The 57,092-nt window shown below is 64.0% G+C and carries 49 protein-coding genes, 1 tRNA gene, 1 rRNA gene and 1 riboswitch (1 of these 52 running past the window's edge); of the genes, 30 read left to right on the top strand and 21 right to left on the bottom strand.

Annotated elements, in window-relative coordinates:
• A protein-coding gene (locus AB4Y34_RS05300) for an aromatic ring-hydroxylating dioxygenase subunit alpha (RefSeq protein WP_368715454.1) crosses the window boundary here: on the bottom strand, nt 1-507 show its beginning. 600 nt of this gene lie to the left of the window's left edge; the window shows 507 of its 1,107 coding nt (coding positions 1-507); the start codon lies at nt 505-507; its stop codon lies beyond the left edge, outside the window.
• Between the two features lie 320 nt (nt 508-827).
• Here AB4Y34_RS05300 and AB4Y34_RS05295 point away from each other — a divergent pair, with 320 nt between their 5' ends.
• From AB4Y34_RS05295 to folE2, 4 genes are all read left to right on the top strand, one after another.
• On the top strand, nt 828-1,136 hold the full coding sequence (locus AB4Y34_RS05295; protein WP_176378915.1) for an exodeoxyribonuclease VII small subunit: 309 nt from the start codon (nt 828-830) through the stop codon (nt 1,134-1,136).
• On the top strand, nt 1,133-2,014 hold the full coding sequence (locus AB4Y34_RS05290) for a polyprenyl synthetase family protein (RefSeq protein ID WP_176378916.1): 882 nt from the start codon (nt 1,133-1,135) through the stop codon (nt 2,012-2,014). The genes AB4Y34_RS05295 and AB4Y34_RS05290 overlap by 4 nt, the downstream gene beginning before the upstream one ends.
• Nucleotides 2,015-2,101: 87 nt before the next feature.
• Nucleotides 2,102-4,009, top strand: a complete 1,908-nt coding sequence (dxs, locus tag AB4Y34_RS05285) for a 1-deoxy-D-xylulose-5-phosphate synthase (RefSeq protein ID WP_176378917.1) — start codon at nt 2,102-2,104, stop codon at nt 4,007-4,009.
• Between the two features lie 245 nt (nt 4,010-4,254).
• Nucleotides 4,255-5,061 carry a GTP cyclohydrolase FolE2 gene (gene folE2 / locus AB4Y34_RS05280; protein WP_368715453.1) on the top strand — a complete coding sequence of 269 codons (807 nt, stop codon included), beginning with the start codon at nt 4,255-4,257 and terminating at the stop codon, nt 5,059-5,061.
• Between the two features lie 97 nt (nt 5,062-5,158).
• Here folE2 and tsaD read toward each other — a convergent pair whose 3' ends face one another.
• On the bottom strand, nt 5,159-6,187 hold the full coding sequence (gene tsaD, locus AB4Y34_RS05275; protein ID WP_176107230.1) for a tRNA (adenosine(37)-N6)-threonylcarbamoyltransferase complex transferase subunit TsaD: 1,029 nt from the start codon (nt 6,185-6,187) through the stop codon (nt 5,159-5,161).
• Between the two features lie 146 nt (nt 6,188-6,333).
• Between tsaD and AB4Y34_RS05270 the strand changes: the two genes are divergently transcribed.
• From AB4Y34_RS05270 to AB4Y34_RS05235, 8 genes are all read left to right on the top strand, one after another.
• Nucleotides 6,334-7,569, top strand: coding sequence for an NAD(P)/FAD-dependent oxidoreductase (locus AB4Y34_RS05270; protein ID WP_176367604.1), 1,236 nt, complete (start codon nt 6,334-6,336; stop codon nt 7,567-7,569).
• A gap of 49 nt (nt 7,570-7,618) precedes the next feature.
• Entirely contained in the window at nt 7,619-7,831 is a 213-nt protein-coding gene (gene rpsU / locus AB4Y34_RS05265; RefSeq protein WP_008919901.1) for a 30S ribosomal protein S21, read from the top strand.
• A gap of 233 nt (nt 7,832-8,064) precedes the next feature.
• Nucleotides 8,065-8,511 (top strand): GatB/YqeY domain-containing protein, encoded by a 447-nt coding sequence (locus AB4Y34_RS05260; RefSeq protein WP_176378918.1) that lies wholly within the window; start codon nt 8,065-8,067, stop codon nt 8,509-8,511.
• 118 nt (nt 8,512-8,629) lie between these two features.
• Nucleotides 8,630-10,504, top strand: coding sequence for a DNA primase (dnaG, locus tag AB4Y34_RS05255; RefSeq protein ID WP_176378919.1), 1,875 nt, complete (start codon nt 8,630-8,632; stop codon nt 10,502-10,504).
• Nucleotides 10,505-10,595: 91 nt separating this feature from the next.
• Nucleotides 10,596-12,986: an RNA polymerase sigma factor RpoD gene (rpoD, locus tag AB4Y34_RS05250; protein WP_176378920.1), complete on the top strand. Its 2,391-nt coding sequence runs from the start codon at nt 10,596-10,598 to the stop codon at nt 12,984-12,986.
• Between the two features lie 153 nt (nt 12,987-13,139).
• Nucleotides 13,140-13,227, top strand: a tRNA-Ile gene (locus AB4Y34_RS05245).
• A 197-nt stretch (nt 13,228-13,424) separates the two neighbouring features.
• Nucleotides 13,425-13,595 (top strand): hypothetical protein, encoded by a 171-nt coding sequence (locus tag AB4Y34_RS05240; RefSeq protein WP_368715452.1) that lies wholly within the window; start codon nt 13,425-13,427, stop codon nt 13,593-13,595.
• 885 nt (nt 13,596-14,480) lie between these two features.
• Entirely contained in the window at nt 14,481-15,623 is a 1,143-nt protein-coding gene (locus AB4Y34_RS05235; protein ID WP_368595442.1) for a porin, read from the top strand.
• A gap of 152 nt (nt 15,624-15,775) precedes the next feature.
• Here AB4Y34_RS05235 and AB4Y34_RS05230 read toward each other — a convergent pair whose 3' ends face one another.
• Nucleotides 15,776-16,906, bottom strand: a complete 1,131-nt coding sequence (locus AB4Y34_RS05230) for a porin (RefSeq protein ID WP_368715654.1) — start codon at nt 16,904-16,906, stop codon at nt 15,776-15,778.
• A gap of 282 nt (nt 16,907-17,188) precedes the next feature.
• Here AB4Y34_RS05230 and AB4Y34_RS05225 point away from each other — a divergent pair, with 282 nt between their 5' ends.
• On the top strand, nt 17,189-17,545 hold the full coding sequence (locus AB4Y34_RS05225; protein ID WP_176378922.1) for a transposase: 357 nt from the start codon (nt 17,189-17,191) through the stop codon (nt 17,543-17,545).
• Between the two features lie 18 nt (nt 17,546-17,563).
• On the opposite strand, the gene AB4Y34_RS05220 is transcribed toward AB4Y34_RS05225, so the two are convergent.
• A complete protein-coding gene (locus tag AB4Y34_RS05220; RefSeq protein WP_368715451.1) occupies nt 17,564-18,304 on the bottom strand; it encodes a Crp/Fnr family transcriptional regulator in 741 nt (246 codons plus the stop codon).
• Nucleotides 18,305-18,486: 182 nt separating this feature from the next.
• On the opposite strand from AB4Y34_RS05220, the gene AB4Y34_RS05215 reads away from it, so the two are divergent.
• Nucleotides 18,487-20,121, top strand: coding sequence for an acyl-CoA synthetase (locus AB4Y34_RS05215; RefSeq protein ID WP_368715450.1), 1,635 nt, complete (start codon nt 18,487-18,489; stop codon nt 20,119-20,121).
• Between the two features lie 72 nt (nt 20,122-20,193).
• On the opposite strand, the gene AB4Y34_RS05210 is transcribed toward AB4Y34_RS05215, so the two are convergent.
• Complete coding sequence (locus AB4Y34_RS05210) at nt 20,194-20,832, bottom strand: LysE family translocator (RefSeq protein ID WP_176378925.1); 639 nt, start codon at nt 20,830-20,832, stop codon at nt 20,194-20,196.
• 460 nt (nt 20,833-21,292) lie between these two features.
• On the opposite strand from AB4Y34_RS05210, the gene AB4Y34_RS05205 reads away from it, so the two are divergent.
• Nucleotides 21,293-21,559 carry an H-NS family nucleoid-associated regulatory protein gene (locus AB4Y34_RS05205; RefSeq protein ID WP_368715449.1) on the top strand — a complete coding sequence of 89 codons (267 nt, stop codon included), beginning with the start codon at nt 21,293-21,295 and terminating at the stop codon, nt 21,557-21,559.
• Between the two features lie 94 nt (nt 21,560-21,653).
• Here AB4Y34_RS05205 and pcaG read toward each other — a convergent pair whose 3' ends face one another.
• Together pcaG and pcaH are read right to left on the bottom strand one after the other, a co-directional pair.
• Nucleotides 21,654-22,241 (bottom strand): protocatechuate 3,4-dioxygenase subunit alpha, encoded by a 588-nt coding sequence (pcaG, locus tag AB4Y34_RS05200; RefSeq protein WP_368715448.1) that lies wholly within the window; start codon nt 22,239-22,241, stop codon nt 21,654-21,656.
• Between the two features lie 3 nt (nt 22,242-22,244).
• Nucleotides 22,245-22,949 carry a protocatechuate 3,4-dioxygenase subunit beta gene (pcaH, locus tag AB4Y34_RS05195; protein ID WP_176107243.1) on the bottom strand — a complete coding sequence of 235 codons (705 nt, stop codon included), beginning with the start codon at nt 22,947-22,949 and terminating at the stop codon, nt 22,245-22,247.
• A gap of 111 nt (nt 22,950-23,060) precedes the next feature.
• Between pcaH and pcaQ the strand changes: the two genes are divergently transcribed.
• Nucleotides 23,061-24,083 (top strand): pca operon transcription factor PcaQ, encoded by a 1,023-nt coding sequence (gene pcaQ, locus AB4Y34_RS05190; RefSeq protein ID WP_368715447.1) that lies wholly within the window; start codon nt 23,061-23,063, stop codon nt 24,081-24,083.
• Nucleotides 24,084-24,358: 275 nt separating this feature from the next.
• Complete coding sequence (locus AB4Y34_RS05185; RefSeq protein WP_368715446.1) at nt 24,359-25,486, top strand: 4-hydroxyphenylpyruvate dioxygenase family protein; 1,128 nt, start codon at nt 24,359-24,361, stop codon at nt 25,484-25,486.
• Nucleotides 25,487-25,541: 55 nt separating this feature from the next.
• Here the strand turns inward: AB4Y34_RS05185 and AB4Y34_RS05180 are convergent, their stop codons facing one another.
• Nucleotides 25,542-26,474, bottom strand: a complete 933-nt coding sequence (locus AB4Y34_RS05180) for a LysR substrate-binding domain-containing protein (RefSeq protein WP_176378929.1) — start codon at nt 26,472-26,474, stop codon at nt 25,542-25,544.
• 126 nt (nt 26,475-26,600) lie between these two features.
• On the opposite strand from AB4Y34_RS05180, the gene AB4Y34_RS05175 reads away from it, so the two are divergent.
• The gene (locus AB4Y34_RS05175; protein ID WP_176378930.1) at nt 26,601-27,638 is read left to right on the top strand and encodes a DUF1338 domain-containing protein; all 1,038 of its coding nucleotides are present in this window, start codon (nt 26,601-26,603) and stop codon (nt 27,636-27,638) included.
• Between the two features lie 63 nt (nt 27,639-27,701).
• On the top strand, nt 27,702-30,674 hold the full coding sequence (locus tag AB4Y34_RS05170; protein ID WP_368715653.1) for an FAD-binding and (Fe-S)-binding domain-containing protein: 2,973 nt from the start codon (nt 27,702-27,704) through the stop codon (nt 30,672-30,674).
• Between the two features lie 25 nt (nt 30,675-30,699).
• On the opposite strand, the gene AB4Y34_RS05165 is transcribed toward AB4Y34_RS05170, so the two are convergent.
• Nucleotides 30,700-31,335: a helix-turn-helix domain-containing protein gene (locus AB4Y34_RS05165; RefSeq protein WP_368715445.1), complete on the bottom strand. Its 636-nt coding sequence runs from the start codon at nt 31,333-31,335 to the stop codon at nt 30,700-30,702.
• 182 nt (nt 31,336-31,517) lie between these two features.
• Nucleotides 31,518-32,339 (bottom strand): oxaloacetate decarboxylase, encoded by an 822-nt coding sequence (locus tag AB4Y34_RS05160; protein ID WP_176378931.1) that lies wholly within the window; start codon nt 32,337-32,339, stop codon nt 31,518-31,520.
• Nucleotides 32,340-32,535: 196 nt separating this feature from the next.
• Here AB4Y34_RS05160 and AB4Y34_RS05155 point away from each other — a divergent pair, with 196 nt between their 5' ends.
• Nucleotides 32,536-32,847, top strand: a complete 312-nt coding sequence (locus tag AB4Y34_RS05155) for a hypothetical protein (RefSeq protein ID WP_176123231.1) — start codon at nt 32,536-32,538, stop codon at nt 32,845-32,847.
• A 188-nt stretch (nt 32,848-33,035) separates the two neighbouring features.
• On the opposite strand, the gene AB4Y34_RS05150 is transcribed toward AB4Y34_RS05155, so the two are convergent.
• The 3 genes from AB4Y34_RS05150 to AB4Y34_RS05140 form a co-directional block, all read right to left on the bottom strand.
• Nucleotides 33,036-33,347: a DUF4148 domain-containing protein gene (locus AB4Y34_RS05150; protein ID WP_176378933.1), complete on the bottom strand. Its 312-nt coding sequence runs from the start codon at nt 33,345-33,347 to the stop codon at nt 33,036-33,038.
• Nucleotides 33,348-33,538: 191 nt separating this feature from the next.
• Nucleotides 33,539-34,633, bottom strand: coding sequence for an aldose epimerase family protein (locus AB4Y34_RS05145; RefSeq protein WP_368715444.1), 1,095 nt, complete (start codon nt 34,631-34,633; stop codon nt 33,539-33,541).
• A gap of 36 nt (nt 34,634-34,669) precedes the next feature.
• Nucleotides 34,670-35,890, bottom strand: a complete 1,221-nt coding sequence (locus tag AB4Y34_RS05140; RefSeq protein ID WP_368715443.1) for a XylR family transcriptional regulator — start codon at nt 35,888-35,890, stop codon at nt 34,670-34,672.
• 321 nt (nt 35,891-36,211) lie between these two features.
• Between AB4Y34_RS05140 and xylA the strand changes: the two genes are divergently transcribed.
• The 6 genes from xylA (at nt 36,212) to AB4Y34_RS05110 (ending at nt 44,622) form a co-directional block, all read left to right on the top strand.
• Complete coding sequence (gene xylA / locus AB4Y34_RS05135) at nt 36,212-37,534, top strand: xylose isomerase (protein ID WP_176378936.1); 1,323 nt, start codon at nt 36,212-36,214, stop codon at nt 37,532-37,534.
• A gap of 129 nt (nt 37,535-37,663) precedes the next feature.
• Nucleotides 37,664-38,692: a D-xylose ABC transporter substrate-binding protein gene (xylF, locus tag AB4Y34_RS05130; protein ID WP_176107254.1), complete on the top strand. Its 1,029-nt coding sequence runs from the start codon at nt 37,664-37,666 to the stop codon at nt 38,690-38,692.
• Between the two features lie 95 nt (nt 38,693-38,787).
• A complete protein-coding gene (gene xylG, locus AB4Y34_RS05125; RefSeq protein ID WP_368715442.1) occupies nt 38,788-40,347 on the top strand; it encodes a D-xylose ABC transporter ATP-binding protein in 1,560 nt (519 codons plus the stop codon).
• The gene (locus AB4Y34_RS05120) at nt 40,344-41,543 is read left to right on the top strand and encodes a sugar ABC transporter permease (protein ID WP_176378937.1); all 1,200 of its coding nucleotides are present in this window, start codon (nt 40,344-40,346) and stop codon (nt 41,541-41,543) included. Before xylG ends, AB4Y34_RS05120 begins: the two co-directional genes overlap by 4 nt.
• A 291-nt stretch (nt 41,544-41,834) precedes the next feature.
• Complete coding sequence (locus tag AB4Y34_RS05115; RefSeq protein ID WP_368715441.1) at nt 41,835-44,105, top strand: molybdopterin cofactor-binding domain-containing protein; 2,271 nt, start codon at nt 41,835-41,837, stop codon at nt 44,103-44,105.
• Nucleotides 44,106-44,160: 55 nt separating this feature from the next.
• Complete coding sequence (locus tag AB4Y34_RS05110; RefSeq protein WP_368715440.1) at nt 44,161-44,622, top strand: (2Fe-2S)-binding protein; 462 nt, start codon at nt 44,161-44,163, stop codon at nt 44,620-44,622.
• Between the two features lie 214 nt (nt 44,623-44,836).
• Here the strand turns inward: AB4Y34_RS05110 and AB4Y34_RS05105 are convergent, their stop codons facing one another.
• From AB4Y34_RS05105 to AB4Y34_RS05075, 7 genes are all read right to left on the bottom strand, one after another.
• Complete coding sequence (locus tag AB4Y34_RS05105) at nt 44,837-46,405, bottom strand: efflux transporter outer membrane subunit (RefSeq protein ID WP_368715439.1); 1,569 nt, start codon at nt 46,403-46,405, stop codon at nt 44,837-44,839.
• The gene (locus AB4Y34_RS05100; RefSeq protein WP_176123223.1) at nt 46,402-47,412 is read right to left on the bottom strand and encodes an HlyD family secretion protein; all 1,011 of its coding nucleotides are present in this window, start codon (nt 47,410-47,412) and stop codon (nt 46,402-46,404) included. The genes AB4Y34_RS05105 and AB4Y34_RS05100 overlap by 4 nt, the downstream gene beginning before the upstream one ends.
• Entirely contained in the window at nt 47,409-47,618 is a 210-nt protein-coding gene (locus tag AB4Y34_RS05095) for a DUF1656 domain-containing protein (RefSeq protein WP_176123222.1), read from the bottom strand. Before AB4Y34_RS05095 ends, AB4Y34_RS05100 begins: the two co-directional genes overlap by 4 nt.
• A gap of 69 nt (nt 47,619-47,687) precedes the next feature.
• A complete protein-coding gene (locus AB4Y34_RS05090) occupies nt 47,688-49,790 on the bottom strand; it encodes an FUSC family protein (RefSeq protein ID WP_368715438.1) in 2,103 nt (700 codons plus the stop codon).
• A gap of 6 nt (nt 49,791-49,796) precedes the next feature.
• Nucleotides 49,797-50,417, bottom strand: a complete 621-nt coding sequence (locus AB4Y34_RS05085; protein ID WP_368715437.1) for a MarR family winged helix-turn-helix transcriptional regulator — start codon at nt 50,415-50,417, stop codon at nt 49,797-49,799.
• 85 nt (nt 50,418-50,502) lie between these two features.
• Complete coding sequence (locus tag AB4Y34_RS05080; RefSeq protein WP_368715436.1) at nt 50,503-52,161, bottom strand: ATP-binding protein; 1,659 nt, start codon at nt 52,159-52,161, stop codon at nt 50,503-50,505.
• A 3-nt stretch (nt 52,162-52,164) separates the two neighbouring features.
• Entirely contained in the window at nt 52,165-53,679 is a 1,515-nt protein-coding gene (locus AB4Y34_RS05075) for an ATPase domain-containing protein (protein ID WP_368715435.1), read from the bottom strand.
• Between the two features lie 196 nt (nt 53,680-53,875).
• Between AB4Y34_RS05075 and AB4Y34_RS05070 the strand changes: the two genes are divergently transcribed.
• A complete protein-coding gene (locus tag AB4Y34_RS05070; RefSeq protein ID WP_176378946.1) occupies nt 53,876-54,316 on the top strand; it encodes a hypothetical protein in 441 nt (146 codons plus the stop codon).
• A gap of 13 nt (nt 54,317-54,329) precedes the next feature.
• On the opposite strand, the gene AB4Y34_RS05065 is transcribed toward AB4Y34_RS05070, so the two are convergent.
• Nucleotides 54,330-54,950: a histidine phosphatase family protein gene (locus AB4Y34_RS05065; RefSeq protein WP_368715434.1), complete on the bottom strand. Its 621-nt coding sequence runs from the start codon at nt 54,948-54,950 to the stop codon at nt 54,330-54,332.
• 77 nt (nt 54,951-55,027) lie between these two features.
• Nucleotides 55,028-55,183, top strand: a riboswitch (cobalamin riboswitch).
• A 40-nt stretch (nt 55,184-55,223) separates the two neighbouring features.
• On the opposite strand from AB4Y34_RS05065, the gene AB4Y34_RS05060 reads away from it, so the two are divergent.
• The 3 genes from AB4Y34_RS05060 to AB4Y34_RS05050 form a co-directional block, all read left to right on the top strand.
• Nucleotides 55,224-55,445, top strand: coding sequence for a CbtB-domain containing protein (locus tag AB4Y34_RS05060; protein ID WP_176378948.1), 222 nt, complete (start codon nt 55,224-55,226; stop codon nt 55,443-55,445).
• 11 nt (nt 55,446-55,456) lie between these two features.
• Nucleotides 55,457-56,197 carry a CbtA family protein gene (locus AB4Y34_RS05055; RefSeq protein WP_176378949.1) on the top strand — a complete coding sequence of 247 codons (741 nt, stop codon included), beginning with the start codon at nt 55,457-55,459 and terminating at the stop codon, nt 56,195-56,197.
• A gap of 585 nt (nt 56,198-56,782) precedes the next feature.
• Nucleotides 56,783-57,092, top strand: a 16S ribosomal RNA gene (locus AB4Y34_RS05050); the annotation flags it as partial.

Genomic DNA, 57,092 nt, shown 5'->3' with positions numbered 1-57,092 from the left:
ATCGAACATGAAGCCCGAGAAGTCGAAGTGGCGCCTGGTGCCGAGGCGTGCGAGATCTTTCGCGACGTTGCGACCTTGCGCCTCGAACAGCAGACCCTGCCAGTTCTGCAGCGGCGTGGCGCCGAGATTCAGGCACGGGTTGTCGGCGAAATGGGGCGCGCCGAGCAGCTCGCCCTTCAGGTCGTACGTCCAGCGATGCAGCGGACAGACAATGTTCTGCGTCTGCCCGCGGCCGTTGAGCATGATGGCTTGCCGGTGGCGGCACACGTTCGACAGCAACTCGACTTGCGACTGCTGGTTACGGACGAGTACCCGCCCCTCGCGTTCGCTGGGCAAGGCAAAATAATCCCCCGCTTCGGGCACCATGAGATCGTGGCCGATGTAGCGAGGACCTTTCTTGAAAAGGGTGTCGATTTCGCGCGTAAGAAGCGCTTCGTCAAAGTAAGCCGTGACTGGCAGCTGGCTGTGAACAGACCGCAACTGCAATGCATTGCTCAGATTGGACATTCCCACTCCCGATGAAGACGTGAAAGCAGTGAACAACCCAACCATCGAAGATTCGATTTAGGGAGCCCGCGATTATACCCGTTTCCCTGTGACAGGGACACTTAAGTCCCTGATTTGGGTTAAAAATGTCAGGAAAGTTCGGCATTTTCGCCGCAGACCTCGAGCTTTTTTTCTGCGAGACTTCAGGGTCGAAGCGGGGCAAAGGTGGGCATCGGACAGGCTCGAAGCAACGTGGCAAGGCGGGGCGCAGGCCTTCGAGCGGATCGAAAATGTCGCTTTTGCCGTAGAATGTCCGACTTGTTTTAATTTTGCGACTATTCATGGCGAAGACCGCATCGAACGATTCCGCCGCCGCGCCAGCCGAAAGCGGCGATAGCGCGCCGCTGCCGGAGAATTACGAGGCAGCGCAGACGGAGCTGGAAGAGCTCGTCGCGCGCATGGAAGGCGGCGGCCTGAGCCTCGAGGAATCGCTGGCCGCGTACCGTCGCGGGGCGGCACTTGTCGCATTCTGTCAACAGCAGCTCGAAAAGGTCGAGCAGCAGGTGCGGGTCCTCGATGGCGAGACCCTCAAGCCTCTGCCCATGAATACCGCAGGCACAGCCGCGACTGAGAGCGGGGACGACCTATGACATTCGAACAATGGACGCGCTCGGTGCTCGAACGCGTCGAAACGGCTCTGGAACACTATCTGCCGGCCGAGACGACCGAACCCGCCAAGCTGCACGAGGCGATGCGCTATGCGGTGCTCGGTGGCGGCAAGCGGGTGCGGCCGCTCCTGTGCCACGCGGCCGGCGAGCTGACCGGCGCGCGCGCCGAATGCCTCGATGCGGCGGCGGCGGCGCTGGAAATGATCCACGTCTACTCGCTCGTGCACGACGACATGCCCTGCATGGACGACGACGAACTGCGCCGCGGCAAGCCGACGGTCCACGTCAAGTATGACGAAGCGACCGCGCTTTTGGTCGGCGACGCTTTGCAATCGCAGGCATTCGTCGTGCTCACGTCCGACGTATTGGGCCAGCCGCAGCAGGCCTCGCTCGTGCGCGAACTCGCGCTCGCCAGCGGCTCGATCGGCATGTGCGGCGGTCAGGCCATCGATCTGGCGAGCGTCGGTCACACGCTGACCCGCCCGCAGCTCGAGACCATGCATCGCATGAAGACCGGCGCGCTGCTGCGCGCGGCCGTGCGCATGGGCGCGCTGGCCGGCGAGACCCCGGACGCGCAGGCTCTGGCTTCGCTCGACGCCTACGCCGCCGCGGTCGGTCTCGCGTTTCAGGTCGTCGACGACATTCTCGACGTCACGACCGACTCCGCAACGCTCGGCAAGACCGCCGGCAAGGACGCGAAGGACGGCAAGCCGACCTACGTGTCGATTATCGGGCTCGACGCGTCGCGCGCGCTCGCGGCGCAACTGCGCAGCGACGCTCACGCCGCGCTTGCACCGTTCGGCGCTCGCGCACAGCGTCTTGCCGAACTGGCCGACCTGGTGGTGAACCGGGTCAGCTGAACGCGAAAGCCCGCCGCCGCGCACCCTCCATTCCCGGGGTGCATGTATGAAGTGCGGGCGCGTAAGTTTTCCTACAATGGAACGACGATGTACGACTTGCTGAAAACCATCGACGACCCGGCAGCCCTGCGCCGCCTCGATCGCCGTCAATTGCAGCCGCTTGCCGACGAGTTGCGCGCCTTTGTGCTCGACAGCGTATCGCAGACGGGCGGCCATCTCTCGTCCAACCTCGGCACGGTCGAGTTGACCATCGCGCTGCATTATGTGTTCGATACGCCGCACGACCGGATCGTCTGGGACGTAGGCCATCAGACCTATCCGCACAAGATCCTGACCGGTCGTCGCGAGCAGATGCACACGCTGCGTCAGTTGGGCGGCATCTCGGGCTTCCCGAAACGCGACGAATCGGAATACGACACTTTCGGCACGGCGCACTCGAGCACGTCGATTTCGGCCGCGCTCGGCATGGCGATCGCGAGCAAGCTGCAGGGCGACAACCGCATGGGTATCGCCGTGATCGGCGACGGCGCGATGACGGCCGGCATGGCCTTCGAGGCCATGAACAACGCGGGCGTCGAAGACGACGTGCCGCTGCTCGTGATCCTCAACGACAACGACATGTCGATCTCGCCGCCGGTCGGCGCGCTCAATCGCCATCTCGCGCGTCTGATGTCGGGGCGCTTCTATGCGGCCGCGCGCGCGGGCGTCGAGCGCGTGCTGCGCGTCGCGCCGCCGGTGCTCGATCTCGCGCGCAAGCTCGAGGAGCACGCGAAGGGCATGATCGTGCCGGCCACGCTGTTCGAGGAGTTCGGCTTCAACTACATCGGGCCGATCGACGGTCACGATCTCGATTCGCTGATTCCGACGCTGCAAAACATCAAGGAACTGCGCGGGCCGCAATTCCTGCATGTGGTCACGAAGAAAGGCCAGGGCTACAAGCTGGCCGAGGCCGATCCGGTGCTATACCACGGCCCGGGCAAGTTCAATCCGGCCGAGGGCATCAAGCCGGCCGCGACGCCGTCGAAGAAGACCTACACGCAGGTGTTCGGCGAATGGCTGTGCGATGCGGCCGAGCTCGACTCGCGCGTGGTCGGCATTACACCGGCGATGCGTGAAGGCTCGGGCATGGTCGAGTTCGAAAAGCGCTTCCCGGATCGTTACTTCGACGTCGGCATCGCCGAGCAGCACGCGGTGACGTTCGCGGGCGGCCTCGCCGCGGACGGCATGAAGCCGGTCGTCGCGATCTATTCGACCTTCCTGCAACGCGCGTATGACCAGTTGATTCACGACATCGCGCTGCAAAACCTGCCGGTGGTGTTCGCCATCGATCGCGCGGGTCTCGTCGGCGCGGACGGCGCGACGCATGCGGGCGCGTACGACCTCGCGTTCATGCGTTGTATCCCGAACATGACCGTGATGGCGCCGTCGGACGAAAACGAGTGCCGTCAGATGCTGTACACCGCGTTGCAGCAGTCGCATCCGACCGCTGTGCGCTACCCGCGCGGCGCGGGTACCGGTGTGGCAACCGTCAAGCAGATGGCCGCGTTGCCGCTCGGCAAGGGCGAAGTGCGTCGCGAGACGTCGGCGCCGGCCGGCAAGCGCATCGCGATTCTCGCGTTCGGCACGATGGTCGCGCCGTCGCTCGCAGCGGCCGAGCAATTCGACGCCACCGTGGCGAACATGCGCTTCGTGAAGCCGCTCGACACCGAACTCGTGCGCAAGCTGGCCGAGACGCACGACGCGATCGTCACCGTCGAGGAAGGCTGCATCATGGGTGGCGCGGGTTCGGCCTGCGTCGAAGCCCTGCTCGCAAGTGGGGTTATGCGCCCCGTACTACAATTGGGCCTCCCCGATCGGTTCATCGATCATGGGGACCCGGCCAAGCTGCTCGCCGCGTGCGGTCTCGACGCCGCGGGTATTGCCCGGTCGATCCGCGAACGCTTCCTCGCAAGCGGCGCGGTCGGCGGTCAGTCGTCGGTGAAGCGCGTCGCTTAAAGCGCTGTCGCCTGTCATGCCGCCGTGGGTACGACTCATGCCGCCGTCATGCGACGGCGGCTTCGGCAATCTCCAGTTTGAACCGACGGGTCTTGCGGCCCGTCACCCAACGCCGGCGGCAGCCGGCGTTCGCCATTGCGCGCGCTGATCTGCACGGCCGCTGGGCGCTTCGAGCTCGCTGCGCGATCGTCGCCGATGCAGCGAGACCTGGACGCAGCCCGGCGCTTTCCAGAAAGGACAAAAGAATGAATCAGATGAATCCCGCCTTCGTGATGCCCGACGTGCAAAGCACCCCCGACACGCGCCAGATTCCGATCCAGCGGGTCGGCGTGAAGGGCGTACGTCATCCGTTGACGGTTCGCACACAAGCCGATGAAGTGCAGCCGACGGTCGGCACGTGGAATCTCGACGTGCATCTGCCGGCCGAGCAGAAGGGCACGCACATGTCGCGCTTCGTCGCGTTGCTCGAAGAGAACAAGGCGCCGCTCGAACCGGCCACGTTCCGCACGATGCTCGCGGCCATGCTCGATAAGCTCGAGGCCGAGGCGGGCCGCATCGAAGTGTCATTCCCGTACTTCGTGAACAAGACCGCGCCGGTGTCGGGCGTGCAGAGCCTGCTCGACTATGAAGTTACGCTGACCGGCGAGACCCGCCATGGCGCGACGCGGCTGTTTCTGAAGGTGCTGGTGCCGGTCACGAGCCTGTGCCCGTGCTCGAAGAAAATCTCGCAGTACGGCGCGCACAACCAGCGCTCGCACGTGACGATCGATGCCGAGCTGATCGGCGACGTGGCTGTCGAAGAGTTGATCCGCATCGCCGAGGAAGAAGCGTCGTGCGAACTGTGGGGTCTGCTCAAGCGTCCGGACGAGAAGTTCGTTACCGAGCGCGCGTACGAAAATCCGAAGTTCGTCGAAGACCTCGTGCGCGACGTTGCCCAGCGTCTGAATGCCGACGAGCGCATCCTCGCGTATGTGCTCGAAGCCGAGAACTTCGAGTCGATTCACAATCACAGCGCTTATGCGGTAATCGAGCAGGACAAGCGCCTCGCCTGATACGTTCTGCGTCGGTCCACGCCGTTTCGTTGCAAAAGCATTGAACCCATGAAAAAGCCGCTTTTAAAGCGGCTTTTTATCGTCTTGCGGCGGCGGTTCAGTGCGCGAGCGACGTCAGATCCCACCGCGGCTTCACGGTGAACGCGTAGTCGTTGACGGCCTGTTCGGGCCAGCGTTGCAGACGCAGCGCGCCGGCCAGCGCGATCATCGCGCCATTGTCCGTGCACAGCGACAGGTCGGGATAGTGCACGTAAAAATTGCGCTTCTGCGCGGCGGCCGACAGCGCTTCGCGCAACTGCCGGTTCGCGCCGACGCCGCCCGCCACCACCAGCCGGTTCAGCTTCGTGCGCTTGAGCGCCGCGAGCGATTTCGCGGCCAGCACTTCGACGGCGGCATCGACGAAACCGCGCGCGAGATCGGCCTTGGCCTGTTCGCAAATGTTCGCGCCGCCCAGCCGGTTTGCGTGCGTGAGCACGGCGGTCTTCAGGCCGCTGAAGCTGAAATCGAGGTCGCCGGAATGCAGCATCGGGCGTGGCAGCACGACTGCGCCGGGGGTGCCGAACTCGGCCATGCGCGAGACTTCCGGGCCGCCCGGGTAGCCGAGGCCCAGCAGCTTGGCGGTTTTGTCGAAGGCTTCGCCGGCGGCGTCGTCGAGCGTTTCGCCGAGCGTCTCGTAGACGCCGACATCCGTCACGCGCATCAGTTGCGTATGGCCGCCCGACACCAGCAGCGCGACGAACGGAAACGGCGGCGGCTCATCGACGAGCAGCGGCGACAGCAAATGCCCTTCGAGATGGTGAATGCCGACGGTCGGCTTGTTCCACGCCATCGCCAGCGAATTGGCGACGCTCGCGCCGACCAGCAGCGCGCCCGCGAGCCCAGGGCCTTGTGTGTAGGCGATCGCGTCGATGTCACCGCGCGCAACGCTGGCGCGCTCCATCACCTCTTCGAGCAGCGGCAGCGCACGGCGGATGTGGTCGCGCGATGCAAGCTCCGGCACGACGCCGCCGTACTCGCGATGCATCGCAATCTGCGAATGCAGCGCGTGCGCGAGCAGGCCGCGCTCCGTGTCGTAGAGCGCAAGACCGGTTTCGTCGCAGGAGCTTTCGATGCCGAGAACGAGCATGATGAATCGCTTTGAGACGGGCGCGCGCAATGCGCGTCCGAAAGTGAAAGGTAAGCCTGAAAGTATACCAGCGCGGACCGGCAGCCGCTGGCGGCCGGCAGCGCACGGGCACGGGCGCGTGGGCCCGGCAGGTACAATGCGGCCCCATGGAATCCTTCGATATCGCGGTGATCGGCGCGGGCGCGGCCGGCATGATGTGCGCGGCCGTTGCCGGTCAACTCGGGCGGCGGGTGGCGCTGATCGACCACTCGCAGCGTCTTGCGGAAAAAATCCGCATTTCCGGCGGCGGCCGCTGCAACTTCACGAATCTGTATGCGGGGCCGGCCAATTATCTGTCGGCGAATCCGCATTTTTGCCGCTCGGCGCTGGCACGCTATACGCCGCGCGACTTCATGGCGCTGCTCAAGCAACATCGCGTGACGTGGCATGAGAAGCACAAGGGCCAGCTGTTTTGCGATCAATCGAGCGACGCGGTCATCGACGTGCTGAAAAGCGAGTGCGACGCCGGTGGCGTTGCATGGCGCACGCCGCTATCGGTCGAAGAAGTGCGCCGGGATGCCGAAGGGCGATTCCTGCTCGGCACGACGGCGGGCACGATCGCCGCCCGTGCGCTCGTGATCGCGACGGGCGGTCTGTCGATCCCGAAGATCGGCGCGACCGATTTCGCATACCGCATCGCCAAGCAGTTCGGCCACAAGCTGATCGACACGCGCCCCGCGCTGGTGCCGCTGACCTTCGCGCCGGCCGACTGGGAGCCGTTTGCGGCGCTTTCGGGCGTGTCGCTCGAAGTCCAGCTATCGACTGGCAACAAGAAGACCGGCGCCGAGTTCACCGAAGATCTGCTGCTCACGCACCGCGGCCTGTCGGGCCCAGGGGTGCTGCAGATATCGAGCTTCTGGCAGCCCGGCGAGCCGATTCACATCAATCTGCTGCCGGAGCGCGACGCCGCGGCCGCGCTCATCGACGCGAAAAACGGCACGAAGCGGCAGATCGCCAATCTGCTATCGGAATGGGTGCCGCAACGGCTCGCGCACGTGTGGCTCGACACTCATCAGGTGGCGGCCGAGGCTCGCGTCGCCGATCTGCCGGACAAGTCGCTGCGCCGCATCGGTGAGGCGCTGTCGCGCTGGACGCTCACGCCGAACGGCACCGAGGGTTATCGCAAGGCCGAAGTGACGCGCGGTGGCGTCGATACGCGCGGTTTGTCATCGACGACGATGATGAGCGCTCGGGTGCCGGGTCTCTACTTCATCGGCGAGGCGGTCGACGTGACCGGCTGGCTCGGCGGCTACAACTTCCAGTGGGCGTGGGCGTCGGGTGTCGCGGCGGGGGAGGCGGCCGCCGAATATGCCCGGGGGCTTGACGGCGCAATGGCTTTGTGAGAAAGCTCTGCTATACTCCTGAACCTTTACAAAGTTCCGTTATTGAAAAATGACGACCATCCGCGTAAAAGACAATGAGCCGTTCGAAGTCGCCATGCGCCGTTTCAAGCGCACCATGGAGAAAAACGGCTTACTGACGGAACTTCGCGCTCGCGAGTTTTACGAGAAACCCACAGCCGAACGCAAGCGCAAGAAAGCGGCGGCGGTGAAGCGTCATTTCAAGCGTCTGCGTGGCCAGATGCTGCCAAAAAAGCTCTACTGATTCTGGCGTTGCCCCGCTGTACGCGGCGCGGCAGCATCCCGGCCGATGGCGGCACCACAGTGCCATCACGGCAAACCCGGCCCATCGGGCCAGCCGGCAGGGTCGCATCCACTACGCATATTGCGCCAACCCGCTTGAGGAAGAAGTCCCAAGCGGGTTTTCGTGCTGATGCGGCGGTATCGCCGCCATCGACCGGCCGGTTTTTCAACTTTTCAACGCAATTCAGGTGAGTGATGAGTCTCAAAGACCGGATCAACGACGATATGAAAGCTGCCATGCGGGCGCGCGAGACCGAGCGTCTCGGCACAATCCGCCTGCTCCTCGCCGCGATCAAGCAGCGTGAAGTCGATGAGCGGGTCACGCTCGACGATGCCGGCATAACCGCCGTGGTCGACAAGATGATCAAGCAGCGCAAGGATTCGATCAGCCAGTTCGAGGCCGCCGGACGCACAGATCTCGCGGACAAGGAAAAAGCCGAGCTGGCGATTCTTTCCGCCTATATGCCTGAGCAGATGTCCGAAGCGGAAATCGTTGCCGAAGTGCAGGCGGCGGTCGCGCAAACCGGTGCTGCCGGCCCGCAGGACATGGGCAAAGTGATGGGCGTGCTGAAGCCGAAGCTGGCCGGCCGCGCCGACATGACCGCCGTCTCCGCGCAGGTCAAAGCCGCGCTCGCGAAGTAACCCTGCCGATTTGTCTGGGTCGCGCGCCTCGTAAAGCCGGGGCGCGGGGCCCCGGTCGCGGTGTCGGGCCCGCACTCCGGGCTTGGATTTTGAAGCTTTCCAGGCAGCGTTAATTACTGTGATCCCACCGTCATTCCTGCAGGACCTGCTCAACCGCGTCGATATCGTCGACGTGGTCGGCCGGTATGTGCAGCTGAAAAAGGGCGGCGCGAACTTCATGGGGCTGTGCCCGTTTCACAACGAGAAGAGCCCCTCGTTTACGGTTAGTCCGACTAAGCAGTTTTATCACTGCTTCGGCTGCGGTGCGCATGGCACGGCCATCGGGTTCCTGATGGAACACGTGGGCGCGTCGTTTCCCGAAGCGGTCAACGAGCTCGCGCAATCGGTGGGTCTAACTGTGCCGAACGAGCCTTCGCCCGGATATGGCGGTGGTGGCGGAGCTGGCGGCGGCTACGCGCCGGCGGCGTCGAAGGCCGTCACCACGGCGCTGTCCGATCTGATGCAGACCGCCTGCGACTACTACCGTAAGCAGCTGCGCGGTGCGCCGGGCGCGATCCAATATCTGAAAAAGCGCGGTCTGACCGGCGAAATCGCCGCGCGCTTCGGTCTGGGCTACGCGCCCGAAGGCTGGCAAAACCTCGAGGCGGCGTTTCCGAACTACCGCGACGACGCGCTGGTCGAAGCGGGTCTCGTGATCGTCAGCGAAAAGTCCGACGCGCAGGGTCAGAACCGCCGCTACGACCGCTTCCGCGAGCGGATCATGTTCCCGATCCGCAATGTCAAAGGGCAGGTGATCGGCTTCGGCGGCCGCGTGCTCGACGGCGGCGAGCCGAAGTATTTGAATTCGCCCGAAACGCCGCTATTTAACAAGGGCAGCGAGCTGTACGGGCTGTTCGAGGCGCGTCTGGCGATTCGAGAGCAGCACTACGTGCTGGTCGTCGAAGGTTATATGGACGTGGTCGCGCTGGCCCAATTGGGCTTTCAGAACGCGGTCGCGACGCTCGGCACCGCTTGCACACCGATTCATGTGCAGAAACTGATGCGCCAGACCGATACGGTCATTTTCAGTTTCGACGGCGACGCGGCCGGCCGGCGTGCAGCACGCCGCGCGCTCGACGCGTGCCTGCCGCATGCCGCCGACAACCGGACTATCCGTTTCCTGTTCTTGCCGAGCGAGCACGATCCCGACAGCTACGTGCGCGAGTTCGGCACCGAGGCTTTCGCCGAGCAGGTCGAACGGGCGATGCCGTTGTCGCAGTTCATGCTCAACGAGGTGCTGACCGGCAAGGAGCTCGATCAGCCCGAGGGCAAAGCCCGCGCGCTGTTCGACGCAAAGCCGCTGCTGCAGGCATTGCCGGCGAATGCGCTGCGCGCGCAGATCATGCATATGTTTGCGGACCGGCTCGATGTGCCGTTCAGCGAAGTCGCGGCGCTTTGCGAGGTCGATGCGCGGATCGCGGCCGCCGCGCGCGAGGCGCCGGCCCGCAAGGATCGCCGCAGCGTGACCGGCATCGAGGAAAAGACGCTGCGCAACCTGGTGATGTATCCGCGCACGGTCGCGATGCTCGACGAAGAGGCCGAAGAGGCGCTGCTCACCGTGACCCGGCACGGCGAACTGTTCGCGGAAGTGACGACGCACGCGCGCGCCCTCGGCGATTCGGCGGCGTTCCAGTTGTTGTCAGATCTCTTGCGAAATGGTGCGAACGCCCCAACTTTCGAGGAAATCTTTCGCAAAATTCTAGACTATGATGAAAACGTCCGGGATTTGCTGCTGAAAGACCCGCAGGACGCGGCCGTCATCGAGGAACGGCGCGAGCAGGAACGAATCGTCGGCGAGGAGTTGAAAGCCGCGATTTTGAAGATGCGATACGACGCTTATTGCGATCGTCTCGATCAGCTTTCGCGACAGTCACGACATACGCCGGAAGAGTTTGCCGAGTTTTCGGAGCTCAACCGGAAGCGGGCCGATATGAAGCGTCAACTCGGCCTGTAGCGGAGAGGCGAAAACCTCGGGTGCTATAATCAAAAGTTTCTAGCGGTTTGTTTTTTCAAGGGTTTTCCTAGCAAAGGCGAAAGGCGATGCGATGGCAAAGACGACAGGCGGAAATCAGACAACTGGCTCACGCGCTAAAGAGCGCACCGGAAAAGTTACCGAAGCCAGGCTGACTGCATCCGCCAGAAAAACGTCGGCTGTCAGCGTTGCGCCAGCTGCCGGGAAGAAGTCGTCGACCACTGCGGCCGCGCAGGCCGCACCGGTTCGGGCGGCGAAAGCTGTAGCACCGCCGGCTGCCAAGCGGGCGGGTGTCAGAAGCGCAAGGGAAGCGGCTGCCGTTCAGGACGATGCGGCAGCGCGCGTGACTTCAGTATCCACGGTTCATCCGGCTGTTGTCCAACAGCCGGGGGTCGAGACTACAGCCGGTACGGCGAACTCCATGACGAAAAAGCTGAATGAAGTACCCGTCGATGACGATGCAACCCAGGCCGAAGAAACCGCTGCCGCCGCACCGGGCAAGGTGGAAAAGGTCAAGGCTCGCGACCGTCGTGCAAAGGAAAAAGCGCTGCTGAAGGATGCGTTCGCGTCGTCGCAGCCTGGCACGGTGGAGGAACTCGAGGAGCGTCGCTCCAAGCTGCGCGCGCTGATCAAGCTCGGCAAGGAGCGCGGCTTCCTCACGTACGCTGAAATCAACGATCACCTGCCGGACAACTTCACCGAGACCGAGGCGATCGAAGGCATCATCAGCACGTTCAACGACATGGGCGTCGCGGTCTACGAACAGGCCCCGGACGCTGAAACGCTGCTGCTTAACGACAACGCGCCCGCGGCTTCGTCGGACGATGAAGTCGAAGAGGAAGCCGAAGTCGCGCTGTCCACCGTCGACTCCGAATTCGGCCGCACTACCGACCCCGTGCGCATGTACATGCGCGAAATGGGCACGGTCGAGCTGCTTACGCGCGAAGGCGAAATCGAAATCGCGAAGCGCATCGAAGACGGCCTGAAGCACATGGTGATGGCCATCTCCGCGTGCCCGACCACGATCGCCGACATCCTCGCGATGGCCGAGCGCGTCGCCAACGACGAAGTGCGCATCGACGAACTCGTCGACGGTCTGATCGACGCCGACGCGGAAGACGCCGACGGCTTCTCCGCTCAGGAAGCGGAAGCGATCGAGAACGAAGACGAGGAAGCCGAGGAAGAGGACGAAGAGGACGAGGAAGAGGACGATGGCTCGGCGCAAGCCACCGCCAACGCCGCGCAGCTCGAAGCGCTGCGGCGCGCGTCGCTCGAAAAATTCGCGTTGATCAGCGAATGGTTCGACAAGATGCGTCGCGCGTTCGAGAAGGAAGGCTACAAGTCCAAGTCGTACCTGAAGGCGCAGGAAACCATCCAGAACGAGCTGATGACGATCCGCTTCACCGCGCGTACCGTCGAGCGTCTGTGCGACACGCTGCGCGCGCAGGTCGATGAAGTGCGCCAGGTCGAGCGTCAGATCCTGCATACGGTAGTCGACAAGTGCGGCATGCCGCGCGCGGAATTCATCGCGCGTTTCCCGGGCAGCGAGACGGACCTCGAATGGGCCGACAAGATCGTCTCGGAGGGGCATGTATATAGCGCGATCCTCACGCGCAACATTCCAGCGATCCGCGAACAGCAGCAGCGTCTGCTCGATCTGCAGGCACGCGTGGTACTGCCGCTGAAGGACCTGAAGGAAACCAACCGTCAGATGGCGGCCGGCGAACTGAAGGCGCGTCAGGCAAAGCGTGAGATGACCGAGGCGAACCTGCGTCTCGTGATCTCGATCGCGAAGAAGTACACGAACCGCGGTCTGCAGTTCCTCGACCTGATTCAGGAAGGCAACATCGGCCTGATGAAGGCGGTGGACAAGTTCGAATACCGTCGTGGCTACAAGTTCTCCACGTATGCGACGTGGTGGATTCGCCAGGCCATTACGCGTTCGATCGCCGACCAGGCGCGCACGATCCGGATTCCGGTTCACATGATCGAAACGATCAACAAGATGAACCGCATCTCGCGTCAGATCCTGCAGGAAACTGGTCTCGAGCCGGATCCGGCAACGCTGGCCGAGAAGATGGAAATGCCGGAGGACAAGATCCGCAAGATCATGAAGATCGCGAAGGAGCCGATCTCGATGGAAACGCCGATCGGCGACGACGACGATTCGCATCTGGGCGACTTCATCGAAGATACCAACACGGTCGCCCCGGCGGATGCCGCGCTGCATGCGAGCATGCGCGACGTCGTGAAGGATGTGCTCGACTCGCTGACGCCGCGCGAAGCGAAGGTGTTGCGCATGCGTTTCGGTATCGAGATGAGCACCGATCACACGCTCGAAGAAGTCGGTAAACAGTTCGACGTGACGCGTGAGCGGATTCGTCAGATCGAGGCGAAGGCGCTGCGCAAGCTGCGTCATCCGAGCCGTTCCGACAAGCTGAAGTCGTTCCTCGAAGGGAATTGACGGCGGCGGCCGCGGCTGGCCGCACATGATGCGATAGAAGGGGCCGCCCGGTCGTTTCGCGGAAGCGAAGCGGTTGCGCAGGCCCCTTTTTCGTGTAGTATGTCGGCCAATCGACGAAACGGGCCCGGCCTTCACGACCGGGTCTTTTTTCTTGGGCTGGACGCCGTGTTGGTTGCAGGCAGTGGACTCATAATCCACCTCCGAAAGGACATCGTGGGTTCGAACCCCACCCGGCCCACCAAAGTATCGAAAAAAGGGTTCCGAATTCCGGAACCCTTTTTGTTTTTGGGGCGGCCTTCGTCGGGCGTGGCGTTGCAAATTCGGTTTCGAGCCAGCGCGATTTCTACAGGCGCCGCCGCGGGCGAACTGCCAGCGATCGCAGGAATAGCCGTTGCGCATCCAGCGTAGGGAGCTGTTCCCATCCGCCTGGAGGCCGTCATGCAAACCGACCCAACCATCGACCCCGCCGCGCCTCCGAATCAGCCGCTGGAGGAATCCGACGGCGAGCCGCGTCCATTGCCCGACACGCCGCCCGACACCGACCCGCTCGCGCCGGGTTCCTCGCCCGAGGACGAGGAGGCGCTCGAGCGCGATCCCCGCAAGACATAAGCGGTGCTCGCGCGTAATCAGGGAAAGTCCGTGTAAATGCGGGTGCCGCCCGGCCGTTAATTGAATGCGGAAGGCTTGTTGATGCACGCCGTCCGCTTTCAGCACGGGTCTTGTCACGCGGCGGCCGGCGCCGCAATTCACCTCCGGGCAATGCCCGTGCTGAAGGCTTCTTCGTTTAGTCGCGAGCGCATCTTATAGAGACGTGACAAAGCGTGAAATAGAAGACCGTCGCAAATGGCGGTTTCTCAAAAGTGAATGCTGATTCGACGAGGCAGGCTAGAACCGATGTGCTGCCGGGGACTGGCAGCAACTGCTTAAGCTGGCCAATAAAGATCGAGTGAATAAGCGGTCTTGTCGATTCGACAAGTTAATCGGCCCCGCCTGAAACGATTAATTGCTAGACGCGCCAAGATGACTGCATTAACTCCATTAAGTTCCGGCCATCGCAAAATTAATTTGAAACAACGCGGAAAACCATCATTCGAACCGTTCGATTCCAAGAAATATCGACGGTTTTTTCGTCAGCTTGCTCCGACCCGATTACGTCACGCGTATTAAAACACTGTTGCAAACGCACAACTTCGAATATTGGCGCGTTGCAAATTCGTATTGGCTGGGGCTGGCGATCCGGCACTTAGATCTTACGACAAACGTTGGAAAAACAATAAGTTATGCCCGCCGGCCCCAACATTGTTGCGAAATTCGAAAAATCCTGTTGCGTGAATTGTCGGCGTCGATACCAGGGTGTCCCCCTACACTCACGCTTCGCTTCAAGGGTGCCCGGTGGATCCGAACGGGTCGGCCAAGCGGGCGGCGGCGGATGCGATGCATCGGCTGCTGAGGCAGGTCCTGCTCCCCGTATAAATTTTTCGAATTGGAGTTCCCATGAAAAAGAGTCTCATCGTCGTTGCGGCTGCCGCATCGTTCGCTTCGGTCGCTCACGCACAAAGCAGCGTGACCCTGTACGGTCTGATCGACGCAGGTCTGACCTACACCAGCAACGTTGCTGGCAGCTCCAAGTGGGCAGCAAATAGCGGCGGCATCGACCAGAGCCGCTTCGGCCTGCGTGGCTCGGAAGATCTGGGCGGCGGTCTGAAGGCAATCTTCACGTTGGAAAGCGGCTTCAACATCAACAACGGCCAGTTCGCCAACAACAAGGGCATGTTCAACCGTCAGGCCTTCGTCGGCCTGTCGAGCGCGCAATTCGGTACGGTCACGCTGGGTCGCCAGTACGACGCAGCGCAGGACTACCTCGCACCGTTGACCGCAACGGGCAGCTGGGGCGGCACGTACTTCGCGCACCCGTTCAACAACGACAACCTGAGCACCAACGGTGGTCTGTCGGTCAACAACTCGATCAAGTACTCGAGCGCTAACTACGCTGGCTTCACGTTCGGCGGCACGTACGGCTTCTCGAACCAGGCTGGTGGCTTCGCCAACAACCGTCAGTACAGCTTGGGCGCTGCTTACCAGTGGCAAGGCCTGCACCTCGGTGCTGCCTACGCTCAGCAAAACAACCCGGCTGCTAACACCAGCGGCGCATCGGACGGCGTTCTGGCGAACACGTCGGGCGTCCTGACGGGCAACTTCCGTCAGCGTCAGTTCGGCGCAGGCGCTTCGTACGGCTTCGGCCCGGCGCTGGTCGGCGTGGCCTGGACGCAATCGCGCGTCGATAACCTGGTTGGTGCAGCAGCTGGTCAGCGTCAAGGCCACACCAACAACTACGAAATCAACGGCAAGTACAACCTGACGCCGGCGATGGCTCTCGGCGTTGCGTACACGTTCACCGACGCACGCGGCTACGGCATCAACGCCGACGGTAACGACATGAAGACCCGTTACCACCAGATCGGCCTGCAGGCTGACTACTCGCTGTCGCGTCGCACCGACGTCTACGCTCAGGCTGTGTACCAGCACGCAATGGGCGACGGCGGCGTGGCTTCGATCTACAGCGGCGACAACACGGTTCCGACCTCGTCGTCGAAGAACCAGACGGCTGCTACGGTCGGTCTGCGTCACCGCTTCTAAGCTTCAGCAGAAGCTGCCCGTAGTACAGAAAGGTGCCGTTCGCGGCACCTTTTTTTATGCGCGCGGCAGACCGGTAAGCCTGTTTCCGTATGCGAGAGCCAAAAAAACGGGCGTCCCTGGGGACGCCCGTTTTGCGATGACGACCCGGAGCCTTAGAAAATCGTCCGCAGACCGAGCGCAACGCCGGTCTGATTGTTGCGGCCCGGCAGTTCGACCGAGGCCGCGCCTGACACCTTGTCGAAATCGACGGTGCCGTACACCTCGGTGCGTTTCGACAGCGCGTACTCGGCCAGTCCGACGAACGTGTAGCGATAGCCGCTACCGACCTGGCCATTGCCGATCGCCGCGTTCGACATGTGGTCGTAGTACGCGGCGCCCGTCAGCGTCAGCGCGCGCGTGGCCTGCCACGTGACACCGGCGAACGGTCCGTTGTCGATGCGGCCCGAGCCCTTGACGATATCGACGCCCGGCACGAGCGTCTGCTGCGCGAGCGCGCTGTCGACGAAGCCGGTGTCGTCCTTCGATTGCAGATAGCCGACGTACAGCTTCGTCGAGCTGAACGCATAAACCGCGTTCGCGTTGAAGATGGTCTGCTTGTGATTGCTGTTGTCGCTGTTCTGCTGCACGCCGGCCGCGACCGACAGCGGACCCGTCACGTACGACAGCGTGAAGCCGTACATGTTGCCGGCGCCGAGATGGCCCGGCACCTGGCCCGAGAAGCCGCCCGCGCCGGTCGATGCCGAGTTCGTGCCGAACGAGTACATCGCGGCCACCGTCAGGCCGTTGAACGTGCCCGTGTACTTGACCGCGTTATCCGCGTACAGCCCCGCGCCGAGCGCGCCAGGCAGCCACGAGTTCTCGTTGTAGTTGCCGACCGTGAGCGGGTCGTAGGTATCGCCGAGCAGGTCGAACAGCGGCGTCTTCTGGCGACCGAGCGTCAGCGTGCCGTACTGACTGCTGACGCCGACGTATGCGTTTCGATTGAAAATGCGCTGGCTATCCGAGGCCGAGCCGTTCTGCAGGTTGATACCGCTTTCCAGGTCGAAGATCGCCTTGAGGCCGCCGCCGAGATCTTCCGAACCGCGCAGACCCCAGCGGCTGTTGGTGATCGCGCCGTTGGTCATGTACAGACGGTCGTCGTTTTTGGCGTTCGAATTCGTCAGATAGCGCACGCTGACGTCGGCGACACCGTACAGCGTGATTGAGCTTTGTGCCAAAGCCTGTTCGGACGTCACGACAAGCGCGGCGCCGCCGACGAGCGCGGCGGTCTTGATAAAGCGGATGTGTCTCAAGGGATTTCCTGCGTGTGGAGAGAGATCTTTTAGTTCGGCCGCGGCGCGCGCCGGGGGGCGGCGGCGCCGGGCGCGCCGATGATAGACCACGATCCGCGTCGAGCCTTCAGCGCGTTGACGCAATAGCCTATTGCCATTTTTGACATTGCGCCGTTCCGGATCACAAAAGTTGACTTTCTCCCAGGCAAGCTTCGAGTAGTCTCGAACGAGTTGACGTAACGACACTACTTTTGGAGCGACGCCGGCACGCGCTTGGCGCGTGCGCTTTCACGCATGAATAGTCCATCTTCCGAATCCATCGGGACCACGCCGGTCGTTCAGGAGTTGACCGACGAGCAATGGCAGCAGGTCGCGCCGCTATTGCCCGAAACCCTGAATGACGACGTCCCGCGGCGTGGTCGTCCGCCGATCGATATTCGCCACGTGCTCAATAGCGTGATGTGGGTGCTGCACACGCGCGCACCGTGGAGCGCTATGCCCGGGCACTACGTGCCGTACCAGACCGCGCATCGCTACTATCTGCGCTGGAAAAAATCGGGCGTACTGAGCGCGATCATGCTCGCGCTGTTCAAGACCGACGCCGCTCTCGAAATGCGCGCGACACGCAAGGGCGGCGTGCGCGCCGGATAGCGTGCGCCCGCCGCGCCGCTAGATCTGCTCTCGTCCGTACGCCTCTAGCCGCTCGAGATCGAGCACCTCGATCTGGTTATATGACAGACCCAAAATCCGCAGCTTCTCGAGGTTCTGCAGCGCCTGATTGATGCGCTGCCGCGACACCCCCGCGAGCAAACCGACCTCTTCCTGCGAAATCGCCAGTGTGTGGCCCGTGTCCGGATACAGATCCGGGTTGAACAGCTGCGCGAGCGATTGCGCGACGCGTGCGTCCACATCGAGCAGCCGGCTGTTCTGGATCGATGCGATGAATTCCCCCATCCGGTTGTTCAACTGCCGGATCACGAAACCCGTGAACGGCAGGCTCGATTCGAGCAGCGCATGGAAGGTCGCGGACGGCACGCACATCACCAGCGACGGCTGGATCGCGGCGACGTCGTACTTGCGCAACTCGCGCTTGATCACGCTGCCTTCGCCGAACCAGCCGCCCGGCGGCACCCCCGACAGCGTGCAACTGCGGCCCGACGCGTTGTAGATAGCGAGCTTGATGAGCCCCGAATGCACGCCGATCCAATAGTCGGACGGTTGCTGGCGACGCGCGATCCACGCGCCGCCTTCAAAGTGCTCGGCGTGCCCGCTGGCGAGCACCATCGCCTGATGCTCGGCGGCGAGCGCGCGAAACCAGGCGCAGGTGGCGAACAGCCGCGCGAGGTCGGCAGGCGCGACGCGTTGGGGCGGGCGGGAGTCGGCGCGGTCGGTGAACGGAGCGACGGTCATTGGAGATACGCGTCCTGGGAGCGGTTCCGGCTGAGCCAGGTCAAGGCGGGGCGCTAGCGGCGCCACTCTGTCATTTGAATGACAGACAGTTCATGACGACAATTGCTAGGCTAGGCCCTGGTTATTCATAGAAGACGATCACAACAATCGGCGGCGCGGCTCGCGCCTCGGGAGACGAAGCAATGACACAGCACATGTTCGACGAAGGCCTCGGGCGGCGCGAGGCCAATTATGTCCCGTTGACGCCGATCGATTTCCTCGTGCGCGCAGCGCAAGTGTATGGCGAGCGGCTCGCGATCGTCCACGGGGAGATCCGCCGTAACTGGCGCGAGACCTACGAGCGCGCGCGGCGGCTCGCGAGCGCGCTGCACGAGGCCGGTATCGGCCGTGGCGATACGGTCGCCGCGCTGCTGCCGAACATTCCGCCGATGGTCGAGGCGCACTTCGGCGTGCCGATGGCCGGCGCCGTGCTGAACACGCTGAACACGCGGCTCGACGTCGCGACGCTGCTGTTCATGCTGCGCCACGGGGAGGCGAAGGCGTTGATCGTCGATACCGAATCCGGCGAGTTCGCGCATCGCGCTGCGCTCGAATTCCCGGAACTGCGCGTGATCAGCGTGGCCGATGCGCAGCCCGCCGACGCCGCGCAGTTCATCCGCGCGACCGACTACGAGCAGTTCCTGCAAACCGGCGACCCGTCCTACGAGTGCACTCCGCCCACCGACGAATGGGACGCGATCGCGCTGAACTACACGTCGGGCACGACCGGTGACCCGAAAGGCGTGGTTTACCATCACCGTGGCGCGTATCTGAACGCGCTGAGCAACATTCTCGAATGGGATATGCCGAAGCACGCGGTATATCTGTGGACGCTGCCGATGTTCCACTGCAACGGCTGGTGCTTTCCGTGGACCGTGGCCGCGCGCGCGGGCGTCAACGTCTGTCTGCGCAAGTTCGACGCGAAGACCGTGTTCGAGCTGATTCGCCGCGAGCACATCACGCACTACTGCGGAGCGCCGATCGTACAGAGTTCGCTCGCGAACGCGCCGGCCGAATGGCGCGAGGGCATCACGCATCGCGTGTCGACGATGGTCGCGGGCGCCGCGCCGCCGCCCGCGGTGATCGCGAAGATGAAGCAGATCGGTTTCGACCTGACGCACGTGTACGGGCTCACAGAAACCTACGGCCCGGCGGCCGTCTGCGCGAAGCAGCAGGAGTGGGACGCGCTCGACGAGCAAATCAGCGCCGACCTGACCGCCCGCCAGGGCGTGCGGTATCACCTGCAGGCGGCGGTCGCGGTGCTCGATGCGGACACGCTCGCGCCGGTGCCGGACGACGGCGAAACAATCGGCGAGATCATGTTTCGCGGCAACATCTGCATGAAGGGCTATCTGAAGAACGAGCGCGCGACCGAAGCCGCTTTCGATGGCGGCTGGTTCCACACCGGCGATCTCGGCGTGCGCACGGCCGACGGCTATATCCGCATCCGCGATCGCAGCAAGGACATCATCATTTCGGGCGGCGAGAACATTTCGAGCATCGAAGTCGAGGACACGCTGTACCGGCATCCGGCGGTGTCGGTGGCGGCGGTGGTCGCGATGGCCGATCCGAAGTGGGGCGAGGTGCCGTGCGCGTTCATCGAGTTGAAGGAAGGCGCGCAGGCGACCGAGGAGGAAATCATCGCGCACTGCCGGCTGTTTTTGGCCGGCTTCAAGTTGCCGAAGGCGGTGCGCTTTGGCGAGTTGCCGAAGACCTCGACGGGGAAGATCCAGAAGTTCGAGTTGCGCGCGCGGATCAAGGCGGAGGGAAAAGCGTAACGCGCCGCGATTAACGCTGTTTCAGGGCGGCGCGCAGCGAGTCACGCCGGCGCGCGCCGCTTCATGTTGGCGTCAAATCCCGACCTTGTGCGCATTCAGAATCAGCCGCAGACCTAGCGCGGTCACGGCGCCCGCGGCGATGCGATCGATCCACGCCTTCCAGTGCAGATAGATTTCGCGCGGCCGTTGGCTCGAAAAGCACAGTGCGACGATCGTGTACCAGCCCGCTTCGATCGCGAAGATCGCCGGCGGCAGCGCGAAATAGCACCACACCGGCGGATGCTGCGGCAGCAGCGCGGCAAAGATACTGCCGTAATAGACGGCCGTCTTTGGATTGCTGAGCTGCGTGCTCAAGCCGATCCAGAACGACTTGCGCGGATTGACGCCATTGCCGGGTTGCGTTTCGCTGAACGCGAGCGGCTTCGCGGCGCCGCGCCAGATTTTCGACGCCAGATAAACCAGGTAGACGCCGCCGGCCACTTTCAGCCCGACGTAGAGCCATTCGACCGTCGCGAGCAGCGTATAGAGCCCAAGCAGCGCGATGCCGCTAAAAAACACACCGCCGATGCCCATGCCGAGCGCCGTCGCGAGACCGTCGCCGCGCGACAGACCGATCGCGTTGCGCGCGACGATGACGAAGCTGGGTCCCGGACTCATCGCGCCCAATAGCAGCGCGGCGAGGATCGTGAGGATGGCGGTCGAGGCGGGCATGGTCGTGTCTCCTGAGGTCGGGCCGATACCAGATGCTCTGGCGAATCCCGGGTTTCGCATTGTCCGCCAATCGGGTGGTGGAAGCCACGATTACCGAAAACCCGGAAGTCCCGCAATTAGTACAATTAGAAAAACTTCTTTGCTGCGGCCAAAATACATCGAATGCTAGAATCACTTTCGATACGCTGAAGTTCCCTCGCCACGACGAGGCGACGCACGAAGCGAAACACGGGCGCAATTCGAGCGCCTTCTATTCTTCGAGTAGCCGATTCGCTTGATCCCAGCGCTTTAATTCAGAATCTGACAGGCATCAGTTGCAAATGCGGGTTTTTACGCATTTGCAGGGATCGCGTGAATTCGTCGAATCGCTTTCGTTCAAATTGAATTAAGCACGAGCCTCGCGTTGTGATGCGAGTTGCGAGTTCGTCTAATGCCAGCAAGAGCTGCGACACAATACGTTATGAAAGAACGAGAAGGACAACAACGACTGTTCGAACGCGACGAGAACCTGCGGGAGCGCATGATCGCATGGATTCGCCGACGCATGGACGACCACAACATCACCCTCGAAGCGCTGGCCGAATCGCTCGAAGCCGATGCGAACGCCGTGGCCGCGGTGCTGTACCGCGACGCGTTCGGCAACACGTGGGACGGTCACGGCGATAAACCGGCGTGGCTCGCGCGCGCGATTCACGCCGGACAAAGCATCGATCACTTCCGCTGCTAACGCGCGCAGGTGCACCGCGAAACGTCCGCGCGAAAAAAAGCCCGCACAGGCGGGCTCGATTTTTACTGCTCGGAGCTTCGCGACGAATCGCGCATCACAGGTCGAAAAACACGGTTTCCTGATCGCCCTGCATGTGGATGTCGAAGCGGTACACGTTGGCCGTACCGGCAACGCGGCGCGCGATCAGCGTGCCACGGCGCTCGGCCGGCACCGACGCCAGCACGGCGTCCTGCTCGTTCGCCTGCGCTTCGTCCTCGAAATAGATGCGCGTGAACGTGTGCAGCAGCATGCCGCGCATCGTCAGGATCACGTCGATGTGCGGCGCTTCGTCGGGATTCGCGCGGCCCGGCTTGACCGTCTCGACGATGAAGCGCTTATGCGGGTCCGTACCGGTACCGACGCGCGCAAAGCCGTGAAAGCCGGTCTTCAGGATGTCCTCGCGCGATTCCGGATAGTGGCCGTTCGAGTCGACTTGCGACATCTCGACCATCGCGTCGCCAACCACCTTGCCGTCGCCGTCGAACACCTGACCGACGATCGTGATGTGCTCGCCGGCCGCTTCCATGTCGGCCAGCACGTGCGTGAACAGGCTCTTGTAGTCGAAATCGTATTGCTGCGGGCAAAGACCGTAGGCGAAGTACGGACCAACGGTTTGCGAAGGCGTTTGCTTGAGAGTCGTCATGGCTTAGCGCTCCATCGGGGTTTCGTTCGGGCCGCGCAGCACGATGTCGAAATCGTAGCCGAGCGCATAGGCCTCTTGCGTAATGTCGAGCGAGAACTTCGAGATCATGCGCTCACGGGCGTTTTCCGGAGTGCCCTGGTAGATCGGGTCGAACGCGAGCAGCGGATCGCCGGGGAAGTACATCTGCGTGACGAGACGCGAGCCGAAGTGGTCGCCGAACAGCGAGAAGTGGATGTGCTGCGGACGCCATGCGTTCGGATGGTTGCCCCACGGATACGCGCCCGGCTTGATGGTCAGGAAGCGGTAACGGCCTTCGTTGTCAGTGATGCAGCGGCCCGCGCCGAGGAAATTCGGATCGAGCGGCGCGTCGTGCTGGTCGGCCTTGTGCACATAGCGGCCGGCGGCGTTCGCCTGCCAGATTTCCACGAGCGTGTTGCGCACCGGACGGCCGCCTTCGTCGAGCACGCGGCCCGTCACGATGATGCGCTCGCCGAGCGGCTCGCCATTGCGCACCGCGTTGCGGGTCAGGTCGTTGTCGAGCGGATCGAGGTCGTCGCTGCCGTAGACCGGCACGCGCTGGTCGCGCAGACGTTCTTTCAGCGGAATCAGCGGACGGGTCGGGCCGCGCTTGACCGACGAACCGTACGGCGGATAGACATACTCGGGATGGGACGCGAAGTCTCGCGGGGAAAGAATTGAATCTTCCATGAAGTGTCTCCGTTGGAGGAATCGGGGGATGCGGCGTTATGACTCGCACTTTATACAAAGCACGCGGTTATGAAAAATGACGTTTTTGCCCGTTTCGTATAACCTTCCGTTATGCAACGCAGTCTCGCGGATAGCCGCGTCAAATTTCGTCATCTCCAGTGCTTTCTGGCCGTCGCGCAGTTCGGCAGCGTCCAGCGGGCGGCGGACAGTCTGTCGATCACGCAGCCGGCGGTATCGAAGACGGTCGCCGAGTTGGAAACCATTCTCGGCGTGAAGCTGTTCGAGCGCGGCCGTCACGGCGCGGTGCCGACGCGCGAGGGGCAGCTTTTCATGCCGCACGCAAGCGCCTGCGTGAGCGCGCTGCGCCAGGGCGTCGATCTGCTCGCGCGCGCCGAGGGCGCGGCCGCAGCGACGCTCGAAGTCGGCGTGCTGCCCACCGTCGCCGCGGCGCTGATACCGCCCGTGCTGAAACAGTTCTCGACGCAGTGGCCGCGCGTGATCGTGCGCCTCGCGACCGGCGCAAATCCGGAATTGCTCGAACGCCTGAAAGCGGGTTCGATCGAATTCGCGATCGGCCGTCTCGCGGACCCCGAGCGGATGGTCGGCCTGAGCTTCGAGCAGTTGTTTACCGAGCCGCTGATCGCGGTCGTGCGCGCCGGGCATCCGCTCGCTCAGGGAACGGCCTTGCCGGCCACGTCGCTGGAGGATTTTCCGATCGTGCTGCCGCCGTTCGGCACGCTGATCCGCCAGTCGACCGAAAGCCTGCTGAGCGCGTGGGGCGTGGCGCCGTTGTCAGGGTTCGTCGAGGTGTTGTCGGTATCGACGGGGCGTGCGCTCACGCTCGAAAACGGCGCGGTGTGGTTCGTGCCGCAAAGCGCGGTCGAATACGAACTCGCGCACGACATGCTGGTGCGCTTGCCGCTGCCGTTTGCTGGCACCGGCGAGCCGGTGGGGCTGATCCGTCGCTCGGATACGCAGCCGTCGGCGGTGGGGCGCGCGTTCGTCGAGGCGGTGCGCGAGGTCGCGCGGGGCAGAATGGCGGCGGTGTCGGGCAAGGATGCGCGCAAAAGCACCGGTAAAACCGCCGGCAAAACGGCGCGCAAAGGCGGCCCGGGCGACGCGCCGCTCGAGTGATCCGGCGGCCTGCCGCACGCATGCCCCCGGGCGCCCATCGGCATGCCGTTCTCCGTATGAACCAACCAGTACAAAATGACGGTTGCGAATGCCCCGCGACCCGGTGTAAAAACACGGTGCGAAAGCCGCCGCAGCCCGTATTTTTTTTGCGGCACGCTGCGTGCACGCTACGAGCGGGCACGCGTCACGCAGCCCATCGCGAACGGCCGGAACGGTTCGCGCCGAACCCCGGAACCACCGGCCACCGCATCGAAAGACCGTACAAGGAGATTGCCATGCCTAGCGACTTGCCCACTCCCGAGGCCGCGCAGCGCGCCGTGATGGCGCCGGAGCACAATCCGCTCGGCACGGCCGGCCTCGAATTCGTCGAGTTCGCCGCCCGCGATCCGCAGGCGCTCGGCGAGACCTTCAAGCGGCTCGGCTTCAAGGCGATCGCGCGTCATATCAGCAAGGACGTGACGCTATACCGTCAGGGCGAGATGAATTTCCTGATCAACGCGGAGCCCGATTCGTTCGCGGCGCGCTACGCGGAGGAATACGGGGTCGGCATCTGCGCGATCGGGATTCGGGTCGCCGACGCGCAGCGCGCGTTCGCACGCGCGGTGGAGCTCGGCGCGTGGGTATTCGAGGGCGAACGCCTCGGGGCCGACGAACTGCTGATTCCGGCGATTCAAGGTATCGGCGATTCCCACATCTATTTCGTCGATCGCTGGCGCGGACGCGGCGGTCAGCGCGGCGGCCTCGGCGATATCTCGATCTTCGACATCGACTTCCGCCCCATCGAAATCGACACGGCCGAAGCCGATCTGAGTCACGCGGGCAGCGGCCTGGTCGCGGTCGATCATTTGACGCAAACCGTTGGCGAAGGCCGCATGCAGGAGTGGATCGACTTCTATCGCGACCTGCTGAATTTCCGCGAGATTCACGAGTTGCACGCGAATTGGCACGTGTCGGCGGAATCGCGCGTGATGGTGTCGCCGTGCGGCGCGATCCGCATACCGCTGTACGAGGAGGGCACGCGCCGGACCAATCTGATGCACGAGTATCTGCCCGATCATCCGGGCGAAGGCGTGCAGCACATTGCACTCGCCACCGACGACATCTTCGCGTGCGTCGAGCGTCTGCTCGCGAACGGCGTCGAATTCGTCGAGCCGCCGCCGCGCTACTACGAGCAGCTCGATGCACGCTTGCCTGGCCACGGGCTCGATGTCGAGCGGCTGCGGCGCACGCATGTGCTCGTGGACGGTGAGATCGGCGCGGACGGCGTGCCGCTGCTGTTTTTCCAGACCTTCGTACGCCGTCGCGCCGGCGAGATCTTCTTCGAGATCGTGCAACGCCAGGGACATCATGGCTTCGGCGAAGGCAATTTGGCCGCATTGGCGCAGGCGCGCGCCGGCAACTAAATTTCGCACGGACGCATGTGTGATTGATCCAATCACACATGCGACTGGCGTTTCATCACGCCCCCTCGGGCCGCTCCGCCAACTCCGGATAAATCGCGCCGTACGCGGCCGCTTCGCGCAGCAGCCACTCGCGAAAATTCGCGAGCGGTTTGCCATGGCTCAACTCGGTTGGGTACACGAGGTAGTACGCGGCGTCGGCAACGGCGAGTCCGTCGAACGGAATCACGAGACCGAACTGCTGCAACTGCGTGTCGACGAAGAAGCGCGGTACCAGTGCAATGCCGAGTCCGGCCGCGGCCGCGCTGATCAGCATCGTGTGCAGTTCGTAGCGCACGCCCTGCATCGTGCGATTGTCGTCGACGCCGAAGTTTGCGAACCAGCTCGCCCAGCCATCGGGTCGCGTCGTCGAATGAAGCAGCGGATAGCTGAGTAGTTCGGCGATGTTGCGGACCGGCCGCTTCAGCAGACTCGCCGCGCAGATCGGCACCACTTCCTCGCTGAACAGAAAATCGGCCGACGTACCCGGCCACGTCGGCTTGCCGTAGTGAATCGCCGCTTCGAAATGCGTGTCGGCGAACGGGAACGTCGCGGTACGCACGCCCATGTTCACGCGCACGTCTGGGTATTGTTCATTGAATGTCGCCATGCGCGGAATCAGCCATTGCGATGCGAACGTCGGCAATACCGCGAGTTCCAGATAGCCGCCGCCGCTGCCGTGCGCGATGATCGACAGCGTGTCGCGATCGAGGTGTTCGAGCGAGCGTCGCACCTGCGCGCTGTAGACCTTGCCCGCGCGCGTCAGCACGACGCGTTGCTTGACGCGCACGAACAGCCTCACGCCTAGATTGCTTTCGAGCGTATTGATCTGTCGGGACACCGCGCTTTCGGTGAGGAACAGCTCGCGCGCCGCGTGCGTGAAGCTCTCGTGCCGCGCCGCGGCTTCGAACGCGAGCAGCGCGCCCATGTTGGGAATCTTGAACTTTCGCACGTTAATTCCAAAAACGCATCAAGTGGCGATTTTATCTCGCTTTACGGGGGCGGAGCGGATTTTGAATAATCTCGCCCGTCATGTGGCGCTCGTGCGGGCGCTCAACGTTTAGCGTGGAGAAGCCGAATGCGAAACCTGAAGAATGCGAACGTCGAACAACTGCTGGTGAAGCTGCTGGGCGCGGAGAAGACCGCGCGCCTGTTTGCGACGCTGAATCATCCGCATGTGTTGAACGAGTGGGAAAGCGGCAGCGTCACGCGTGCCGAACTCGCACAGGCGATGAACATGGCGCTGTTCGACGACCTGCTCGCGCGCTCGGAAAACGGCCGCCGCTATACGGAGGAAACCGTCGCCGCCGGCGGCAGCGTGTACTTCGATCATGGCGCGCTGCGCACCGTGCGCTGGCCGCACAGCGGCGCGTTGCCGCCCGGCGAGGCCGCGTTCGCGCGCATCCTGCGGCCGCTCGGCTTTCGGATCAACGGCCGTTATCCGCTCGATCGGCTCGGCATGACCGGCCGCGCATGGGCGCATGACGACGGGCCCGACGAGATCGCGCAGTTCTTCGTCAGCGAACTGCACCCGGAGCGTTTTTCCGCGGCGTTCCAGCAGGCGGTGACGAACGTGATCGGTGCATCGCGCGATCCGTTGACGCCGCGCGCTGGTGGCCTGTTGTGGGAACTCGAACGCGACGGCGTGCTGCCGATCGATGCGGCGCAAGAGTTGCTACCGGTAATAGTCGGAGCGTTCGCGCGTCAGCACGAGATGCCACGCGAAGCCGACTACGAAGTATTGTTGAAGGAGTCGGCGGAGATGGCGTGGATCGCGACTGAAGGTAACGCGTTCAATCACGCGACCGATCGCGTCGCGGATGTGTTCAAGCTGTCGGACGAACAGAAGGCGAAGGGTCGGCCGATGAAGCCGGACGTCGAGCATTCGCGTTCCGGGCGCGTGTTCCAGACCGCGTATCGCGCGGATCTCGTGCAACGCGAATTTCGCGCGGCTGACGGCAGTGTCGTCGCGCGCGACGTGCCGGGCTCGTTTTACGAATTCATCACGCGCAAGCGCAGTTTCGATCAGGACGCGCGCCGCTGGGAAACGGACCTGCGGTTCGACGCGGGCAACGCACAGGGCATCTTCCGGATGACCGCAAGCCAGGCGGCCTGAGCGCATACGACGGCGCAAGCGCCGGCATCGCAGACGAGGAGCGCAGTGGGGACGTCATTGTCATTGGATGAAGAGCGCCGGGTCGACGAGCGCGGCGCTTCGAAAGAACCGCGTGTCGCCAGGCCTTTCGCGGGCAGCGCCGCGGTATTGCAGGCGCTCGAAAGCGATCTGCGCCAGCATGTGCGCGGCGAAGTGCGCTTCGATCGGGGTTCCAAAGCACTGTACGCGTCGGATGCGTCGAACTATCGGCAAGTCCCGCTCGGTGCGGTGATACCGGCCGATATCGACGATCTGCTCGCGACGCTCGCCGCATGCCGTCGCAACGACGTGCCGTTTCTCCCGCGCGGCGGCGGCACCTCTCAGAACGGCCAGTGCGTGAACGTCGCGGTCGTCGCCGATGCGAGCAAGTATCTTAACCGCGTCGTTTCGATCGATCCGCTTGCGGGCGTCGCGGTCGTCGAGCCGGGCGTCGTGTGCGACTCCTTGCGCGATGCCGCCGAACAGCATGGCCTCACGTTCGCGCCCGATCCCGCCACGCATAGCCGCTGCACGCTGGGCGGCATGATCGCGAACAACTCGTGCGGCGCGCATTCGGTGATGGCCGGCAAGACCGTCGAGAACATCGAGGCGCTCGAAATCGCGACCTTCGACGGCGCGCGTTTCTGGGTCGGCCCGACCTCCGAAGAAGAACTCGAACGCATCATCGCGGCGGGTGGTCGTCAAGGCGAAATCTACGCGGCGCTCAAGCAACTGCGCGACACGTACGCGGAACGGATTCGCGCGAAATTCCCGAAGATCAAGCGGCGCGTGTCGGGCTTCAATCTCGATCAACTGCTGCCGGAAAACGGCTTCAACGTCGCGCGTGCGCTGGTTGGCAGCGAAGGCACTTGCGCGGTCACGTTGCAGGCGAAAGTGAGACTCGTGAAGAGTCCGGCGAGGCGCGTGATCGTCGTGGTCGGGTTCACCGACATCTATACGGCGGCGGACGCCGTGCCGCATTTCATGCGCTGCGGGCCGATCGCAGTCGAGGGACTCGACCGCCCGATCATTCGCGGCCTGCAGGCGCGCGGGCTGAAGAAGGATGAGATCGCACTGCTGCCCGAAGGCGATGCATGGGTCGTGCTCGAATTCGGCGCGGATACGCAGCATGAAGCACTGCAACAAGCACGCGACGCCGCCGCGTATTTTCAGTCGGGCGCGGCGGGGCCGGAAATCTCGACGGTGCTCGTCGAAGATCGCGCATTGCAGGCGAAGGTGTGGTCGATTCGTGAGACTGGCGCGTCGGCGGTCGCGTTATCGGTGGATCGCGACAAGCCCGATCCGGTGGTCGGCTGGGAAGATGCCGCAGTCGATCCGCTGCGGCTCGGCGATTATCTGCGCGCGTTTCAGGCGCTCGTCGATCGCTATGGCTACGAGACGAGCCTGTATGGCCATTTCGGCGACGGCTGCGTGCACGCGCGCATCACGTTCGATCTGCGCAGCGCGGAAGGTATCGCGACGTGGCGCGGGTTCTTGCGCGAAGCGGCGGAACTGGTGGTCGAATTCGGCGGCTCGCTGTCGGGCGAACACGGCGATGGCCAGGCGAAGGCCGAGTTTCTGCCGATCATGTACGGCCCCGAACTGATGCAGGCGATGGAGCAGTTCAAGGCGATCTGGGACCCGGCGAATCGTTTGAATCCGGGCAAGGTCGTGCATGCATACCGCGCCGACGAAAACCTGCGCACGGGTCCCGCGTACAAGCCGGTGACGCTGCATACGAAGCTCACGTTCGCGAGTCAGGAAGGCGATGGTTTTCAGCGTGCGATCGAACGCTGCATTGGCATGGGCAAATGCCGCTCGCTCGAAGGCGGCACGATGTGTCCGAGTTATCGCGGCACGCGCGAGGAAAAGTACTCGACGCGCGGGCGCGCTCATCTGTTCTGGGAAATGCTGCAAGGCGACGTGATCGCCGATGGCTGGAACAGCCGCGAAGTGAAGGAAGCGCTCGATACCTGCCTCGCATGCAAGGGCTGCAAGTCCGATTGCCCGACGCATACGGACATGGCGTCGTACAAGGCGGAGTTCCTTTCACACTACTATCAAAACAATCGTCGGCCGCGTCAGGCGCTGTTCATGGGGCGGATCGGCGAATGGGCGCCGTGGGCCGCGCGTTTTCCACGCGTGACCAACTTTCTGACGACGGCGCCCGGTTTGTCCGCGCTCGGCAAATGGATGGCGGGCGTGGCGCAGACCCGTGCGTTGCCGCGCTTTGCCGCTACGACTTATAGACGGAGCGCATCGTCGCAAGCATCCGCGCTTGATGCGCGCGGCGGCGACGCAAAGAAAGTGATCCTGTGGGTGGACACGTTCAACGACCACTTCACGCCCGAGATCGCGCGGGCCGCAGCTGATGTGCTGACGCAACTGGGCTGGCGCGTCGTCCTGCCGAAGAAGCGTTTGTGCTGCGGACGTCCGCTGTACGACTTTGGTCTGCTCGATCGCGCGCGCGAACTGCTCACGCATATCGTCGACGATCTCGCGGACGACATCGCCGCCGGCGTGCCGCTGGTCGGTCTGGAGCCTGGCTGTCTATCGGTGTTCAAGGACGAGTTGCTGAAGCAACTCCCCAACCATGCGTTGGCGAAGAAGCTGTCCACGCAAACCTATCTGTTTGCCGATTTCGTCGCGCGTCAGCCGTTCGAGTGGCCGACGCTCGAGGCCGATGTGATCGTGCATGGCCATTGTCATCAGAAGGCGCTATTCGGCATGCAGGGCGATACGGCGCTGCTGGACAAGCTCGGCGTCAGATGGAAGCTGCTCGATACCGGCTGCTGCGGGATGGCGGGATCGTTCGGCTTCAATGTCGAGCATCACGCGTTGTCAGAAAAGATCGGCGAGGACAAGCTGTTTCCGTCCGTGCGCGACGCGATGGCGGCGAATGCGCAAACGATCGTGCTGACCAACGGCTTCAGTTGTCGCGAGCAGATCGAGCACGGTACGGGCCGACACGCACTGCATATCGCGCAACTCGCGCAACGGGCGCTGGCGGCGCGCTGAGTGCGCGCGCGCCGTGCAGGGCGCGCTATTTCTTCGCTGAATCGTTCGCTGCAGGCGGTGTATGCGGAAGGTCCGCATTGGTCGCCATCCACAATACTTCGGCGTCTTCCTCGCTGGTCGACACCGCCGCGTGACCCGTGCGGCTATCGAAGTAGAGGCTGTCGCCCGCGTTCAGATGTGTCGGCGCGTACAGCTCCGAATAGAGGCACACGCTGCCGCTGATCACGTAGAGAAACTCCTCGCCTTCGTGGCGGCCCCAGTCGTCGAAGGCGTCGAGCGTGTGCGCGGAGATGCGGATGCGAAACGGCAGCATCGCCTTGTGCGCGAGATCGGTGGCAAGCAACTCCATCTGATAGCCGCGATACGCGTGGCGCTGGCCTTCGTTTTTGCGCGTCAGCGCGCGCCGGCCGCTCGCGCTGACTTTCGGCGTCGAGCCGAACAGTTCGCCGATTTCGATCTTCAGGCCCAGCACGATTTTCTGCAGCACGTCGAAAGTCGGGGACATCAGGCCGTTTTCGATTTTCGACAGCGTCGAGCGCGAGACGCCGCACAGGCGGCTCGCGGTTTCGAGCGTCAGATCCTGCGCCTGACGGGCGGCGCGCACGCGCCGGCCGAGATCGGAGGACGCGGTGTCGCCGGATTTGGTGAGATGGGTGTCCATGAGGCTTGCTGCGGGTCGGGTATGCGCTTGATCGGGGCGAACAATGTTTCCGATCATAACATTTGGCTCGACGGGTGCCTCTGTGCGCCGATTCATGCGTTCGCGCGCTTTTCTCATCGGAAACGCCGCCACTTTCCCGTCACGTCGATGCGGCGCGCGAACACCTGTGTGCACGGCGTTTTTCACGCGTTGCGATTGAAAAGCTCATTGAGCTGCTTGCCCGCCACCGCGCCGGTGAAGTCGAAGCGGCCATCGGCCAGCACCTGAGCGGCGTGCATGAAGCCACCCCACGCCGCGCGCGCGAGCCCGCCCCCGACGCTGATCCGCCGCACGCCGAGCGCGGCCACGTCCTGCAACGTCAGCGTCGAGGTCGAGCCGATCAGCAGATTGACGGGCTTCGGCGCGACGGCCGCGACCACCGCTCCGATCTGCTCGCGGGTCTGGATGCCGGGCGCATACAGGCAGTCCGCGCCCGCCGCCGCATAGGCCTTCAGACGCGCGATGGCATCGTCGAGATCGGCGTTGCCGGCGAAGAAATTCTCCGCGCGGCCGACCAGCAGAGTGTCGCCGCCGTTCTGATCGATCGCACGGCGCGCGGCGCTGAGCCGTTGCACCGCGACGTCGACCGGAAACAGCGGCGCGGCGGGGTTGCCGGTCGAGTCCTCGATCGACAGACCCGCGACGCCCGTTGCCACCGCGAGCGCCACGCTCTCGGCCACTTCTTCCGGATCGCGGCCGAAGCCGTTTTCGAAGTCGGCATTGACCGGCAGATCGGTCGCATCGACGATCGCGCGCAGGTGGGCGAGGATCGTTTCGCGCGGCAAGGTGTTATCCGCGTGTCCGGTCGACCACGCAAAACCAGAACTGGTAGTGGCGAGCGCCTTGAAGCCGAGCGTATGCAGATAACGGGCGCTGCCCACGTCCCACGGATTGGGCAGCACGAAACAGCCAGACGAGTGCAGCGCGCGGAAAGCGGCGCGTTTTTCAGCGGCGGTGCGGGGCATCGCATGTCTCCTTGGAATGAGGAAGCGCGGCTCCCTCGTTGAGGGGAAAACGTCGGGTCAACTGATGCGTGGGCAAATCGGCATTCACAAGGGGAAAGTCTATGTCCGTATCGAAAGCGCGGCTGATGAAATTGGTGGCGAGTTTCGCGGGCGTTGCGAATAATTCAAAATGCCGATAACGAAACGGAGGCGCGACATGAACATCGCGACGCGGATACGGTCGATCCCTGCCGTGTTGGTGCTCACGCTCGTTGGCTGCGCCGCGGGCGGCGGGAACGGCGGCGCGCAAACCCATCTGAGTGCAACGCAATGCCAGGACCTGACCGACCTCAAGAACAAGGCGCCGGCCACGCATCAGCGGAGCATGAGCGAACTGACAGCGCTGCAGCAAGCAGGCTACCACCCTGAACGACGCTTCGATCCTGACTATCCGGCGAGTCTCGAGCGCGCGCAGCGTCAGGTGAACATCTGGTATCAGACGGAATGCCCGCAGGCACGGTCTGGCTGAATCCGCGGCGGCGTGGGAATTAGCGGTACGGTTCGTGGGGCCGCGTATAAGCAGAAAAGCGAGCGCATGTGTTGAAAACATGCGCTCGCTTCATATCGGTACAAAACGGCGAAAATCGCCAAGACGGAAAAGCCGCTAACTCACGAATCTTTCCTCGCTGCGGACTTTCGCAACACGTTTGCGACTCGTTATTGACCGTCCGGATTGACTACCATCGGATGATGGCCCGATTGCGACGATCCGCCCATCGGCGACCCGTATCCCGAGGTATTGGCTTGTCCGTTCCCTTTCATCGCGGCGACACGTGCCTCGGCCGCCTGAATGTCCGCGGGATACTGGGCATCGAGCGAGATGGCCGGGTTATAGCCATTCTGTTCGAGTTGCTGCACTTCCGCTTTGACTTCGGCTCGCGTGACCGGCTGTTCCGATTGTGCGAACGACGCGACCGGCGCAGCAGCGATCACGGCGGTAAGCGCAACTGCCTGGATAAGCGATTTCATGATGTTTCCCTCCGTAGTTGTGTATCCGGCGCCGCAGGGATGCCGGTGCCATAAAAACAGTCTAGAAGGGTGCGTACTTCGGGAAAACCACTAGTCGACTAATTCAGTATTGCAGAGAACGGCTAGTCGGCGAACTGTAATCTGGCCGTCGCGGTGTTCGTAAAACACCGGAAAAGCGCCCGCAAATCCAGTCACACACCTTCGCGTACATCGACGCGGTAAGTCGTGACCTGGCGGTAGGTATCGCCGGGTCGCACGATCACTTCGTCGTGGCCCGTCATATTGACCTCGTTCGGAAAACCGCCCGCCTCGAGGCACAAGCCGGCGTGCCGTTGATAGCGAACGCCCCCGCGTCCCGGGTTGCCGTTCAACGCGTTGCCCGTGTAAAACTGCAAGCCCCGCTGATCGGTCGCGACGGTCAGTTCGCGTCCGCTGCCTGGATCGTATGCGCAGGCAACTTCGCGCAGCGGCAGCGCGTGGCCATCGTTGCCGTTTATCGCGTCTGCCGGCGCCTCGCGCAGCACGTAGCAATGATCGAAGCCGCCAGCGCGCGCGAGTTGCGAGTGCGGCCAGTCGAGCCGTCCGCCGATCGGCGCGCTCTGCCGGAAGTCGAATGCGTTGCCCGCGACGTCGGCGAGCTTGCACGGAATCATCGTCGCGTCGACTTCGAAAAAGCGCTCGGCGTCGATCGACAGCACGTGGCCGCGAATGTCGGTGCCCGCGCGCCCAGTCAGGTTGAAGTACGGATGGCTGGTCAGATTGAGCGGCGTCGGCGCGTCGGTGATCGCTTCGTAGCCGATCGTCAGCGTGCCGTCGTCGTCGAGCGAATAGCGCACCTGCACCGTCACGTTGCCCGGGAAACCGGCATCGCCTTCGGGCGACTCCAGGCGCATCAGCAACGCGCCGTCGTCCTCGGCGACGTCCCATAACGCGCGATGAAAACCGACCGTGCCGCCGTGCAGCAGGTTCGGACCTTCGTTGCGATCCAGCGTGTACTCGATGCCGTCGAGCGCAAAGCGCGCGCCCGCAATGCGATTCGCCCAGCGGCCGATCAGTCCGCCCATGTAGGTCGAGGCCGCCACGTATTCGGCGGGCGTGTCGTGGCCGAGCAGAATATCGCCGAGACGTCCGGCGCGATCCGGCGCGTGCCACGAAACCAGCGTCGCACCGAGGTCGCTGATGGCGACTTTCATGCCGTGTGCGTTACGCAGCGTATAGAGCCGGACTCGATCGCCGCCCTGCAGCGTGCCCCACGTTTCGGAAGAGAGTTGTGCGATGCTGATCATGTGGTCACAGTGCGAAGAAAAAATAGAAAAGCATGCTCAGCCAGTGGTTTTCGTCTTCGGGCCCACGCGCTCCTGGTATTCGCGCGGCGTGCAGCCGAGTTCGCGGCGAAATACCGCGTACATGTATTGCAGCGACGTGAAGCCGCAACGAATCGCGACTTCCGCACTCGACGCATCGCGTTTCGCCAGCAGCGACTTCGCGACGTCGAGCTTGTGGCGCAGGATCTCCTGATGCACGGTGCATTGCCGCTCGCGCCGGAAATACTCTTCGAGCGACGAACGCGAAACGCCCACATAGTCGGCCACCTGCTCGGTGCGGATGCCTTGGCACGCGTACTGGCGGATGAAATGGCGCGCGCGCATCACGTACGGACTCGCGAGCGGCTGATGCCGCGTCGATTCGAGCACGTTGATGCCGACCGGCGGCACCAGAATGCGGCGCCCCGGAAAGCGCGCGCCGTGCAGCATCTGATGCAGGAGGTGCGCGGCGGTACGGCCCATTTCCTCAGTGCCCTGAATCACCGACGACAGCGGAATGCGCGTCAGCGTGCGCGTGAGCGGATCGTTGTCGATGCCGATGATCGCGACTTCCTCGGGCACCGGAATGCCCGCGATCAGACAGGCCTGGAGCAAATGCCGTGCACGCGCGTCGGTCACCGCGATGATGCCGACCGGCTTGGGCAGTTGCCGCAGCCACGTGGTCAGCTGTTCGATCGCCTGGTTCCAGGACGGCGCGCTCGTCGACAGACCGCGATAGATTTCGCTATCGATCTGCGCCGCGCTGTGTCCGTCCGCGCTGCGCAGATGCGCGAAGGCGAGTTCGCGCTGTTGCGCCCAACGGTTTTCCTGCGCCTGCGGCAGGCTGTACAGCGCGAAGTTTTCGAGGCCCGCGCCGATCAGATGTGTGTACGCGAGCGACACGAGCTTGCTGTTGTCGGTCGCGATATAGGGTAAATCCGAGGGGTACTGCGTCGGATCCTCGTACGACGAACCGACCGCGACCACCGGCAGCGGGCAGTCGCGCAGGGCTTCGCCGACGGCGGGATCGTCGAAGTCCGCGATGATGCCGTCGCCGTCGAAGCGCTGGATACCGGCGAGCCGGCAGCGGAAGTCCTCTTCGAGGAAGAGATCCCATGCGACACGGGTCGACAGCAGGTAGTTGCCGATACCCGTGATGATCTCGCGATCGTAGACCTTGTTCGCGTTGAACAGCAGCGCGATCCGATGGGTTGTCTGAGGTGCTTGTGGACGGGTCATGGCGGTGTGCGGCGTGCGGACGATGGACCACGCGCCTTTGTCTCCATTGTGTCGGGTGCCTGGGGCAACTCCGTTTTTAAGCGTCTGGCTATTCTAGGCGTCGAATCGCGCGCCGGCAGTAAACAAACGCGCCGGCGGTAAGAAACATCAAGCGCGCTGCGAAATTTCGCAATTGCCGGCACATCGTGCAAGCGGCAGCATGGCGTCACCTCGTCGGCCTGCACGGCCAAACCGCGCGGGTCGCGGCGAAGAATGCAAAGAAAACCTTTCATGGGACCCGAGTAGTCGCTTTGCGGCAACTCGGGCCAACTGGAGACGCCGATGTCCTACTTCGAACACATTCCCGAGATTCGTTACGAAGGCCCGCAATCGGACAACCCGCTCGCGTACCGTCACTACGACAAAACCAGGAAGGTACTCGGCAAGACGCTCGAGGAGCATCTGCGTATCGCCGTGTGCTATTGGCACTCGTTCGTCTGGCCGGGCGTCGATATCTTCGGTCAGGGCACGTTCCGGCGGCCGTGGCAGCAACCCGGCGACGCAATGGAGCGGGCGCTTCAGAAGGCTGACGCCGCGTTCGAATTCTTCTCGAAGCTCGGCACGCCGTACTACACGTTCCACGATACCGACGTCGCGCCCGAAGGCGCGAGCGTCAAGGAATACAGCGAGAGCTTCCTGCGCGTGTCCGACTACCTTGCGCGCAAGCAGCAGGATACCGGTATCAAATTGCTGTGGGGCACCGCGAATCTGTTTTCGCATCCGCGTTACGCGGCCGGTGCCGCGACCAATCCGAATCCGGAGGTGTTCGCCTTTGCGGCGACCCAGGTGCGTCATGCGCTCGACGCGACGCTGCGCCTCGGCGGTGAGAACTACGTGTTGTGGGGCGGACGTGAAGGCTACGACACGCTGCTGAACACCGACCTCGTGCGCGAGCGCGAGCAGTTCGCGCGCTTCCTGCACATGGTGGTCGAGCACAAGCATCAGATCGGTTTCAAGGGCACCCTGCTGATCGAGCCGAAGCCGCAGGAGCCGACCAAGCATCAATACGACTACGACGTCGCAACCGTGCATGGCTTCCTGCTGCAGCACGGTCTCGACAAGGAGATCCGCGTCAACATCGAGGCCAATCATGCGACGCTCGCGGGCCACTCGTTCCATCACGAAATTGCGACCGCGTTTGCGCTCGGCATCTTCGGCAGCATCGATGCGAATCGTGGCGATCCGCAAAACGGTTGGGATACCGACCAATTCCCCAATAGCGTCGAGGAACTGACGCTGGCCTTCTACGAGATTCTGCGCCACGGCGGCTTCACGACCGGCGGCATGAACTTCGATGCGAAATTGCGGCGCCAGAGTGTCGATCCCGAAGACCTGTTTTATGGCCACATCGGCGCGATCGACAACCTCGCGCTCGGCCTCGAACGCGCGGCGGTGCTGGTCGAAAACGAGCGCCTCGAACAGTTCAAGCGGCAACGCTACGCGGGTTGGGATGGCGAATTCGGCCGCAAGATCCTGTCCGGCGAGTATTCGCTGTCGACGCTTGCGGAGGACACGCTGGCGCGCGATCTGAATCCGCGGCATGTGAGCGGGCAGCAGGAACAGATGGAAAACATCGTAAATCAGGCGATTTATAGCGGACGTTGAATAAAGATTGCGCGGCCACGTGGACCGCGCGCACCAGCAAGCTGTGGGTTGTAGCTTGTCCGAGTCTGCGGCTCGCAGCGCAGACCGATACGTCCGGTATTCCGGCGATCACTAACGAAGGAGACAAAAATGAAGTTCGCAATGCGTCGTAACGTACTGAGCTCGCTGCTGTGCGGCGCGGTACTCGCCAGCCTGTCGCTCGCCGCCCCGCTCGCGCACGCCAGCAAGGATCATCCGGAAATCGGCTTCTGCATCGACGATCTGCGCGTCGAGCGCTGGTCGCGCGATCGCGACTATTTCGTCGCCGCGGCGGAAAAGCTCGGCGCGAAGGTGTCCGTACAATCGGCCGATGCGAGCGAAGAGCGTCAGATCTCGCAGATCGAAAATCTGATCTCGCGTGGCGTCGACGTAATCGTGATCGTGCCGTTCAACTCGAAGACGCTCGGCAACGTGGTGGCCGAAGCACGCAAAGCGGGCATCAAGGTCGTGTCGTATGACCGCCTGATCCTCGACGCCGATATCGACGCCTACATCTCGTTCGACAACGAGAAGGTCGGCGAAATGCAGGCGCAGGGCGTCTACGACGCGCGGCCGAAGGGCAACTACTTCCTGCTCGGCGGCGCACCGACCGACAACAACGCGAAGATGCTGCGCCAGGGTCAGCTGAAGGTGCTGCAACCGGCGATCGACAAGGGTGACATCAAGGTCGTCGGCCAGCAGTGGGTGCCGGAGTGGAGCGCATCGACCGCGCTGCGCATCATGGAAGACGCACTGACCGCGAACAACAACAAGATCGACGCAGTCGTCGCGTCGAACGACGGCACCGCTGGCGGCGCGATCCAGGCGCTCGCGGCGCAAGGCCTCGCGGGCAAGGTACCTATCTCGGGTCAGGATGCCGACCTCGCGGCTGTGAAGCGCGTGGCTGCCGGCACGCAGACGATGACCGTCTACAAACCGCTGAAGCTGATCGCGGGCGAAGCGGCGAAGCTGTCGGTCGCGCTGGCGAAGGGTGACAAGCCGGCGTTCAACGCGCAGTACGACAACGGCAAGAAGAAGGTCGATACGGTGCTGCTGCAGCCGACCAAGCTGACGAAGGCGAACCTCGACACCGTCGTGAAGGACGGCTTCTACACGCAAGAGCAACTCGCGAGCAAATAACACTGAGACGGGTGCGATGTGAACGCCACGCTCCCGGGCCATCGCGCCCGGGAGCGTGCTCGAACATCGGCCCAACTTGCAGCGAGGCATAGCGAATGACGCAACCTCTTCTGACGATGCGCGGCATCGTCAAAGCTTTTTCCGGCGTGAAGGCGCTCGATGGCATCGATCTGACCGTATCGCCGGGCGAATGCGTGGGCCTGTGCGGCGAAAACGGCGCCGGCAAATCGACGCTGATGAAGGTACTGTCCGGCGTGTATCCGCATGGAACCTGGGATGGCGAAATAACCTGGGAAGGCGAGACGCTGAAGGCCGCGAGCGTACGCGACACCGAACGCGCGGGCATCATCATTATCCACCAGGAACTGATGCTCGTGCCGGAGCTGTCGGTCGCGGAAAACATCTTTCTCGGCAACGAAATCACGCTGCCGGGCGGCCGCATGAATTACGCGGCGATGTATCAGCGCGCCGACGAACTGCTGCGCGAACTCGGCATCAGCGGCATCAACGCCGCGCAGCCCGTGATGAACTACGGCGGCGGCCATCAACAGCTGATCGAAATCGCGAAGGCGCTGAACAAGCGCGCGAAGCTGCTGATTCTCGACGAACCGTCGTCGTCGCTGACCGCCTCGGAAATCGCGATTCTGCTCGACATCGTTCGCGATCTGAAACGGCGCGGCATTGCCTGCGTGTATATCTCGCACAAGCTCGACGAAGTCGCGGCAGTCTGCGACACGATCAGCGTGATTCGCGACGGCCGCCATGTCGCGACCGAGCCGATGCACGCGCTGACGACCGAGCGGATCATCGCGCTGATGGTCGGCCGCGAGATCAAGAATCTGTTTCCGCGCGAGCCGCATCCGATCGGCGACGTGATCTTCGAAGCCCGCAACGTCACGTGTTTCGACGTGACGAATCCGCGCCGCAAGCGCGTTGACGACGTGTCGTTCTCGTTGCGACGCGGCGAGATTCTCGGCGTCGCCGGCCTCGTCGGCGCGGGCCGCACCGAGCTGATGCAGGCGATCTTCGGCGCGTATGCGGGCATCAGCGAGGCACATGTCGTGCTCGACGGCAAGCCGCTGAAGATCCGCGCGCCGATCGACGCGATTCGCGCCGGCATCGCGATGGTGCCCGAGGACCGCAAACGCCACGGCATCGTGCCGGGCATGAGCGTCGGCCATAACATCACGCTTGCGGTATTGCAGCGTTTCGCGTCGGGCGGACGCATCGATTCCGCAGCCGAACTCGACACGATTCATACGGAAATGAAGCGGCTTTCCGTGCGCGCGGCGAATCCGATGCTATCGATTGCAAGTCTGTCGGGCGGCAATCAGCAGAAGGCCGTGCTCACGCGCATGCTGCTGACCAACCCGACCGTGCTGATCCTCGACGAACCGACGCGCGGCGTCGATGTCGGCGCCAAGTACGAGATCTACAAGCTGATCTTCCAGCTGGCGCATCGCGGCATGTCGATCGTGATGGTGTCGTCCGAATTGCCGGAAGTGCTCGGCATCAGCGACCGTGTGCTGGTGATCGGCGAAGGCGAGTTGCGCGGCGACTTCGTCAACGACGGCCTCACGCAGGAAGACATTCTCGGCGCCGCGATCCGCCCCGTGCATCTATCTACGAACTCAACCGCAGCGAGTGCCGCATGACTCCCGACGTAACTTCCCAACGCACCGACAACGCCGCGCCGCGAGACACATTCGGCGGCACTCAACGGCTCCAGCAACTGTTCGCGCGCTACAAGATTCTCGCGCTGCTGATTGCCGTGGCCGTGATCTGGATTTTCTTTTCGGCGCTCACGCACGGCGCGTTCGTCACGCCACGCAACCTGTCGAATCTGCTGCGGCAGATGTCGATTACCGGCATGCTGGCGTGCGGCATGGTGTTCGTGATCATCGCCGGTGAAATCGACCTGTCGGTCGGCTCACTCCTCGGCTTGCTCGGCGGCGTCGCGGCGATTCTCGACGTGAACCGGCACTGGCCGATCGGCGTGACGATTCCGGTCGTGCTGTTGCTCGGCATCGTGGTCGGCTTGTTCAACGGCTGGTGGTCGACGTATCGGCGCGTGCCGTCGTTTATCGTCGGGCTCGGCGGCATGCTTGCGTATCGCGGCATTCTGCTCGGTATTACCGGCGGGTCGACGATCGCGCCGGTGTCAGACAGCTTCGTGTTCGTCGGCCAGGGCTATCTGCCGCGGCTCGCCGGGGACACGCTCGCCGTCGTGCTGTTCGTGCTGCTGGCCTTCCTGACGATCCGCCAGCGCGCCAACCGGCAGCGTTATCAGTTGCGCGTCGTGCCGTTCTGGCAGGACGTCGCGAAGGTGGTCGGCGCGGGCGCGATTCTCGCCGGCTTCGTCGCGATGCTCGACAACTACGGCGGAATTCCGGTGCCGGTGTTGCTGCTGCTCGCGCTGCTCGGCATCTTCACGTGGATCGCGACGCAGACCGTGTTCGGACGCCGCATCTACGCGGTCGGCTCGAATCTCGAAGCGACGCGGCTCTCGGGTGTCAACACCGACCGCGTGAAGCTTGCGATCTTCGCGCTGATGGGGCTGATGTGCGCGTTCGCCGGCATCGTCAACACGGCGCGGCTCGCGGCCGGTTCGCCGTCGGCCGGCTCGATGGGCGAGCTCGATGCGATCGCCGCGTGCTTCATCGGCGGCACGTCGATGCGCGGCGGCTCCGGCACCGTGTACGGCGCGCTGATCGGCGCGCTGGTGATGGCGAGCCTCGACAACGGCATGTCGATGCTCGACGTCGACGCATACTGGCAGATGATCGTGAAGGGCGGCATCCTCGTGCTGGCCGTATGGATCGATGTGGTCTCGGGTTCGAACCGCCGTTGATCCGGTCGCATGATCGCCTGATTGAAGCAAAGCGCAAGGTTCGCGGTGTGCCAGCGGTTTTAATCACGCTCGCACACCGCGGCCCGCGCGACAGCAGTTAATGAAACACCCCACGACTTTCCCCCGCCGCTTTCAGTCCCCGCCTTTCCACGCCGCACGGCCGCTTCAGGTTCACGCGCGCATTTAAGTCTCACGCACGCCGATTCGTCTTATTACTATTCGCAGTCAAAGACGGGTGCATCAGCGCTGTCGCCGCTTTCCTATCATCGAGCCAGCCGAGCGAGTCATGCCATGTTGACGCGCAGAACCTTTCTGCTTGGCGGCGCCAGTGCGTTGGGCGGGCTGCTGGTCGGCTGGGGCGTGCTGCCGCCGCGCCAGCGCCTGATGACGTCGACGCCGCTGCCGACGCAAGGCACGCAGGTCGCGCTGAACGGCTGGGTCAAGATCGACACCGATAACCGTGTGACGATCATGGTGCCGAAGGCCGAGATGGGGCAGGGCATCCATACGGGGCTTGCGATGCTGCTCGCCGAAGAGCTCGACGCCGACTGGTCGCAGGTGCACGTCGAAGAGGCGCCGATCGACCGGATCTACAACGCGGTGCAGAGCATCGTCGACGATCTGCCGTTTCGCCCGGACGACGACAGCTATATCCGGCGCGGCACCGTGTGGATTACGAGCAAGGCGGTGCGTGAGATCGGCACGATGATGACGGGCGGCTCGTCGAGCATGAACGATCTCTGGACGCCGATGCGCGAGGCCGGCGCGTCGGCGCGCGTGATGCTGATCGGGGCGGCGGCCGAGCGCTGGGACGTGCCGGTCCGCGAATGCCGCGCGGAACAGGGCTACGTGCTGCATCCGCGGGGACATAAGGCGACGTTCGGCGAGTTGTCGTCGGTGGCCTCGGGCCAGCCGCTGCCGCGCAGCGTCGTCCTGAAGCGGCCCGCCGACTTCAAGCTGATCGGCCAGCCCGTACGGCGCATCGAAGCCGCGTCGAAAATCGACGGCGCGGCGCGCTTCGGCATCGACGTGCTGCCGAACGGCCTGGTCTATGCGAGCGTCGTGATGTGCCCGACGCTCGGCGGCACGGTCGCGCATTTCGACGCGACGCCCGCGCAAAAGATGCCGGGCTTCATCAAGGCGCTCGCCGTGCGGCCGTATGCGGGCGGCACCGGCGGCGTAGCCGTGATCGCGGACAATGCGTTTCACGCGATGAACGCGGTCGACGCGATCAACGTGAGCTGGCATCACGGCGAGGCCGCGAAGCTGTCGAGCACGGAGGTGGATCGCCACCTCGTCGACGCGCTCGACCATACGGACGGTCACGTGTATTACGTCATCGGCAACGTCGACAACGCGATGAGCCGCGCGGCGCGCAAGATCGAAGCGGTCTATCACGCGCCCTACCTCGCGCATGGCGCGGTCGAGCCGCTGAACTGCACGGTGCAGGTCGCCGACGGCGCGGCGACCGTCTGGGTATCGACGCAAATGCCGCGGCTCGCGCGGCACCATGCGGCGAAAGTGCTCGACCTCGACGTCGATCTCGTCGATGTGCAGACGCAGTTGTTGGGCGGCGCGTTCGGCCGGCGCCTCGAACTCGATTTCGTCGCGCAGGCGGCGGCGATCGCGCGCGAGGCCGATGGCCGTCCGGTGCAGACCATCTGGTCGCGCCAGCAGGATTTCACGCACGACTTCTACCGGCCCGCGTGCGCGGCATGGCTGCAGGCCGGCTTCGACGAACAGGGCAAGCTGGTCGCGTGGCACGCGAAGTCGGCGGGCCAGGCGATCGTGCCGGATGCGCTCGCGCGCTACTACGGCATGCCCCGCATTCCGATCGACAAGACCACCTGCGAAGGCGCGTTCGATCAACCGTACGAGTGGCCGGCCGCGCGTGTGTCGCACAAGATCATCGAATTGCCGGTGCCGATCGGCTTCTGGCGCTCGGTCGGCCACTCGCATCAGGCCTTCTTCACCGAGAGCTTCACCGACGAAGCCGCCGCCGCGGCCGGCCAGGACCCGATCGCGTTTCGCGCGATGCTGCTCGCCCAGCATCCGCGTCATCTGGCGGTCCTGAAGCGTGTCGAGAAGTTATCGGACTGGGGGCGTCCGCTCAAACCCGCCGCCGATGGCGCGCGCTGCGCCCGTGGCGTCGCGTTGCACGAGGCATTCGGCAGCGTCGTGGCGCAGGTCGCGGAGGTGTCGATCGGGGCGAACCGGCAGATTCGCGTGCATCGCGTGGTTTGCGTGATCGATTGCGGCTTACCGGTGAACCCAAACCTGATCCGTCAGCAGATGGAAGGCGGCATCGTGTTTGGGCTGTCGAGCGCGTTGCAGAACGAGATCACGATCGTCAACGGCCAGGTGCAGCAGCAGAACTTCGTGGACTTTCCGGTCGTGCGGATGAATGTGTGCCCGGCGATCGAAGTCGACATCATGCCGAGCCAACTGCATCCGCAAGGTGTCGGCGAGCCGGGCGTGCCGCCGATCGCGCCGGCGGTGGGCAATGCGGTGTTCGCGCTGACGGGGCAGCGTTTGCGGGCGCTGCCGTTGCGGCTTGCATGACGGACGGCGGACAGGCAACAGCTTGCGATGCAGCGTGGCGACTCAGGAGGCGGGCATGGCGGTACTGAACATCAACGGACGCAGAGTGCTGGTCAATGCCGACCCGGACATGCCGCTGCTATGGGTACTGCGCTGCGATCTCGGCATGACCGGCACCAAGTTCGGCTGCGGCGTGGGCATCTGCGGCGCATGCACGATCAATCTCGATGATGCCGCGTGCCTCTCTTGCCAGACGCCGATGTCGAGCCTGCATACGCAGAAGATCACGACGATCGAGGGTTTGCAGGGACGCGAGGCGCAGGCGCTGAAGACCGCGTGGCTCGAACTCGATGTGGTGCAGTGCGGTTATTGCCAGAGCGCGCAATTAATGGCGGCTTGCGCGTTGCTGAAGCACAAGCCCGATCCGACCGATGCCGACATCGACGAGGCGATGACGCCGGTGGTGTGCCGTTGCGGCACGTATCCGCGGGTGCGGGCGGCGATACATCAGGCGGCGGCCAAGGCGCGCAAGAGCTGAGCCGCTCTTGCGGAGCGCCGCCCGCCCAACTCAACGCGCAAACATTTCGACCACCGTCACCACCGCGGTGAAGATACCGATGCATCCGCCCAATGTGACTACGCCCTGCATGAATGGCGACATACGAGACCCCGTAGTTGAAGTGGTGTCACGTATTTAACCGAAAAAGAAAGCGAAAAGAAAGCTTGTCAAAAATAAATCGTAAGACGACCGATCAAGGCGCTTTCGCAGTCGCGGCGCCCGACGCTCCCGACTTCGCGCTCGGCTTGCCCGCCACAGGTGTTGCCTGCAACCGCGGCCGCGTTTCTCCCGGCGTGCTTTGCCCGCCGACCTCCCACCCGCCGCCCAGCGACAGGAACAGATTGACCTGATCGACCGCCACCTGGCCTTCCGCCGCCGCGAGCTGCGACTTCGCGGACGTCAGCGTGCGCGTCGCGTCGAGGTCGGCGATGAACGACTCGCGCCCCGCGCGATACAGACGATGCGTTTCATCCGCCGATTGCGCGGCCGACTTCAGCGCCGCGCGCAGCGCTTCGGCGCGTGCGTAATCGGACGCGTAGGTCGCGAGGTTGGTCTCGGTTTCACGCAGAGCGCCCAGCACCACGCCGTCGAACTTCGCGAGCGCGACCTGGCTCGACGCTTCGGCTTCGCGGACCCGCTGCCGCGCGCCATTGGCCGGGAAGTTCCAGCTGATCAGCGGACCGAAGCCCCAACGCGCCGTCGGCTGGGTGGGAATGTCTTCCAGAATGCCGGTGAAGCCCGCCGACGCGCCGATGCTGATGCTCGGGTAAAGCGCGCCGGTCGCGACGCCGATGCGCGCCGTCGACGCCGCGAGCTGACGCTCGGCTTCGTGCACATCCGGGCGCCGCCGCAGCAGCCCGGCGCCGTCGCCGATCGGAATCGGCTGGTGGATTTGCGGCAGCCGGTCGCACGCGAGCACGGCCGGCGGCAACTGGGACGGTGACTGCGCCAGCAGCATTGCGAGCCGGTATTGCGCGATCTTGCGGCGCGCGGTGTAGCGCGGAATGTCGGCCGTCAGCGTCTCGACCTGGGTCTGGCCGCTCGTGACCGCGGTCTGGTTGCCGCGGCCCGCGTCGCGCAGACGGCGCGACAGATCCACGCGCTGCTTCTGCAACGCGAGCGATTGCTGCGCGATGTGCAATTCCTCCGCCGCCGAGCATTGTTCGACGTACGAGCGCACCACGTCCGCGACGACGGTGATGCGCGCGAGGTCGCCCGCGGCTTCCACGGCTTCGGTGTCCGCCGCCGCCGCTTCGACGCCGCGGCGAAGCTTGCCGAACAGATCGATTTCGTACGAGACGTTGATGCCCATGTCACCCAGATTGGCGACCGGCAGTTTCTCGAACAGCAGGAATTGCTCGGCCGATTCCTGCGCGCGCTGGATCGCCACCGACGCGTTGCCCGAGAAGCCGCCCTGCGCCTGCGCCACGCCCAGCGCTTCGCGCGAGCGCGCGAGATTCGCGGCCGCGACGCGCAGATCGGTATTCGATTTCAACGCCTGTTCGACCAGACCGTTCAGCACCGGATCGTCGTACAGCTTCCACCAGACGGTCGGCGTATTGAGGTTCGACGTCAGCGTGGGATCGGCGCCCTCGATCGCTCCGGTGGCGAGCGGCGCATTGACGAGCGCCTGTTTCGGCAGCGTGTAGTTCGGCCCGACATTGATGCAGCCGTTCAGCGCGAAGGTGAGCGGCAATAACGGCAGCAGTGGCAGCAGCGGCAAGCGCGGCGCCAGCGAGGACAAGGTACGCACGAACTTCATTGCGACGCGCCCGATGCTGCGGTGGCCGTTGCCCCGGCCGACCCGGAGCCCACCGACGAACCCGGCGCCACCGGCGCAGCCGAAGCGGCGACCGAGCCAGATGCGCCGCCCGTGCCCGACACGGCTCGGGTCCTGACCGGCGACAGGTCACGCACCGACACCGTCGCGGTCCGCCCCGCGATCAGGCGAAAATCAGCGGGCACTTCATCGAGCGCGACGCGCACCGGAATGCGCTGCGCGAGCCGCACCCAGCTGAACGCCGGGTTCACGTTCGGCAGCAGATTGGCGCTTTGCGTGCGGTCGCGGTCTTCGATGCCGGCGACGATGCTCTGCACGTGCCCGCGCAGCGGCTTCGGCTCGCCCATCACGATGATGTCGACCGGCTGGCCGATGTCGATGCCGCGCAGCTTGGTCTCCTCGAAGTAGCCGTCGACGCGGAACGAATGCATGTCGACCACCGCGACCACCGCGCGGCCCGCCGCGACGAATTCGCCGGCGCGCGGCGCGCGGTCGTTCAGATAGCCGTCGACCGGGCTTTTGATCGTCGAACGTTCGAGGTTCAGCTTCGCGGTGTCGATCGCGACGTTCGCGTCGGCCAGCGCGGCTTCGCCCGCGTCGACGCGCGAACGGCTTTCTTCGAGCACTTCGGCGGCCACGAGATTGCCGAGCTGGCGGTTGCGCGCATATTCGCGGCGCGCCTGATCGAGCGTCGCGCGGCGCTGCTGCGCGGTTGCCTCGGCCTGACGCAAAGCGAGCGTGTAGCGCGCCTGGTCGATCCTGAACAGCACCTGGCCCTGCTTGACCTGCTGGTTGTCCATGACCTCGACCGACGAAATCAGTCCCGACACGTCGGGGGCGACCTGGATCACGTCGGCGCGTACGTGGCCGTCGCGGGTCCACGGCGCGAACAAGTAGTAGTTGACGAGTTTCCACAGCACGAATGCCGCGACCACCACGACGATCAGGGTCAGCAGGATCTGACCCACGGAGAACCAGGTTTTTTTCACGTTATTAGTCTGTGCGAAACGACGACGACAAGGCCCAGCACCAGCACATAGATGCCGAGATCGAAGACGGAGCGATGCCAGACGAAGCGGTAAAACCCGGCGTAATCGAGCACGGTGCGAATGCCGAGGTTGATCAGATACGCGATCAACATCAGGACCAGCACGGACGGTACGAACACGCCGAAAATATCGATTTCACCGATCATCGCGGGAGCTGGGAAAAGGGGGGACGGGGCGCGCCAGCGGGTACGAGCGGTGGCGCAAGAATGGGTACATCACGCGGCGGCCTCCGGTTCGGTCGGCGTTGGTTTCGTGAGGGTCGCCGGAAACAGCGAAAGACGCAAGCCGACCAGCGCGTGCAGCGCATCGCGCAACTGACGCGCCGAGGTTTGCGAGGTCTCGGTCGGCGCCGCGGCGTTGGCGAGCCCCTGCGCGGTGACGCGCGCGACGGCCGCGTCGATCAACGACATCAGGCTGTCCGGTACCGGCTCGCGGTGGCGTCGAGCGACGCAGCTCTCGTAGTATGTACGCACTCCATCCAGCACATGCTCAATCGCGCCGGCCGCTTCGCCGCCGAGCTTGCGTGTGAGGCGGCGCAGATCGAGCGCGTTGAACGCGATGCGCAGGTCGCGGAAGCTTTCGATCGACGGATGGCGGTAATCGTCGGTGGCCGCGAGGCGCGGGATCAATTGCATCAACCGGTCGAGCATGCGCGCGGCGAGGTTGCGCGGATCTTCGATCGGCCGCGTGGATGCGGTCAGCGCGACGTCGGCCCAGCTCGAGCGCAACAGGCGCGCCGCGGCCAGCTCGGCGCCGAACGGGCGCGTCACGCGGGTCCACAGATAGGCGTAGAGCAGGCCGGAAAGGCCCGCGAGGTTGGCGTTCAGGAACGTCAGGAAGTTCGCGTCGTAAGCGTCCTGAATGCTGATGAAGGTGGCCGTGTTCACCGCGACCAGCACCGTCACCATGTTGAACTGCGGGCGTGGAATGAGCGTGCCGACCAGAATGAACGGCCCGGCGAACAGGATCACCAGCATCGCGAAGTCGTGCACCTGCGGCAGCACGACGAACAGATAGAGGCCCGCGGCCACGACGGCGACGCCCGTCGCGACGAAGAAGCGGAACACGAACGGCGCGGGCTCGTCGAGCGCGGCGAAGAAGCAGCAGGCCACTGCCGCCAGCGTGACCGCGCTCGCGCCGTCGTTCCAGCCCGAGCCGATCCACAGCGCGCACGCGAGCACCACGGCCGCGCCCGCCGACAGCGACGCGAACAGCATCATGCCGCGATCGTAGAAGCGCTCGGTGCCGCCGAGCCGCCAGTGACGGAAATGCGGCCGCCACGAACCTTCCTCGCGCGTGATGATGATGCGCAGCGAGCGGCAGTCCTGCCACACGTCGATCACTTGCCCCAGGCGCCACAGCGCATTCGACAGCAGCGCGCCGTCCCAATGCGCGAGCGCGGCGGCGGGCGGGCGCATCGCGGCGATGCGCGCGCGCAGCGCGTTGGCGGTTTCGTCCGCGTGATAGCCCTCGCTCGGCTCGGGCAGCGGTTGCTCGAACCAGTTGATGACGTCGTCGATCAGCGTCTGCAGCCCTTCGGGCCAGTGTTGCGGGCCGTTGTTGTAGAGCGCGAGCAGCGGATCGGCGAGCGACGACATGATCGGCAGCAGCAACTGCATGCGGCCGCGCAGTTCATGCGCGCGCGCGAGCACGTCGGGCCGCGTGTGGTCGTATGCGAGCTGGCTCAGCAGCAGTTCGAGACCGTTGATCGTGCTCGCGAGCCGTTGCCGCGCGCCGGAAATCGCCGAGCTTGCGATGCGGCCCGATAGCGTTTCGGTCGCGTAGAACGCGGCGTCGCGAAACCATGCGTCGGTGCGCTCGATGATCGTCGGCGCGAGCCGGCTCGGAAACACCGCGCTGCCGACGATGCTCGCGCAGACGATGCCGAGAATGATCTCCTCGGTCCGGCTCACGGCGAGATCGAACACGCCGGTCGGATTCGTCACCGATGGCAGCGCGATGATCGGCATCGTATAGGCGGCCAGCATGAACACGTAGCTGCGAGCGGTGCGGTCCGATACCGCGAGGTACAGCATCGTGCCGGTCCACGCTGCGACGATCACGCTGAACAGGTACGGCGATTCGACGAACGGCGGCACCAGCAGCACCGCGCCCGACGCGCCGAGCACCGTGCCCAGCGCACGATAGATCGCCTTCGAGCGGGTCGCGCCGACGAACGGGTTCGACACGATGTAGACGGTGGCCATCGCCCAGTACGGCCGCGGCAGTTGGAACGCGAGGCCGATGTAGAGCGCGAGCATGGCCGCGGCGAACGTCTTGACGGAGAACAGCCAGTCGCGGAGAGTGGGATAGACCATAAGCCGTTACGCGGAATCGGCGTTGTGCGGCGCGCTGGCTCGCGCGCCGCGTCTGGTGGGCTTGCGCGCCTTGACGGTGCCGCGTGATTTGTCAGCCGGTTTCGCCGCGTTTTTGCCGCTCGTCCGTTTGACCTTGCGGGCAAGCGCCTCGCCTTTGGCCGGCTCGGGCTCGCCGCCGCCTGGTTCGGCACGTGCGGCGGCATCGGTCGTGAATGCGGCGAGCACGCGCAGCGCGGCTTCGAGATCGTCGCGCGATACACCTTTGAGCGCCTGCGCGCGCAGCGTGACCAGCTCTTCTTCCATCTTCGCGGTGACGGCGCGGCCTTCGTCGGTCAGGGCGACGGTCTTCGCGCGGCGGTCTTCGGGGTCTTCGTCACGGCGCATCAGGCCGGCCGCGCACAACTGGTCGAGCAGCCGCACGAGCGATGGCCCCTCGATGCCGATGTGATCGGCGAGCGTGACCTGACGCACCGCCGAGCCGAGCCGGCTTGCGGTCAGAAGCGGTGTCGCGCACGCTTCGGAGACGTTGAAGGCCGCGAGCACACCGTGACTCGTGCGCCGCCACTTTCTGGCGGCGACGACCAGCGTGCTGCTGACGGTGCGGCGCAAGGCATCGAGATTCGACATGGCCGGTATTGTATTTCCAAAATATTCGTTAGCAAACTATTGATTTTGGAAATCGTGGCCGAACCGGAGCAGTCTGCGGTGCGAATCACGCAACCAGCCCGATCCGCACCGTGCGCGCCAGATCGTCGAGCTGGAACGGCTTGCGCAGGATCGTGCAATGCTTGACTGCGAGATCGGAAATGTTCACGTCCGCATAACCGGTCGCGAGGATCACCGGAAGATCGGCACGCAGCTTGCGCGCCGCGGCGATCACGTCGATGCCGTTCATGCCCGGCATCGCGAAGTCGACCATCAGCAGATCGGGATGATCGTCGACGAGGCGGTCGAGGCCCGCCTGGCCGTCGGCGGCCTCGGTCACCGTATAGCCGAGCATGCGCAACGATTCAACGAGCATCGCGCGCACCTCGTTGTCGTCCTCGACCACGAGCACGTGCTTGTCACCGGCTGCGTTCGCTTCCGCGTCGGACTCCGCTTCGTTGTGCGCGAGCACCCGCTCGCGCATCGGCAGCCAGATCTGCACCGTGGTGCCGGTGCCTTCTTCGCTGAAGATGCGCGCGGTGCCGCCCGCCTGCCTCGCGATGCCATACACCTGGCTCAGGCCGAGCCCCGTGCCCTTGCCGACAGGCTTGGTCGTGAAGAACGGATCGAACACGCGCGACAGGACGTCGGGCGGAATGCCTTCTCCGGTATCGGTGACTTCGATCACGACGTAGCGGCCTTGCTTCAGCGTCTGGTCGGGCGCATCGCGCAGGGTCACGTGAATGTCGAGGCGGCCGCCATCCGGCATCGCGTCGCGAGCGTTGATCGCGAGATTGAGCACCGCGAGCTCGAGCTGATTCGCGTCGGCCCGGGTCCACATTTCATTACGCTCGAAGTCGTTGCCATAGCGGATGCTGGAGCCGAGCGACACCGCGATGATGTCGCGCATGCCTTGCAGCAGCGCGACCACGTCGATCGCTTTCAGATTCGGGTTGCTGTTGCGCGAGAAGGTCAGCAGCTGGCCGGTCAGTTTCGCGCCGCGCTCGGTCGCACGTTTGACGGTGGCGGCCATGCCGCGCAGGCGTTCGTCGCCGCTCACGCGCGCGATCAGTTCCGCGTTCACCATGATCACGTTCAGCAGATTGTTGAAGTCGTGCGCGATGCCGCCAGTCAGCTGGCCGAGCGCCTCCATCTTCTGCGATTGCACGAGCACGGCCTGCACCTTCGCGCGTTCGTGGATCTCGGCCATCAGCCGGTCGTTGGCTGACGCGAGTTCGTGCGTGCGCGCGGCGATGCGGCTTTCCAGCGAATCGTTCAGCTGCTCCAGCGCGTCCTGTGCCTCGATGCGCTCGGCAAGCAGCCGTCGCGATTCATATTGCCGCCCGCGGGCGCGCAACGATGACGCGACCGCGCGCCGCAAGGTTTCCGAATTGAGCGGACGTTCGAGCACGACGACGTTGCCGAGCCGTTCGAGCACTTCGAGCCCGCGCGTCGAGCGATGGCCGATGCTGCGCGCGGCGAGCAGGATGAACGGGAAGTCGGACCATGCGGGCTGGCGTTCGAGCCACGCAAAGAGGCCCGAGCCGTGGCCGTTCGCGAGCGCTTCCTCGGTGAGCAGCGCGGTGCCCGCGCCGGCGTCGAGCTCGCTGGTGAGCGCGTCGGCGTCGTCGCAGGTCACGCAGGCGCGTGCGTCGTTGTGCAGCACAGCGGCGATCACTTCGGCGTCGCGGCCGAACGGTGCGAGGATGAGGACGCGCTGCTCCATCGCTTACTGTCCCGACGTGTCGATCAGATTCGCCGCACCGAGCATCGCGGTGCTGCCGCGATACGAGGGCAGGCCCGACAGCACGCCCTCGAAGTCACGCAGCGCTTCGCCGACCTCGACGCCTTTGGTGCCGAGGCGGAACTGGCGGATCGTGCGTTCATGATCGTTCGCGCGGCTCTTGACGGCGGTTACCGCGGTCAGCACTTCGCCGTGATGCTCGAAGTAGCGGAACAGCACGACCACGTCGCTCAGATAGCTGATGTCGACCTCGGTCTGCACCTCGCCGATGATGCCGTGCTGCCCGAGCACGAGCATCGTGACCACGCCCTGCTGATTCAGATAGCCGAGCAGCTCGTGCATGTGCAGCAGCAGGAAGCGCTCGCCGGGTATCGCCTGCAGATAGGCGTTCAGGCTGTCGACCGCGACATAGCGCACACCTTCGTTTTCGACCGCGTTGCGCACGTCGCTCGACAGCTCGCCCGGCGAAATTTCCGCGGGATCGATCTGGCGCAGCGTCAGCAGGCCGCTGTCGACATGCGGTGCGAGATCCATGCCGAGCGACGCGCAGCGCGTGACCAGGGTGCTGAGAGTTTCGTCGAACACGTAGTACGCGCAGCGGTCGCCGCGTTCGAGCGCGGCAAGCAGGCACGACACGACGGTGGTGGTTTTGCCGACCCCCGACGGGCCGATGATCAGCGAATTGGTGCCGGGAACGAGGCCGCCGCCGAGCAGCGCGTCGAGGCCGGACGTGCCGGTGCTCATCGGGCTCGTGCCGAATTCGCGGTGATGCTCGGCGGCGACGAGGCGCGGATAGACGCGCAGACCGCCGGTGTTCAGCGTGAAGTCGTGATAGCCCTCGCGGAACTTGATGCCGCGCATCTTCGCGATGCGCAGACGCCGGCGGTTGCCGCCGTAATCGTGGGCAATGTTGTCGAGGCTGATCACGCCGTGCACGATGCTGTGAAGCTGAATGCCGGAGGCGCTGGCCGACGTGTCGTCGAGCAGCAGCACCGTGCATGCGCGCGTCGAGAAATGGTGCTTGAGCGCGAGAATCTGCCGACGGTAGCGCAACGGGTTCTCCGCCAGCAGACGCAGTTCTGACAAGCTGTCGAGCACGACGCGCGCGGGTTTCAGTTCGTCGACGTGTTCGATCACGTTGCGCACGCTTTCGCCGAGTTCGACTTCGGCCGGGTGCAGCACGCTCTGTTCGTATTGCGGTTCGAGCCCTTCTTCGGGCAGCTGTTCGAGTATCTTGAAGCGGCTCAGATCCCAGCCGTGGCTCGCGCCGATCGCGAGCAGTTCGGCACGGGTTTCGGACAGCGTGACGTAAAGACCGGTCTGCCCTTCGTCGAGGCCCTTGAGTAAGAATTGCAATGCCAGGGTCGTTTTGCCCGTGCCTGGCGCACCCTCTACGAGGTACATGCGGTTCGGCGTAAGACCACCGCCGAGGATGTCGTCGATTCCTGCGATGCCCGACAATAAGCGGGCGGGGGTGGGGGCGGCGGTGGTAGTCGACATGATGGTTGCAATGACGTCGGCAGTGGCTTTGATCGGAAGCGGCGTGATGTTGCGGCCGGTATGGCGCCACGCAATTTGTGTGCCGTCCTGCGCCGCCTGCGTGGTGGGGGTTCGCGCGCATGGGCATGAAGCGTGCTGTTGAGGGTGGCTCGCTGCGAGCTTTTTTCAGCAGCCCTCTGGAAGCTTCACGCGCAACATGAAAACCTATCGACTCTCCGCTATCACGCTTACCGCGGCATCGCTCGTTGCGCTGCTGCCGGTCGGCGCATCCGCCGACGACAGCCCCAGACCTTGCGGCGCGCTCAAACGGATCGTCGCCGCGGCGCCGGACGGCTTCACCTCGCTGACGCCCGACGACGGCAAAGGCGTCGCGCAACCCTATGGCGACGACGCGCAATGTTCAGCCGCGCATCGTAGTTTCCGGTGCACTTGGACACCGCATCAGGCGGCGGGCTCGAACGGGGATGCATTGGAAGCGGTCGCGGCCGACATCGCGTCGTGCCTGCCCGATGCAACGCACGATCAGAATTCGCCGGGACGTCAGCACTTTTATCTCGGCGCGAAGGATCGACGCACCGAAATCACGCTGACTCCCGAGGGGGCGAACCGCTTGCGGCTCGTGGTATCGGGCAGGTAAGCGGCGGTTCCGTTCAGGCGGTGGCGGCCGGCCACCATGACCAGCCGCGTCGCGAGTGGCGCAAATCGACGACCGACAGCGGCGTGATCTCGATGCGACAGAACACGGTTGGCGATGCGCCGAGGGCATGCACGATTGCCGCTCGCAGAAGCGTTGCGTGGGTGATCGCGACGATGGTTCGACCGTGTGCAGAGGCCGCGAAGCCTGCTTCGTTGACCGCGTTGCATGAGCGTACGTCTGCCTGTTGCGCGTCGAGCCACTCTCCGACCCGCCGCACGACTCGATCGAACGATTCACCCCCGGGCGGTGCTGCGTCGGGCTCGCGCGTCCAGGCGGCGAGTTCGCGGGGGGCTTCGTCGGCAATGTCCGCGAGGCGCTGGCCGCGCCATTTGCCATAGTCGATATCCGCCAATGCGTCGGCAGGCGTGGCGCTCAGACCGAGCGCGGCGACCGTTTCGCGGGCGCTGGCGGCGGGGCTGGTGAATACGGTGGCGTCGGCCGGAAGCGCGAGACGGGCGCGCGCCGCTTCGGCTTCGGCGCGGCCGCGCGCGTCGAGCGGATCGTCGGCGGGGAAGCGGCCCGCGCGCTGCGCGGCCGTTGCCGCATGGCTCACCAGTAATAGTCGCGTATCCATTCTTTGCGTTAGCGCCTCATTCGCACTTGCCTGCGTGGCTTGACGGGCTCGCGGCGTGCGTTGCGCGTTGCGGCGTAGCCCTCGCCGTCGCGGAAGCCGCAGTTTAGCGCGTAGAATACCGACACTGCGAAGCACGGAAGCCGGTGAGAGCCCGGCGCGGTCGCGCCACTGTAATCGGCCTTGCAATCCACAAGAGCCGAAAGCCAGACCTGAGCTTCGCACCATTCCTCTGCAATCGACTATCGGGGCGCGTTACCCCAGGAGATGTCCATCATGACCAAAGCTGTTTTCGATCGCGCCGCGCAACCGGCGGTCCAGCCCACTCCCATTCCCTTGCGTGAACTGCTGCCGTGGGTCGTGTTCGGCGGCTTGCTGCTGTTGTTCGCGCTTTACTTCGTTGGTGCGGAACAGGGTGCGACGTCGCTCGTGCCTGGCATGTACGTGCATGAGTTCGTGCACGACGGCCGCCATCTGCTTGGCTTTCCCTGCCACTAACGGAGTTCAACATGGTAGGTAAATTGTTGGTGCGCGGGATGCTCGCGGGCATCGTCGCGGGCTTGCTCACGTTCGCGTTCGCGCGAATCGTCGGTGAACCACAGGTCGATCAGGCGATTTCATTCGAAGAGAAAGCGGCCGCCGCGCGCGGCGAGGCGCCCGAGCCCGAAATCGTGAGCCGTGAGACGCAGGCTGGCCTCGGCCTGCTGACTGGCGTGGTCACGTATGGCGCGGCATTCGGCGGTCTGTTCTCGCTGGTGTTTGCTTATGCGTATGGACGCGCGGGTTCGTTGAGCGTGCGCGCGCTGTCCGCGTGGCTCGCGCTTGGCGCGTTCATCGCCATCGTGGTCGTGCCGAATATCAAGTATCCGGCCAATCCGCCGTCGGTCGGTGATCCGGACACGATCGGCGCGCGCACGGGCCTGTTCTTTCTGATGATCGCGATTTCGCTCGCGACGATGGTGTTTTCACTGAAGGTGCGGCGCCGCGCGGCGGCGAAGCTGGGTGCATGGAACGGCTCGATCGTCGCGGGGCTCGTATTCGTCGTGATCATCGCGGCCGTACAACTGTCGATGCCGGTCATCAATGAAGTGCCGGCCACGTTCCCGGCCGTGCTGCTGTGGAAGTTCCGCGTCGCGGCGATCGGCATGCAGGTGGTCATGTGGACGACGATCGGGCTGTTGTTCGGCGCGATGGTCGAGCGCAGTGCTTTTATGCGTACGAATGCGCGGGTGACGATGAAGTCCGCCTGAATAGGACGGTGACGCGTGGCCGCGCAAGCGGCGACGCTTCGCGCGCAACGCGCGAGAATGGTTTTGGATCAAGTACTTGGCGCGGTTGTGGAGCGGTTATCCACAGCCTTGCGAACATTTTCTGTGGAAAAGCTGCTTAACGGCTTTTCGCAACTCCACTCGACGCGGCGCCTAGGGGAATCCAATTGGACGCCTAACTAATTCAAGTTGTACGCGGCGCTGCTCAATTTTTAAGCTCTTCAACTTTTTAAAATAATTTGTGAGAAGGGTATTGACGCGGCGCGGACCGCTCTCCATAATCTCGCTTCTCTGCTGCAGACGCAGCGACGCAAACGAAGCGGTGCCGGGTGGTGGTTCAGGTGCTGCGGGTTGGGCGGATCGATCTTTAAAAACTAACAGCCGATAAGTGTGGGCGCTTGATGCGGAATGCGGCGGTGGATCCGTATGGATCTGCTGCAAGGCACAAGTATCAGAAGCCTCACACAGTATTAGAGGAAGGTTTATCTGTCGAAAGACGGATTGATCATCGTCAGTACGTTGAGTGAGCGACCGGGTTCGAAAGAGCCCGAAAACAGTAACAGGTTTGAACTGAAGAGTTTGATCCTGGCTCAGATTGAACGCTGGCGGCATGCCTTACACATGCAAGTCGAACGGCAGCACGGACTTCGGTCTGGTGGCGAGTGGCGAACGGGTGAGTAATACATCGGAACGTGTCCTGGAGTGGGGGATAGCCCGGCGAAAGCCGGATTAATACCGCATACGCTCTGCGGAGGAAAGCGGGGGATCTTTCGGGACCTCGCGCTCAAGGGGCGGCCGATGGCAGATTAGGTAGTTGGTGGGGTAAAGGCCTACCAAGCCGACGATCTGTAGCTGGTCTGAGAGGACGACCAGCCAC

The organism is Paraburkholderia sp. BR10954 (assembly GCF_040965775.1).
Classification (GTDB): Bacteria; Pseudomonadota; Gammaproteobacteria; order Burkholderiales; family Burkholderiaceae; genus Paraburkholderia; species Paraburkholderia youngii.
This window is presented reverse-complemented; position numbering and strand designations above follow the sequence as displayed.

Excerpts from the sequence above, each read along its gene's own strand:
- AB4Y34_RS05295 (WP_176378915.1), top strand. The coding sequence starts at position 828 with ATGGCGAAGACCGCATCGAACGATTCCGCCGCCGCGCCAGCCGAAAGC.
- AB4Y34_RS05290 (WP_176378916.1), top strand. The coding sequence starts at position 1,133 with ATGACATTCGAACAATGGACGCGCTCGGTGCTCGAACGCGTCGAAACG.
- dxs (WP_176378917.1), top strand. The coding sequence starts at position 2,102 with ATGTACGACTTGCTGAAAACCATCGACGACCCGGCAGCCCTGCGCCGC.
- folE2 (WP_368715453.1), top strand. The coding sequence starts at position 4,255 with ATGAATCAGATGAATCCCGCCTTCGTGATGCCCGACGTGCAAAGCACC.
- tsaD (WP_176107230.1), bottom strand. The coding sequence starts at position 6,187 with ATGCTCGTTCTCGGCATCGAAAGCTCCTGCGACGAAACCGGTCTTGCG.
- AB4Y34_RS05270 (WP_176367604.1), top strand. The coding sequence starts at position 6,334 with ATGGAATCCTTCGATATCGCGGTGATCGGCGCGGGCGCGGCCGGCATG.
- rpsU (WP_008919901.1), top strand. The coding sequence starts at position 7,619 with ATGACGACCATCCGCGTAAAAGACAATGAGCCGTTCGAAGTCGCCATG.
- AB4Y34_RS05260 (WP_176378918.1), top strand. The coding sequence starts at position 8,065 with ATGAGTCTCAAAGACCGGATCAACGACGATATGAAAGCTGCCATGCGG.
- rpoD (WP_176378920.1), top strand. The coding sequence starts at position 10,596 with ATGGCAAAGACGACAGGCGGAAATCAGACAACTGGCTCACGCGCTAAA.
- AB4Y34_RS05240 (WP_368715452.1), top strand. The coding sequence starts at position 13,425 with ATGCAAACCGACCCAACCATCGACCCCGCCGCGCCTCCGAATCAGCCG.
- AB4Y34_RS05235 (WP_368595442.1), top strand. The coding sequence starts at position 14,481 with ATGAAAAAGAGTCTCATCGTCGTTGCGGCTGCCGCATCGTTCGCTTCG.
- AB4Y34_RS05225 (WP_176378922.1), top strand. The coding sequence starts at position 17,189 with ATGAATAGTCCATCTTCCGAATCCATCGGGACCACGCCGGTCGTTCAG.
- AB4Y34_RS05220 (WP_368715451.1), bottom strand. The coding sequence starts at position 18,304 with ATGACCGTCGCTCCGTTCACCGACCGCGCCGACTCCCGCCCGCCCCAA.
- AB4Y34_RS05215 (WP_368715450.1), top strand. The coding sequence starts at position 18,487 with ATGACACAGCACATGTTCGACGAAGGCCTCGGGCGGCGCGAGGCCAAT.
- AB4Y34_RS05210 (WP_176378925.1), bottom strand. The coding sequence starts at position 20,832 with ATGCCCGCCTCGACCGCCATCCTCACGATCCTCGCCGCGCTGCTATTG.
- AB4Y34_RS05205 (WP_368715449.1), top strand. The coding sequence starts at position 21,293 with ATGAAAGAACGAGAAGGACAACAACGACTGTTCGAACGCGACGAGAAC.
- pcaG (WP_368715448.1), bottom strand. The coding sequence starts at position 22,241 with ATGACGACTCTCAAGCAAACGCCTTCGCAAACCGTTGGTCCGTACTTC.
- pcaH (WP_176107243.1), bottom strand. The coding sequence starts at position 22,949 with ATGGAAGATTCAATTCTTTCCCCGCGAGACTTCGCGTCCCATCCCGAG.
- pcaQ (WP_368715447.1), top strand. The coding sequence starts at position 23,061 with ATGCAACGCAGTCTCGCGGATAGCCGCGTCAAATTTCGTCATCTCCAG.
- AB4Y34_RS05185 (WP_368715446.1), top strand. The coding sequence starts at position 24,359 with ATGCCTAGCGACTTGCCCACTCCCGAGGCCGCGCAGCGCGCCGTGATG.
- AB4Y34_RS05175 (WP_176378930.1), top strand. The coding sequence starts at position 26,601 with ATGCGAAACCTGAAGAATGCGAACGTCGAACAACTGCTGGTGAAGCTG.
- AB4Y34_RS05165 (WP_368715445.1), bottom strand. The coding sequence starts at position 31,335 with ATGGACACCCATCTCACCAAATCCGGCGACACCGCGTCCTCCGATCTC.
- AB4Y34_RS05160 (WP_176378931.1), bottom strand. The coding sequence starts at position 32,339 with ATGCCCCGCACCGCCGCTGAAAAACGCGCCGCTTTCCGCGCGCTGCAC.
- AB4Y34_RS05155 (WP_176123231.1), top strand. The coding sequence starts at position 32,536 with ATGAACATCGCGACGCGGATACGGTCGATCCCTGCCGTGTTGGTGCTC.
- AB4Y34_RS05150 (WP_176378933.1), bottom strand. The coding sequence starts at position 33,347 with ATGAAATCGCTTATCCAGGCAGTTGCGCTTACCGCCGTGATCGCTGCT.
- AB4Y34_RS05145 (WP_368715444.1), bottom strand. The coding sequence starts at position 34,633 with ATGATCAGCATCGCACAACTCTCTTCCGAAACGTGGGGCACGCTGCAG.
- AB4Y34_RS05140 (WP_368715443.1), bottom strand. The coding sequence starts at position 35,890 with ATGACCCGTCCACAAGCACCTCAGACAACCCATCGGATCGCGCTGCTG.
- xylA (WP_176378936.1), top strand. The coding sequence starts at position 36,212 with ATGTCCTACTTCGAACACATTCCCGAGATTCGTTACGAAGGCCCGCAA.
- xylF (WP_176107254.1), top strand. The coding sequence starts at position 37,664 with ATGAAGTTCGCAATGCGTCGTAACGTACTGAGCTCGCTGCTGTGCGGC.
- xylG (WP_368715442.1), top strand. The coding sequence starts at position 38,788 with ATGACGCAACCTCTTCTGACGATGCGCGGCATCGTCAAAGCTTTTTCC.
- AB4Y34_RS05120 (WP_176378937.1), top strand. The coding sequence starts at position 40,344 with ATGACTCCCGACGTAACTTCCCAACGCACCGACAACGCCGCGCCGCGA.
- AB4Y34_RS05115 (WP_368715441.1), top strand. The coding sequence starts at position 41,835 with ATGTTGACGCGCAGAACCTTTCTGCTTGGCGGCGCCAGTGCGTTGGGC.
- AB4Y34_RS05110 (WP_368715440.1), top strand. The coding sequence starts at position 44,161 with ATGGCGGTACTGAACATCAACGGACGCAGAGTGCTGGTCAATGCCGAC.
- AB4Y34_RS05105 (WP_368715439.1), bottom strand. The coding sequence starts at position 46,405 with ATGAAGTTCGTGCGTACCTTGTCCTCGCTGGCGCCGCGCTTGCCGCTG.
- AB4Y34_RS05095 (WP_176123222.1), bottom strand. The coding sequence starts at position 47,618 with ATGATCGGTGAAATCGATATTTTCGGCGTGTTCGTACCGTCCGTGCTG.
- AB4Y34_RS05090 (WP_368715438.1), bottom strand. The coding sequence starts at position 49,790 with ATGGTCTATCCCACTCTCCGCGACTGGCTGTTCTCCGTCAAGACGTTC.
- AB4Y34_RS05085 (WP_368715437.1), bottom strand. The coding sequence starts at position 50,417 with ATGTCGAATCTCGATGCCTTGCGCCGCACCGTCAGCAGCACGCTGGTC.
- AB4Y34_RS05080 (WP_368715436.1), bottom strand. The coding sequence starts at position 52,161 with ATGGAGCAGCGCGTCCTCATCCTCGCACCGTTCGGCCGCGACGCCGAA.
- AB4Y34_RS05075 (WP_368715435.1), bottom strand. The coding sequence starts at position 53,679 with ATGTCGACTACCACCGCCGCCCCCACCCCCGCCCGCTTATTGTCGGGC.
- AB4Y34_RS05070 (WP_176378946.1), top strand. The coding sequence starts at position 53,876 with ATGAAAACCTATCGACTCTCCGCTATCACGCTTACCGCGGCATCGCTC.
- AB4Y34_RS05065 (WP_368715434.1), bottom strand. The coding sequence starts at position 54,950 with ATGGATACGCGACTATTACTGGTGAGCCATGCGGCAACGGCCGCGCAG.
- AB4Y34_RS05060 (WP_176378948.1), top strand. The coding sequence starts at position 55,224 with ATGACCAAAGCTGTTTTCGATCGCGCCGCGCAACCGGCGGTCCAGCCC.
- AB4Y34_RS05055 (WP_176378949.1), top strand. The coding sequence starts at position 55,457 with ATGGTAGGTAAATTGTTGGTGCGCGGGATGCTCGCGGGCATCGTCGCG.